General features: G+C 66.1%; 34 protein-coding genes. 17 read left to right on the top strand and 17 right to left on the bottom strand.

The annotated features are described in order from the left end of the window. The 9 genes from Q0996_RS05230 to Q0996_RS05190 form a co-directional block, all read left to right on the top strand. The coding region (locus Q0996_RS05230) for a TRAP transporter large permease subunit (protein ID WP_299616690.1) at positions 1 to 231 on the top strand (231 nt) is incomplete at its 5' end. A gap of 257 nt (positions 232 to 488) precedes the next feature. After that, entirely contained in the window at positions 489 to 3158 is a 2670-nt protein-coding gene (aceE, locus tag Q0996_RS05225; protein ID WP_299616689.1) for a pyruvate dehydrogenase (acetyl-transferring), homodimeric type, read from the top strand. Between the two features lie 24 nt (positions 3159 to 3182). Then, complete coding sequence (aceF, locus tag Q0996_RS05220) at positions 3183 to 4481, top strand: dihydrolipoyllysine-residue acetyltransferase (RefSeq protein WP_299616687.1); 1299 nt, start codon at positions 3183 to 3185, stop codon at positions 4479 to 4481. Positions 4482 to 4496: 15 nt separating this feature from the next. After that, the gene (gene lpdA / locus Q0996_RS05215) at positions 4497 to 6548 is read left to right on the top strand and encodes a dihydrolipoyl dehydrogenase (protein WP_299616686.1); all 2052 of its coding nucleotides are present in this window, start codon (positions 4497 to 4499) and stop codon (positions 6546 to 6548) included. 148 nt (positions 6549 to 6696) lie between these two features. Further along, on the top strand, positions 6697 to 6906 hold the full coding sequence (locus Q0996_RS05210; protein ID WP_299616685.1) for a dodecin family protein: 210 nt from the start codon (positions 6697 to 6699) through the stop codon (positions 6904 to 6906). Between the two features lie 210 nt (positions 6907 to 7116). After that, on the top strand, positions 7117 to 8496 hold the full coding sequence (locus Q0996_RS05205; RefSeq protein WP_299616683.1) for a sigma-54 dependent transcriptional regulator: 1380 nt from the start codon (positions 7117 to 7119) through the stop codon (positions 8494 to 8496). Further along, positions 8493 to 9329 carry an alpha/beta fold hydrolase gene (locus Q0996_RS05200; RefSeq protein ID WP_299616682.1) on the top strand — a complete coding sequence of 279 codons (837 nt, stop codon included), beginning with the start codon at positions 8493 to 8495 and terminating at the stop codon, positions 9327 to 9329. The genes Q0996_RS05205 and Q0996_RS05200 overlap by 4 nt, the downstream gene beginning before the upstream one ends. Further along, positions 9307 to 11106: an alpha/beta hydrolase gene (locus tag Q0996_RS05195; RefSeq protein WP_299616681.1), complete on the top strand. Its 1800-nt coding sequence runs from the start codon at positions 9307 to 9309 to the stop codon at positions 11104 to 11106. The genes Q0996_RS05200 and Q0996_RS05195 overlap by 23 nt, the downstream gene beginning before the upstream one ends. A 105-nt stretch (positions 11107 to 11211) precedes the next feature. Beyond that, positions 11212 to 12192 (top strand): D-2-hydroxyacid dehydrogenase, encoded by a 981-nt coding sequence (locus Q0996_RS05190; RefSeq protein ID WP_299616679.1) that lies wholly within the window; start codon positions 11212 to 11214, stop codon positions 12190 to 12192. Between the two features lie 34 nt (positions 12193 to 12226). On the opposite strand, the gene Q0996_RS05185 is transcribed toward Q0996_RS05190, so the two are convergent. The 6 genes from Q0996_RS05185 to Q0996_RS05160 form a co-directional block, all read right to left on the bottom strand. Continuing rightward, the gene (locus Q0996_RS05185) at positions 12227 to 13405 is read right to left on the bottom strand and encodes an iron-containing alcohol dehydrogenase family protein (protein WP_299616678.1); all 1179 of its coding nucleotides are present in this window, start codon (positions 13403 to 13405) and stop codon (positions 12227 to 12229) included. Between the two features lie 22 nt (positions 13406 to 13427). Then, positions 13428 to 14498: an ABC transporter ATP-binding protein gene (locus Q0996_RS05180; RefSeq protein ID WP_299616677.1), complete on the bottom strand. Its 1071-nt coding sequence runs from the start codon at positions 14496 to 14498 to the stop codon at positions 13428 to 13430. A gap of 55 nt (positions 14499 to 14553) precedes the next feature. After that, positions 14554 to 15603 (bottom strand): PotD/PotF family extracellular solute-binding protein, encoded by a 1050-nt coding sequence (locus Q0996_RS05175; protein WP_299616676.1) that lies wholly within the window; start codon positions 15601 to 15603, stop codon positions 14554 to 14556. Positions 15604 to 15724: 121 nt separating this feature from the next. Beyond that, positions 15725 to 16588: an ABC transporter permease gene (locus tag Q0996_RS05170; protein WP_299616675.1), complete on the bottom strand. Its 864-nt coding sequence runs from the start codon at positions 16586 to 16588 to the stop codon at positions 15725 to 15727. Positions 16589 to 16610: 22 nt separating this feature from the next. After that, positions 16611 to 17465 carry an ABC transporter permease gene (locus Q0996_RS05165; RefSeq protein WP_299616674.1) on the bottom strand — a complete coding sequence of 285 codons (855 nt, stop codon included), beginning with the start codon at positions 17463 to 17465 and terminating at the stop codon, positions 16611 to 16613. A 514-nt stretch (positions 17466 to 17979) separates the two neighbouring features. Further along, the gene (locus Q0996_RS05160) at positions 17980 to 19071 is read right to left on the bottom strand and encodes a C-terminal binding protein (protein ID WP_299616672.1); all 1092 of its coding nucleotides are present in this window, start codon (positions 19069 to 19071) and stop codon (positions 17980 to 17982) included. 235 nt (positions 19072 to 19306) lie between these two features. Here Q0996_RS05160 and Q0996_RS05155 point away from each other — a divergent pair, with 235 nt between their 5' ends. The 3 genes from Q0996_RS05155 to Q0996_RS05145 all read left to right on the top strand — a co-directional run bounded on the left by Q0996_RS05155 (position 19307) and on the right by Q0996_RS05145 (position 22461). Beyond that, on the top strand, positions 19307 to 20563 hold the full coding sequence (locus Q0996_RS05155) for an NAD(P)/FAD-dependent oxidoreductase (RefSeq protein ID WP_299616671.1): 1257 nt from the start codon (positions 19307 to 19309) through the stop codon (positions 20561 to 20563). Positions 20564 to 20726: 163 nt separating this feature from the next. Continuing rightward, positions 20727 to 22076 (top strand): aromatic ring-hydroxylating dioxygenase subunit alpha, encoded by a 1350-nt coding sequence (locus tag Q0996_RS05150; protein ID WP_299616669.1) that lies wholly within the window; start codon positions 20727 to 20729, stop codon positions 22074 to 22076. Positions 22077 to 22098: 22 nt separating this feature from the next. After that, positions 22099 to 22461, top strand: a complete 363-nt coding sequence (locus Q0996_RS05145; protein WP_299616668.1) for a non-heme iron oxygenase ferredoxin subunit — start codon at positions 22099 to 22101, stop codon at positions 22459 to 22461. 26 nt (positions 22462 to 22487) lie between these two features. Here Q0996_RS05145 and Q0996_RS05140 read toward each other — a convergent pair whose 3' ends face one another. After that, a complete protein-coding gene (locus tag Q0996_RS05140; RefSeq protein ID WP_299616667.1) occupies positions 22488 to 23381 on the bottom strand; it encodes a LysR substrate-binding domain-containing protein in 894 nt (297 codons plus the stop codon). Between the two features lie 154 nt (positions 23382 to 23535). On the opposite strand from Q0996_RS05140, the gene Q0996_RS05135 reads away from it, so the two are divergent. Continuing rightward, positions 23536 to 24285, top strand: coding sequence for an alpha/beta fold hydrolase (locus Q0996_RS05135; RefSeq protein ID WP_299616666.1), 750 nt, complete (start codon positions 23536 to 23538; stop codon positions 24283 to 24285). Between the two features lie 36 nt (positions 24286 to 24321). On the opposite strand, the gene Q0996_RS05130 is transcribed toward Q0996_RS05135, so the two are convergent. The 3 genes from Q0996_RS05130 to Q0996_RS05120 form a co-directional block, all read right to left on the bottom strand. Then, positions 24322 to 25701: an HlyD family type I secretion periplasmic adaptor subunit gene (locus Q0996_RS05130; RefSeq protein ID WP_299616665.1), complete on the bottom strand. Its 1380-nt coding sequence runs from the start codon at positions 25699 to 25701 to the stop codon at positions 24322 to 24324. Between the two features lie 3 nt (positions 25702 to 25704). Beyond that, the gene (locus Q0996_RS05125) at positions 25705 to 27372 is read right to left on the bottom strand and encodes a type I secretion system permease/ATPase (protein ID WP_299616664.1); all 1668 of its coding nucleotides are present in this window, start codon (positions 27370 to 27372) and stop codon (positions 25705 to 25707) included. 194 nt (positions 27373 to 27566) lie between these two features. After that, a complete protein-coding gene (locus tag Q0996_RS05120; RefSeq protein ID WP_299616663.1) occupies positions 27567 to 28700 on the bottom strand; it encodes a hypothetical protein in 1134 nt (377 codons plus the stop codon). Positions 28701 to 29691: 991 nt separating this feature from the next. Here Q0996_RS05120 and Q0996_RS05115 point away from each other — a divergent pair. Continuing rightward, positions 29692 to 32046, top strand: a complete 2355-nt coding sequence (locus Q0996_RS05115) for an ATP-grasp domain-containing protein (RefSeq protein WP_299616662.1) — start codon at positions 29692 to 29694, stop codon at positions 32044 to 32046. A gap of 19 nt (positions 32047 to 32065) precedes the next feature. Continuing rightward, positions 32066 to 34468 (top strand): CapA family protein, encoded by a 2403-nt coding sequence (locus Q0996_RS05110; RefSeq protein ID WP_299616661.1) that lies wholly within the window; start codon positions 32066 to 32068, stop codon positions 34466 to 34468. Between the two features lie 6 nt (positions 34469 to 34474). On the opposite strand, the gene Q0996_RS05105 is transcribed toward Q0996_RS05110, so the two are convergent. Further along, positions 34475 to 35902 (bottom strand): sugar-transfer associated ATP-grasp domain-containing protein, encoded by a 1428-nt coding sequence (locus Q0996_RS05105; protein WP_299616660.1) that lies wholly within the window; start codon positions 35900 to 35902, stop codon positions 34475 to 34477. Continuing rightward, a complete protein-coding gene (locus tag Q0996_RS05100) occupies positions 35903 to 37105 on the bottom strand; it encodes a serine hydrolase (RefSeq protein ID WP_299616659.1) in 1203 nt (400 codons plus the stop codon). Positions 37106 to 37445: 340 nt separating this feature from the next. Here Q0996_RS05100 and Q0996_RS05095 point away from each other — a divergent pair, with 340 nt between their 5' ends. Both Q0996_RS05095 and Q0996_RS05090 read left to right on the top strand, forming a co-directional pair. Further along, entirely contained in the window at positions 37446 to 38153 is a 708-nt protein-coding gene (locus Q0996_RS05095; protein ID WP_299616658.1) for a Crp/Fnr family transcriptional regulator, read from the top strand. After that, on the top strand, positions 38150 to 38725 hold the full coding sequence (locus Q0996_RS05090) for a DUF4202 domain-containing protein (RefSeq protein WP_299616656.1): 576 nt from the start codon (positions 38150 to 38152) through the stop codon (positions 38723 to 38725). The genes Q0996_RS05095 and Q0996_RS05090 overlap by 4 nt, the downstream gene beginning before the upstream one ends. 12 nt (positions 38726 to 38737) lie before the next feature. Here Q0996_RS05090 and Q0996_RS05085 read toward each other — a convergent pair whose 3' ends face one another. The 5 genes from Q0996_RS05085 to Q0996_RS05065 form a co-directional block, all read right to left on the bottom strand. Next, the gene (locus Q0996_RS05085) at positions 38738 to 40681 is read right to left on the bottom strand and encodes a nitric oxide reductase activation protein NorD (protein ID WP_299616655.1); all 1944 of its coding nucleotides are present in this window, start codon (positions 40679 to 40681) and stop codon (positions 38738 to 38740) included. 12 nt (positions 40682 to 40693) lie between these two features. Further along, a complete protein-coding gene (locus Q0996_RS05080; RefSeq protein ID WP_299616654.1) occupies positions 40694 to 41479 on the bottom strand; it encodes a CbbQ/NirQ/NorQ/GpvN family protein in 786 nt (261 codons plus the stop codon). A 35-nt stretch (positions 41480 to 41514) separates the two neighbouring features. Then, positions 41515 to 42885, bottom strand: a complete 1371-nt coding sequence (locus Q0996_RS05075) for a cbb3-type cytochrome c oxidase subunit I (protein ID WP_299616653.1) — start codon at positions 42883 to 42885, stop codon at positions 41515 to 41517. A 13-nt stretch (positions 42886 to 42898) separates the two neighbouring features. After that, positions 42899 to 43351 carry a cytochrome c gene (locus Q0996_RS05070; RefSeq protein ID WP_299616652.1) on the bottom strand — a complete coding sequence of 151 codons (453 nt, stop codon included), beginning with the start codon at positions 43349 to 43351 and terminating at the stop codon, positions 42899 to 42901. A gap of 133 nt (positions 43352 to 43484) precedes the next feature. Then, positions 43485 to 43868 carry a cytochrome c family protein gene (locus tag Q0996_RS05065; protein WP_299616651.1) on the bottom strand — a complete coding sequence of 128 codons (384 nt, stop codon included), beginning with the start codon at positions 43866 to 43868 and terminating at the stop codon, positions 43485 to 43487. Positions 43869 to 44021 lie beyond the last annotated feature (153 nt).

The following is a 44021-nucleotide window of genomic DNA, read 5'->3' as shown; positions in this document are numbered from 1 at the left end:
CTCGGCATCATCATGGTGGTGAACATGGAGATCGGCATGATCACGCCGCCGGTGGGGCTCAATCTCTTCGTCACCTCCGGCGTTGCCGGCATGCCGATGATGCGGGTGGTCAGGGCCGCGCTGCCCTGGCTGGGCATCATGTTCATCTTCCTGATCCTGGTCACCTACGTGCCGTGGATCTCCACCTACCTGCCGACGACGCTCATGGGACCGGAGATCATCATCCAGTAATCACGCCGGCCCACGGCCGGACCTGGTGGGGGGAGGCGAATTGCAAGAGGGGTCTTTGCAAGACTCGCTGAAGGCCATGACCGAGAAAGGTCCGCGAAAGGCTCCAGAGGTACTCTCCTCTGGGCCTTCATGGCGTTGGCGCGGTGGGCAGCGCAGACAGGCGTTCCACCGGCGCCCCACTTTTCGTGCCCCATGCTTCATCCGGCAGGATCGCTTCCCGCCGGCCACTCCGTTTGATTTGGACTCGAGGTTGACCGATGACTGACGCACCCGGAACCGCCAACCACGATATCGATCCCATCGAGACCCGGGAATGGCTCGACGCGGTCGAGGACGTCATCGACCGCGACGGCGGCGACCGCGCCCACTTCCTGCTGGACCGTTCGGTGAAGGCGGCGCGCTCGCGCGGGGCCAACCTGCCCTTTGGTGCCACCACGGCCTACGTCAACACCATCCCCAGCGACCAGCAGACCCCGCATCCCGGCGATCTGGAGATGGAGTGGCGCATCCGCACCATCAACCGCTGGAACGCCATGGCGACGGTGGTCCGCCGCAACAAGGTCTCCAGCGAGTACGGCGGACACATCGCCTCCTTCGCTTCCTCGGCGGTGATGTACGACATCGGGCTGAACCACTTCTGGCGCACCCGCACCGATGCCCACGGCGGCGATCTCGTGTTCTTCCAGGGCCACGCGATCCCCGGCATCTATGCCCGCGCCTTCATGGAGGGGCGGCTGACGACCGAGCAGATGGACAACTTCCGCTCGGAGGTGGACGGCAAGGGCCTCAGTTCCTACCCCCATCCCTGGCTGATGCCGGACTTCTGGCAGTTCCCGACAGTCTCCATGGGTCTGGGGCCGCTGATGGCGATCTATCAGGCCCGCTTCATGAAGTACATGCACAACCGCGGCCACATCGACATGGCGGACCGCAAGGTCTGGGCCTTCCTGGGCGACGGCGAGATGGACGAGCCGGAGAGCCTGGGCGCCATCAGCCTGGCGGCGCGGGAGAACCTCGACAACCTGATCTTCGTGGTGAACTGCAACCTGCAGCGCCTCGACGGCCCGGTGCGCGGCAATGCCAAGATCATCCAGGAACTGGAGGGCGAGTTCCGCGGCGCCGGCTGGAACGTGGTCAAGTGCATCTGGGGCTCCGGCTGGGACACGCTGCTGGAGAAGGACACCTCCGGCATGTTGCTGCGGCTGATGGAAGAGACGGTGGACGGCGACTACCAGGCCTTCAAATCCAAGGGCGGCGCCTACACCCGGGAGAACTTCTTCGGCCGCTATCCCGAGACCAAGGCCCTGGTCGCCGACATGAGCGACGAGGAGATCTGGATGCTGCAGCGCGGCGGCCACGACCCGCGCAAGGTCTATGCCGCCATGCATACCGCCGCCAACACCCAGGGGCAACCGACGGTCCTGCTGGTCAAGACCGTCAAGGGCTACGGCATGGGCGAGGCGGGTGAGGGGATGAACATCACCCACCAGCAGAAGAAGCTGGCCGATGACCAGCTCCGCGCCTTCCGCGACCGCTTCAAGATTCCGGTTCCGGACGAGGAGCTGGCGAAGGCGCCGCTGGTGGAGTTGACAGCGGAGCAGAAGGCCTATCTGAAGGCGCGCCGCGACGCCTTGGGCGGGGCCTTTCCGGAGCGCAGGTGGCGCGACTCTCCGAAGCTGGAGATCCCCAAACTCGATGCCTTCCAGGCACAGATCAAGGGCACCGGCGAGCGCGAGATTTCCACCACCATGGCCTTCGTGCGCATCATGACCACACTCTGCCGCGACAAGAAGGTGGGCAAGCAGGTGGTCCCCATCGTGCCGGACGAAAGCCGCACCTTCGGCATGGAGGGCATGTTCCGCCAGCTCGGCATCTACAGCCCCAAGGGCCAGCTTTACCGGCCCGAGGACGCCGACCAGTTGATGTTCTACAAGGAATCGAAGTCGGGGCAGGTGCTGCAGGAAGGCATCAACGAGGCCGGCGCCATGGCCGACTGGGTCGCCGCGGCGACATCCTACGCCGTGCACGGCGTGCCGATGATCCCCTTCTACATCTTCTATTCGATGTTCGGCTTCCAGCGCATCGGCGATCTCGCCTGGGCGGCGGGGGACAGCCGGGCGCGGGGTTTCCTGGTGGGCGGCACCGCCGGGCGGACCACCCTGAACGGCGAGGGCCTGCAGCATGAGGACGGTCACAGTCACGTGCTGGCCGGCACCATTCCCAACTGCGTCAGCTACGACCCAGCCTTCAGCTACGAGGTGGCGCTGATCGTCCATCACGGCCTGCAGCGCATGTTCGTCGATCAGGAGGACGTGTTCTTCTATGTGACGGTGATGAACGAGAACTACAGTCACCCCGACATGCCCGAAGGCGTGGAGGAGGGGGTGATGCGCGGTCTCTACTGCTTCTCCAAGACCGCCCGGCCCGGCAAGAAGCATGTGAACCTCATGGGCTCCGGCACCATCTTCCGCCAGGTGATGATGGCGGCCGAGGCGCTGAAAGCCGACTTCGGGGTCACCGCCGATCTCTGGTCGGCCCCCAGCTTCAACGAGCTGGGCCGCGACGGCGCCGACTGCGAGCGTTGGAACCGCCTCAACCCCTTGGAGGCTCCAAAGGTTCCCTTCGTGACCAAAACCCTGGCAAAGGCTAAAGGCCCGGTGATCGCGGCGACGGACTATGTGCGGAGCTATGCCGAGCAGATCCGGCCCTATGTAGAGCAACCCTACACGGTGCTGGGCACTGACGGCTTCGGGCGCTCCGACAGCCGGGTCAACCTGCGCCGCTTCTTCGAGGTCGACGCCAACCACATCGCCGCTGCCGCCATGACCGCGCTGTACCGCGATGAAAAGGTCACCAAGAGCGAGCTCAAGGCGGCGCTCGACAAGTACCAGATCGACGGCGCCAAGCCGAACCCGCGCACCGTCTAAGCGCCAAAGGGAGTGGGTGTAGACATGTCCATCATCGAAGTGAAGGTTCCCGATATCGGCGATTTCTCAGACGTGCCGGTGATCTCGATCATGGTCTCCCCCGGAGACACGGTGGCCGAGGAAGACTCGCTGATCGAACTGGAGAGCGACAAGGCGACCATGGAGGTGCCTTCACCGGCGGCGGGCAAGGTGCTCGAACTGCTGGTCAAGGAGGGCGATGCGGTCTCCGAGGGCTCGGCGATCCTGAAGCTGGAACCCGGCGAGGCCTCGGCCCCCGTCGAGCCGCCCTCGCCCAAGGGCGTGCAGGAGGCTGAACCCGCCGCGCCGCCGCCGGCAGCCGCCGCCGCGCCGGCTGCAGCAGCGCCCGCCGCGGCAGCGGCCGGAAACCTGGCGCCGGTGGACGAGGCCGGCTTCGCCAAGGCCCATGCCTCCCCCTCGGTGCGCGCCTTCGCCCGGGAACTCGGTGTCGACCTCTCGAAGATCGCCGGCAGCGGCCGCAAGGGCCGTATCCTGCGTGAGGACGTGACGGCCTACTTCAAGGGCGCGGCGGAGGTGGCGGCCCCCAAGGCGGCGCCCCAGGCCGGTGCCGGCATTCCGCCGGTCCCGGTCATCGACTTCACCAAATTCGGCGCCATCGAAGACGTGGAGATGCCGCGGATCAAGAAGATCTCCGGCCCCGCCCTGCACCGCTCCTGGCTGAACGTGCCTCACGTCACCCACAACGAAGAGGCCGACATCACCGAGATCGACAAGTACCGCAAGGAGCTGGACACGGCGGCCAAGGAGGAGGGCTATCGCGTCACCCTGCTGAGCTTCCTGATCAAGGCCAGCGTTTCGGCGCTGAAGAGCCACTGGGAGGTGAATGCCTCGATCCATCCCGACGGCGACAAGCTGATCCGCAAGCACTACTACAACATCGGCTTTGCCGCCGACACGCCCAACGGCCTGGTGGTGCCGGTGATCAAGGGCGCCGACGGCAAGGGCGTGGTCGAGATCTCCAAGGAACTCGGCACACTCAGCGCCAAGGCGCGCAAGGGCGAGCTGAAGAGCGAGGACATGCAGGGGGCGAGCTTCACCATCTCCTCCCTGGGCGGCATCGGCGGCACCTCCTTCACGCCCATCGTCAACGCGCCGGAAGTGGCGATCCTCGGCGTCACCCGCTCCAAGATGGCGCCGGTATGGAACGGGGAAGACTTCGTGCCGCGCAACATGCTGCCGCTTTCCCTCAGCTACGACCACCGCGCCATCGACGGCGCGCTTGCCGCGCGCTTCTGTGCGACCTTGAAACACCTGCTCGGCGACGTCCGCCGGCTGGTCCTCTAGGCGGAGGCCGGGGCGATGGCAATCGTAGAGGTCAAGGTTCCGGATATCGGCGATTTCGCCGACGTGCCGGTGATCACGGTGATGGTCGGACCCGGCGATACGGTCGCCGCGGAGGACCCGCTGATCGAGCTGGAAAGCGACAAGGCCACCATGGAGGTGCCTTCGCCGGCAGCCGGCAAGGTGGTGGAGATGAAAGTCTCCGAAGGGGACAAGGTCTCCGAAGGCACGCTGATCCTGACGCTGGAGGCCGAGGGAGAGGCCGCCGCTGCGGCCCCGGCGGTCTCCGGCGCCGGGGCTCCGGCGACCTCGGAGCCGGCGGGCTACGGCTCGGCGGCGGGCGTGCACGAGACCATCGAGGTCAAGGTTCCGGACATCGGCGATTTCTCCGACGTGCCGGTGATCACGGTGATGGTGGCACCGGGCGACACGGTCGCCGCGGAAGATCCCCTGATCGAGCTGGAGAGCGACAAGGCGACCATGGAGGTGCCGGCCCCCGCGGCGGGCACGGTGGCCGATGTCGCCGTCAAGGTCGGCGACCAGGTCTCCGAGGGCTCGCTCATCCTCACCCTGTCCACCGGCCAGGCGGCCCAGCCGGCCGCCGCGCCGGCTGCACCCCCGGCCCCGGCCTCGCGGCCCACCGCCCCGGTGCAGGGCGACATCCACGCCGAGATGCTGGTGCTGGGCTCCGGGCCTGGCGGCTACACCGCTGCCTTCCGTGCCGCCGATCTGGGGCTGCAGACGGTGCTGGTGGAACGTAACCCTGTGTTAGGCGGGGTCTGCCTCAACGTCGGCTGCATTCCCTCCAAGGCCCTGTTGCACGCCGCCAAGGTGATCACCGAGGCCGAGGAGATGGCCCATTTTGGCATCAGCTTCGGCAAGCCCAAGGTGGACATCGATGCCCTGCGCGGCTGGAAGGAAAGCGTGGTCAAGAAGCTGACCGGCGGACTCTCGGGCCTCGCCAAGGGGCGCAAGGTGAAGGTGGTGGAGGGGACCGGACAGTTCGCGTCGCCCAACCTGCTACGGGTCGCCACTGCCGAGGGCGAGAAGACCGTGAGCTTCGACCAGTGCATCGTCGCGGCGGGCTCCGAGCCGGTGGAACTGCCGTTCATTCCCCACGACGACCCGCGGGTCATCGATTCCACCGGTGCCCTGGAACTAGCCGATATCCCCAAGCGCCTGCTGGTGCTGGGTGGCGGGATCATCGGGCTGGAGATGGGCTGCGTCTACGATGCCTTCGGCGCCAAGGTGACGGTGGTCGAGCTGATGGATCAGATCATTCCCGGCGCCGACAAGGACATCGTCAAGCCGCTGCACAAGCGCATCGAAAAGCGCTACGAGGCGATCCACCTCAAGACTAAGGTGACGGCGGTCGAGGCCGAGAAGGCCGGGCTCAAGGTGACCTTCGAGGGGCCGGGTGGCACCACCAGCGACACCTTCGACAAGGTGCTGGTGGCGGTCGGGCGGCGGCCCAACGGCAAGATGATCGGCCTGGAGAACAGCGGCGTGGCGGTGGACGAGCGCGGCTTCATCGCCGTCGACAAGCAGATGCGCACCAACCAGCCGCACATCTTCGCCATCGGCGACGTCGTCGGCCAGCCGATGCTGGCCCACAAGGCGGTGCACGAGGGCAAGGTGGCCGCCGAGGTGGCCGCCGGCCACAAGCGCGCCTTCGATGCCCGGGTCATTCCTTCCGTCGCGTACACCGACCCGGAGGTCGCCTGGGTCGGGGTCACCGAGAACGAGGCCAAGGCCCAGGGCCTGAAGGTCGGCAAGGGGGTCTTCCCCTGGGCCGCCTCGGGCCGATCCCTTTCGCTGGGCCGCGACGAGGGCATGACCAAGGTGCTGTTCGACGAGACCACCGACCAGGTGATCGGCGCCGGCATCGTCGGCCCCAACGCCGGCGATCTCATCGCCGAGGTGGCGGTGGCCATCGAGATGGGTTGCGATGCCACCGACATCGGCCACACCATCCATCCCCATCCGACGCTTTCGGAAACCGTCAACTTCGCCGCGGAGATGTTCGAAGGCACCATCACCGATCTGATGCCGCCAAAGAAAAGGAAGTGATCGGAAGGAAGCAGTCAAAGAAACACCATCCCGGCAGTCGGACGGGCAGCGGCCTGCCGACAGCCGGGGAACGGTGAGAACCGCTGCGTCAATGTCGACAGACAGCGGCAGAGCGGCGCCGCGGGCGCCAATGAGGAGGAAATGAACCATGAGCGACAGCGTCTATAAGGTCATCGAGCTGGTCGGTACGAGCACCGAGTCCTGGGAGAAGGCGGCAACCAGTGCCGTGGATCGCGCCAGCAAGTCGCTGCGCGATCTGCGGGTCGCAGAGGTGACCTCGCAGGACCTGGTTGTCGAGGACGGCAAGGTGAAGGCTTTTCGCACCAAGCTGAGCCTGTCGTTCAAGTTCGAGGATTAGTCCCGGTTGTGCGGGCTTGTTTGGGCAACAGGCAGCGAGCCGGCCCGGTCTTCGTTGCCGTCCATCCAGGCCCCGCAAAAGGCTATCCGTTAGAGCTGCGGGCGCCGTTCGTTGGCGCCCGGCGGCCGGGCTTTTGCGGCCCGGAACCCGAGAGCGTTGCCTGCGGGCCCGGCGGCCCTTACCTTTTCGGCGGAAGGCCCTTCCTTGCCCATGGCTGTCGTTGAACAGGAGGCACCAGGCTTGGCGGTGGAACAGAGCGAGAGCGCTGAAGTCGTTCTGATCGACGACGACCCGGACGTCCTGGCCGGCGTCGGGCAGTTGCTCGAGCTTTCGGACTTCGCGGTGACGCCGCTGAGCTCCGCCGAGACGGTGTTGGACACCCTTTCCTCCGAGCATCTGGCCGCCGTGGTCTCCGACATCCGCATGCCCGGCATCGACGGCCTTGCACTGCTCGACCGGGTCCGCTCGGTGGATGCGGATCTGCCGGTGATTCTGATTACCGGCCATGGCGACGTGCCCATGGCGGTGGAGGCGATGCGCAACGGGGCTTACGACTTCATCGAGAAACCCTTTTCCTCCGACCGGCTGATCGGCTCGGTGAAGAAGGCCGCGGAGAAGCGCGCGCTGACCCGGGAGAACCGCCGGCTGCGCCGGGAACTGGCCAGTGCCTCGGGCATCGACTCGGTGATTCGCGGGCAGTCGCCGGGTATCGCGGCCCTGCGCCAGCAGGTGCAGCGCTGCGCCTCGACCAAGGCCGACGTGCTGATCTACGGTGAGACCGGGACCGGCAAGGATCTGGTCGCGCGCTGCCTGCACCAGTTCAGCGCGCGCAGCAAGGGCCACTTCGTCGCCATCAACTGCGCGGCGCTGCCGGAATCCCTGCTGCAGAGCGAGTTCTTCGGCTATGCCCCGGGCGCCTTCACCGGTGCCGCCAAGCGGCGCATCGGCAAGTTCGAGTATGCCGACGGCGGCACCGTCTTCCTCGACGAGATCGAGGGCATGCCCCTGCACCTGCAGGCGGAGTTGCTGCGTGTTCTGGAGAACCGGGTGATCGTCCGTCTCGGCGAAAACGAAGAGATCCCCATCGACATCCGTGTCGTCTCCGCTGCCAAGACGGACCTCAGCCAGGCCGTCGAGGAAGGCCGCTTCCGGGCCGACCTCTACTACCGCCTGAACGTGCTCTCCATGTCGATCCCACCCTTGCGGGAGCGGATGGAAGACATCTCGCTGCTGTTCCAGCACTTCGTCCACCAGGCCCTGGCCGACGGCGAGGAGGCGCCGGTACTCACCCCGCAGCTTCTCCAGGCGCTGGTCACCCACGACTGGCCGGGCAATGTCCGCGAGCTGCAGGCGGCGGCGACCCGCCATGCCTTGGGCTTTCCCATCGAAGTGGACCCGGAGGAAGAGGCCGGCATGCCGGTCGCCACCAGCGGCACGCTGGAGGAGAGCATCGCCCGGCTGGAACGCCATGTCATCCGCTCCGCCCTTGCCTCCACCGACGGCAACGTTGAACAGGCCTCGACGCTGATCGGCGTGCCCAAGCGCACGCTCTATCACAAGATCAAGGCGCTGGGGATCGAAAAGCCATGAGCCTCGATCTCGCCTTCCAGGACTATGGCGAAGGGCCGCCGCTGGTCATCCTGCACGGGCTCTTCGGTTCCGGCCGGAACTGGACCGGCATCGCGCGCCGCCTGGCGGAGGCCTGGCATGTCTATGCCCTCGACCTGCGCAACCATGGCGACTCGCCCTGGGCCGAGGCGATGGACTACCCCGCCATGGCGGACGACGTGGGCGCCTTTCTGGACCGACAGGGATTGGACAGGGTCGCGCTGGTCGGCCACTCCATGGGCGGCAAGACCGCCATGGCACTGGCCCTCACGCAGCCGGCGCGGATCGGGTCCTTGACCGTGGTCGACATCGCGCCGGTGGCCTATCCGCAGACCCATCAGGGCTATGTCGAGGCGCTGCAGGCGCTGGACCTCAGCGGTATCATGCGGCGGGCGGATGCCGATGCGGCCCTGCAGTCTTCGGTCCCGGAAGCGGGCATCCGTGCGTTCCTGCTGCAGAACCTGGTGGCCCGTGACGGCGGCTTCACCTGGCGCTTCAATCTCGCGGCCCTCGGGGCCGGCATGGCCGAGATCAGCGGCTTTCCCGAGGCGCCGGGGCAGGGGGCTTATGACGGCCGGACGCTTTTTCTTGGCGGCGGCCTGTCCGACTACATCACGGCGGCGCACCAGGACACTATCCGGCGCTTGTTCCCGCGGGCAAGCGTCGAGACGGTCGCCGGTGCCGGCCATTGGGTGCATGCCGAGGCGCCGGAACCTTTCCTGGAGGCGCTCCAGGGGTTTCTCGCCGGGACGGTCGATCCGCGCGGGCGTGCCGGATCTGAAAGAGGAGTCGATGACGATGTCCAAAGAACCTGAGTTCGACACCTCCGACTGGGCCCAGGTGGGGGCCAACTGGGCGGCGCTGGCGGAGAAAAGCCAACGCATCGTGCAGGCCTTTGCCGAACGCCAGGCGGAGGACGGTGGGTTTTCCATCGTCGATACCCAAAGCGTGAATCGGGCGTTTCTGGAAATGATGACCAAGATGGCGGCCGATCCCTTCCGCCTGGCCGATGCGCAAGTCCAGTTCTGGCAGGACAGTGCCCGCCTCTGGCAGTCCATGGCGCTGCGCATGCAGGGCCAGTCGGCGGAGTCGGTGGCCGAGCCCAACGCCGGCGACCGGCGCTTCAAGGACCCGGCCTGGAACGACGAGCTGGTCTTCGACTACATCAAGCAGTCCTACCTCTTGAGTTCGCGCTGGATGGAGAGCGTCGTGGGCGACGTCCGCGGGCTCGACCCCCAGGACAAGGAAAAGGTGGAGTTCTACACCCGCCAGTTCCTCAGTGCGCTCTCGCCCAGCAACTTCGCCATGACCAATCCGGCGGTTCTCAAGAAGACGACAGAGAGCGGTGGCGAGAACCTGGTCAAGGGCCTGGAGCACCTGCTGGAGGATCTGGAGAAGGGCAAGGGACGGCTCAAGATCTCCATGACCGACGAGTCGGCCTTCGAGGTCGGCAAGAACGTGGCGGCCAGTCCCGGCAAGGTGGTCTTCCAGAATGAGTTGATGCAGTTGATCCAGTACGACCCGACCACCGAGAAGGTTCACAAGCGCCCGATGCTCTTCGTGCCGCCCTGGATCAACAAGTTCTACGTCATGGACCTGCAGCCGAAGAACAGCCTGATCAAGTGGACCGTCGATCAGGGGCACACGCTGTTCGTCATCTCCTGGGTCAACCCGCGCAAGGAGCTCGCCCACAAGGACTTCCAGGACTACATGCGCGAGGGGCCGCTGGCCGCGCTGGACGCCATCGAGCAGGCGACCGGCGAGCGGGAGGTCAATGCCCTGGGCTTCTGCATCGGCGGCATCCTGATGGTGGCGACACTGGCCTACATGGCCGCCGTGGGCGACAAGCGGATCAATTCCGCGACCCTGCTGGCGACCATGGTCGACCTGCAGGACGTGGGCGAGGTCTCGGTCTTCATCGACGAGACCCAGTTGGAGTCGCTGGAACAGCACGTCGGCGAAAAGGGATATCTGGAAGGCCACCACATGGCCGAGATGTTCAACATGATGCGCGAGAATGACCTAATCTGGTCCTTCGTGGTGAACAACTACCTCATGGGCCGCGATCCCATGCCCTTCGACCTGCTCTACTGGAATGCGGACTCCACCCGCCTGCCCGCCACCATGCTGGTCACTTATCTGCGCAAGGTCTATCGCGACAACGGCCTCATGCATCCGGCCCATCTGGTGCTCGACGACGTGCCCATCGACATCGGCAAGATCGAGACACCCTGCTACATGCTGGCGACCAAGGACGACCACATCGCCCCCTGGATCTCCAGCTATCCGGCCACCCAGAGCTTCGGGGGATCGGTCCGCTTCGTGCTCGGCGCCTCCGGCCACATCGCCGGGGTCATCAATCCGCCGGCGGCCAACAAGTACTGCTACTGGACCAACGCCAAGAGCCCGGCGGATGCCGAGGCCTGGTTCGAGGACGCGGAGCGCCACGACGGCTCCTGGTGGGCGGACTGGGGCAAGTGGCTGGCCCGCAAGGGCGGCGCCAAGGTGCCCGCGCGAAAGCCGGGCGATGGCAAGCTCAAACCCATCGAGGACGCCCCCGGCGCCTACGTCAAGGTGCGGATCTCCGAATAGCGCCGGCCGGCGCTATTCCACGCGGATGTAGGCGGCCGGTCATCGCTTCTTTCGTGTATGCTCCGGTGGTTGCGGGGTTGAAGCAAGAGGCAGGGGCGCGGGGGCATGGCCGGAGGGTCCGAAGCGGATCAGCAGATCAAGATCGTCTGCCACGTGACTGCGGGATTCCCCGCCCTGCTGGCCGCCTGCGCCGGGATGCCGGGGCTCTCCCTGGTCGAAACGAAGACGCTCGCCGGGCTGGAGCGGGAGATTGCCGACGCCGACGGCCTCATTGTCTTCAACGGCGACTACACGGCGGAGGTGGCATCGCTGGCGGGGCGGCAGAAGCTGAGGTGGATCCAGTTCGCCACCGCTGGCGTCGACAATGCTGAGAAGTTCGGCGTGCCCGAGGGATGCCTGCTCTGCAACGCTGGCGACGTCTGGGCGCCGACGGTGGCCGAGCATGCTCTGGCCCTTCTCCTCGGCCTGGTCCGGCAAATCCATCTGCTGGAACGAACGCGCCTGGGGGAGGACTGGTCGCGCGAAGCCCTGGTGCCGGCCATGGGATCGCTTCAGGGACGGACCCTGGCCCTTGTCGGGGTCGGCAACATCGGCCGCGAGGTCGCGGCGCGCGCCAGGGCCTTCGGCCCGCGCATCGTCGGCGTCATACGCCAGCCCCGCAGCGTCGAGGGGATCGACGAAGCGGTTCCCTTCGAACGCCTGTTCGAGGTGCTGGCGGCGGCCGACGCCGTGGTGCTCAGTCTGGCGCTGACCCCGGAGACGCATCATCTCATCGGCCGCAAGGCCCTCGCCGCCATGAAGGCCTCGGCCTTGCTTATCAACGTGGCGCGGGGCGGGATCGTCGACGAGGCGGCCTTGATCGAGGCGCTCGGCGAAGGCCGGATCGCCGGGGCCGGCCTCGACGTTTTCGCCCGCGAACCCTTGCCTGCCGACAGCCCCCTGCGGGCACTTCCGAACGTGATTCTCTCGCCTCACGTGGCAGGTTTCGGCAATGACGGGGCGGAAGATCGGCTGGTTGATCTCTGCCGGGACAACATCGGCCGCTTCATGACCGGCGAGGCGCTGCGCAATCGCATCGCGCCGTAACGTCGCACCGGGCGCGAGCCCCTAAAGGCAAAGGTCAGAAGCGGGTGCCGTCGAGGGGCGGCAGGGCGCCGTCCAGCCGGTCGCGCATGGCCCCGAGAATGATCTCGACAGCCTGGCGGGTCGGCGGCCTGGCGTTGGTGGCGATGTTGCCGCTTTTCATCGCCGCTTCGGCGACGGCATCCCGGTCGAATCCGTTCGGCAGGCAGTCCACCAGGCCGCGGTCCAACCCGATCCGTTCGCGCATCTTGCAGACGCCCTCGGTGACGGTCGAAGAACGCATCGCATGCCTCAGCCAGTTGCGTTTGGCCGCCGGGATGGCCGGCTCGTTGAAAGCGGTGACGGCGGGCAGGGCGAGCGCGTTGCCCAGCCCGTGAATCACGTGGTATTGGGCGCCGAGCGGCGCGGCGATGGCGTGGGCCAGCCCCAGTTCCGTGCTGTTGAAGGCGATGGCCGCGAAGGTCGAGGCCAGCAGGCATTCGCCGCGCGCCTTCAGGTCCTGCGGATCGTCGACGGCATAGGGCAGCCAGCGCCACAGCTTTTCGATCGCTGCCCGGCAGAGCAGGTCGGTGATCTCCGAGGCTCTGAGCGATGTGTAGGCCTCGAAGGCGTGGGTGAAGGCATCGAAGCCGGTATGGGCCGTCGGCCCTTTCGGCAGGCTCAGCAGCAGTTCCGGGTCGAGAATGGCAACCTCCGCCATGCCGTCGCGGCTGCGCACCCTGAGCTTGATGTCGGTGCCCGCCTCGCTGATGACCGCCATCTCGGAGACTTCCGATCCGGTTCCGGCGGTGGTCGGCACGCAGATCAGGGCCGGCCGCGGCCGCATCAGGGGCGGTTGGGCCTGGGCCACGGCCGCGACACCGCCGGGGTTTTCCAGCATCAGGCGGGCGACCTTCGTGGCATCCATGGTGGACCCGCCGCCCAGGGCCACGATCAGGTCGGCGTCCTGATCGCGGAGAAAGGCGTGACAGGCCTCGACGCTGCGCGTGTCCGGTTCGCCCGGCGGCATCGCATGGATGGCGCTGTCGGCGGCGACCAGCGCAATACAGCTCTTCAGAGGGCTCGTGCCCTCTGCGTTCTGGAAGTGCTCGTCGACGACCCAGGCAACCTTGCGGGCGTTCGTCTGTGACGCGATGTCGGCGACCTCCGTCAGGCGGCCGGCGCCAAACCGCACCCGGCAGGGGGCCAGGCCGAAGTCGAAGTTCTGGAGTTCCATCGGCGCTCCGGACCTTTGCGTCTCAGTTGTCGAGAAGAATGCCGTCGCTCGGCGACCAGGCGACCCGTACTGCCGCGCCGTCCTGAAGCGCGACGTTTTGCGGGCGGTCCTCCAGGACCAGAGGCTTTTCCATGCCGATGTCGATAAAGACCTTGCGCAGGTTGCCGCTGAAGATCGTGCCGACCACCCGGCCGTCCAGACGGTTGTCGCTGTCGGCGGTCTCTGCGCTGTCGACGATACGTAGGTGTTCGGGGCGCACCGCCACCGCGAGGGTGCCCCGGGCGTCGCCGTTGGCGACCGGCGCGCGGATGGCGGCATCTTGGGCGACCTTGAGCGTGGCAAAACCATCGCGCGTCAGCACGACGTCGCCTTCGATCAGGTTGATCTGCCCGACGAAGTCGGCCACGAACTTGCTTTTCGGAGAGTTGTAGATCTCCTCGGCGCTGCCGACCTGCTCGATGAGGCCGCCGTTCATCACGACGATGCGGTCGGACATGTTCATCGCCTCGGTCTGGTCGTGGGTCACGAAGACCGTGGTGATCTTCAGTTCCTTCTGGATGCGGCGCAGCTCGATCTGCATGGATTCGCGCAGCTTGAGATCGAGCGCCCCCAGCGGTTCGTCCATCAGCAGAACGCGGGGCGGAAAGGCAACGGCGCGGGCCACGGCGATGCGCTGGGCCTGGCCGCCACTGAGTTCCGAGGGATAACGCTCTTCCACGCCGGGCAATTGAACCAGTTCCAGAAGCTGCTGGACGCGGGCTTCGATCTCCGCCTTGCCGGCCCCGCGTTCCTTCAGGCCGAAGCCGATGTTGTCGCGGATCGTCAGGTGGGGGAAGAGCGCATAGTCCTGGAACACCATGCCGATCTCGCGGTGCTGCGGCGGCAGCCCCGTAACGTCTTCCTCGCCGAGCAGGATGGTGCCGCTGGTCGGCTCCACGAAGCCCGCGATCAGACGCAGCGTCGTCGTCTTGCCGCAGCCGGAGGGGCCGAGGAGGGTGAGAAACTCACCCTCCTCGATCTCCAGATTCAGCTCCTCGAGCGCGACGACCGCGCCATAGACCTTTCTGACCCTGTCGAGCCGAACACCAGCCATAACTGTACTCCCTGCCGGCCGGACCGGTCAGATTTCAGGTTTCACCAATCGTACGTTACTTCGCGACCATACGGTTCCACTGGTCGGTCCAGGCCGAGAGGTTGATGCCGGTATAGTCGAAGCGCAGCTCGTTGGCGATCTTCTCCTGATCCAGCACCAGGATGTCGCGGATCACCTCGTCTTCGTGCATCCGTGCGATCGCATTCTTGTTGATGGGAACGATGCCGCTCTTGACCGCGAAGAGCAACTGGAACTCCTCGGTCAGATACTCGTTGATGAACCAGTGGGCGGCCTCGACGTTCTTGCCCTCGGCGCTTTTCAGGATGCCGAGCCAGCCGACCTTGGCGACGCCGACGTTGCCGTTGCCGATGACGGGATGCACGGAGTCGACATTGACCCCGGCCTTTCTGGTGCGCAGGCACCAGCCGCCGTTGGAAACGGCCGCCAGAATATCGCCGGATTCGAACTGGGAGAGGGTTTCCCCGCCGCGCGACCAGAACTTCAGCACCTTCATCTTGTTGATGAGTTCCAGCCCGGGCTGAACGTTGTCGCGGTCGCCGCCGGCGGCGATGTTGATCGCGGTGAAGTTGGCCAGCCCGCCGCCCGAGTTGATGTCGGGGAAGGAGACCTTGCCCGCCAGCTTGGGATGAATCAGGTCGGCGTAGGTCTTTGGCACCGGAATGCCCTGCTCGGCGAACTTGTCGACGTGGTAGCAGATGACCTCCTGGGTGTGCCAAGAACCGACCATGTTCTCGTTGTACTGATAGTCGTCGACATACTTCTTGTTGGGGATCTTGCTCAGGTCGACCTTCTGGAAATAGCCGGACTCCATGGCGTCGCCGATCTGGGCGTCGAGCACCTCCATCACGTCGAAGGGCGCCTTGCCGCGGCCGGTGATGACCTTGGCGAAGTTGGCCTGGGGGCTTCCGGTGACGAACTCGATCTTGCCGCCCATGGCCTCGAACTTCGGCACGATCAGTTCGACCATGTTGGCCTTCCAGGACCCGCCCCAGGTGCCGACGCGCAGCGTGACGCCGTCGAACTCCCCGGCGACCGCGGTGAACGACGCTGCGCCTGAAGCCGCGACCACCGAGCCGGCAACCAAGCCCGCTCGCAGAACTTTCCATGATCCTCTCATTTCACACCTCCTTGTTCCCGCTCTTGATTGATCCGTTCCTGTTTCGGGTGCCGTCTCGGATCTCCGGCGCCCGGTTGATTGTGCGCCGTTACCGCCCTCCGCCGCCGCCGGTGCGCAGAAGCGTGTCGAGGCCGACCAGCTTCTGAACCGCCAGCAGCAAGATCAGGCAGAGAAAGATCACCATGGACGCAGAGGCCATGATGCTGGGGTCGAAGTCGTTCTCCAGCGCCGTGAACAACTCGACCGGATAGGTAACGAAGCCCGGTGCCGTCAGGAAGATCGCGATCGGCACGTCGCCGAAGGACACCATGAAGGCATAGAGACCGCCGGCATAGACGCCGGGCATGATCACCGGCAGGGTGACCCGGCGGAAGGCGCGCCAGCGGCTGGCTCCGTGAATCAGGGCGGCCTCCTCGAGCCGCATGTCGAAACGCTGCAGAACCGCGGTCACGGTGCCGACCACATAGGGCGTCGCGACGAAAACATGGCCCAGCACCAGGCCGAACAGTGTGCCCTGCCAGTAGACGCCGGTCAGATCGCCGATCAGGTAGAAGAGCTGCAGGAAGGCGATCCCGGTGACGATGGAGGGAATCTGCAGCGGCGCGCGGAACACCGTCGAGATCAGCGCCTTGCCGGGAAGATTGCTGCGCACCAGTCCCAACGCCGCCGGAACGCCCAGGATGCAGGCCAGGACGGCGACGATCCCGGCCAGTGCAAAGCTGAGGGCCAGCGCCTCGATCTGCGCCTCTGGGATACGGGCATACCAGTGCAGGGAGATGTTCTCCGGCGGAAACTGAAAGGACGCGTCGGTGGAGGCCTTGGGGCCGTTGAGCGAGGTCCCGATCACCACCACCATGGGCGAGAGCAGGAAGATGTAGGAGAGGGCGCAGTAGGCGCGGAAGGCGACACGGCCCAGCGTCCTCCTGATCTTGTAGCGGCTTGCGCGGTCCATGACGTCTTGCCCCTTTTCCGCCTCAGACCACGACCAGATGCGCCGCCTTCATGCGGCGCAGCATGAAGATCGACAGCAGGTTGATCGCGATCACCGAGACCAGCAGGATCGCCGCCAGGGTCGCGCCCATGGAGAATTTCAGCTCCATCATCACCACGCGCTGCACTAGGACGGGCAGGGTGAAGACCCGGCCGCCGCCCAGCAGCGCGGCGGATGTGAAGGCGCCCATGCACATGTTGAAGATCATCAGGGCGCCCACGGTCACGCCGGGCAGGGCGAGGGGAAAGATGACCCGCCGGTAGACCCGCCAGCGGTTGGCGCCGTGAATGGCGGCCGCGTCCTCCAGGGAGCGCGGGATCGTCTGAATGACGCTGTAGAGCAGCAGCACCCCGAAGCCGAGGGTGAAATGCATCAGCCCGATCACCACGCCGGAGACGTTGCCGAAGATGGTGAAGGGCTCCGAGAGGATGCCTATCTCCATCAGGCTCCTGTTAAGGATGCCGTTGGCCGAGAAGATGACGATCAGGCCGTAGACCTTGATGACGATGGTGACGAAGGTCGCGACCACGATGCCGGCGATCAGCACCATGGCCCACTGCGAGCGCATCCGCGCGATCAGATAGGCGACGGGAAAGCCCAGCACCAGGGTGAACAGGGCGGCAAGCGCGGAGGTCTTGATGGTCGTCCAGAGAGCGTGGAGATAGAAGCTGTCGGTGAGGAAGCGGGTGTAGTTGTCGAGGACGAAGTCCTCACCCTTGCGCCCCAGCCCGAGATCCTCGAAGAAGCTCAACTCGAGGAACACGGATTGCGAGGCCGCCACCAGGAAGAAGCTGAAGATGAAGGGCGGAAGGAGGACCAGTCCCCAGCGCGCTGTCATGGCGGGGATACGAGCGCCCGGCCGTCACACGGGTCGCCTCCCCGGCCCGGCGCGGCATTGGCGCGCAGGCGCTCACGAGGCGAACGCTTGCGGCTCAGCCCGCTTTCGAGAGCGCGACCGGCGAAGCGAACCACCGTCGGTCGGCGAACGATCCTCTGCGTGAACACTCTTTGGTCCCCAGATCCGATCGGGCCCGGCGGTCGTTCTGAAACCTTCGCCTTTCCGGGTCCGTTCCTTATGAGCCGATCATCGGAAGCACCGCTAGAGGCCGCGTCACTGCGGCGGCCACCCGGTTCGCCAATTCGGCGGATGGTCTCGAAGACGGAGGGCTACTGGCTCCGGATCGACTGCCCTTCGCTTTGTCGCGGGCGTCGCCTCGCTCTTCCACACTCCGTCTCGGACGGCCAAGCGCTCCCGACGGCTTCTTATTCTGCCGCTTACACTGATCAAATTATCCTTTTCTTATCTTCATATGCCGTCAAGTTATTTATTCTGTAATTCACATGCGCTGGTATTATGTTTGGCAACCTTGGCGTCGGCCTTCGTTTTCCTGATCGCCGTCTTCGGGCGGCTCCCCGATCCTGTTGCGGTGCATGTTTTTCTCCAGGTAGAGCCACGCGGTCTCCGCCGCCTTGAAGCGCAACTCATCCCAGGCCTCGTCGGAATAGAAGGCGACGTGGGGATTGATGATGACGCGCCCCTGCAGCCAGTCCTCCCCCGCCCGCCAGGCCCGGATCAGCGGCTCGTCCTGGGGCGGCTCCTCGGTGAGGGCATCGAGGCCGGCGCCAAACAGCCGCTCGCTGCGCAGGGCGCGCTCGATGCAGTCCAGGTCTGCGATCAACGCGCCACGGGCCGTATTGACCAGGATCGCGTGGGGTTTCATGGCTGCGATGAAACGCTCGTCTACCATGCCCCGGGTCTCCTCGGTCAGCGGACAGTGCAGGCTGACGACGTCGGCCCGGCGCACCAGATCCTGCAGATCGTGCACGCGCTCGAAGCCCAGCACCTTCTCGCTGCCCGCCGGGATGTAGGGGTCGTAGCCGATCACGCGGAAGCCAAGGCCGCTCAGCATGCGGCAGGCGCAGCCGCCGATGCGGCCGACGCCGATCAAGCCCACCGTCGTTTCGCCGACACGCTTGGTCGGCCTGATCTGATTGCCCTGCCAGGTCTCCCGATAGGACCGCGCCCGCCAGTCGTGCAGCAGGATACGCCGCTGCAGGGCCAGGATCATGGAGACGGCGGTCTCGGCGACCTCCGTCACCCCATAGTCGGGGTTGTTGCTGAAAGCGATGCCGGCGCGGTTCAGGGCGGCGATGTCGATCCGGTCGTAGCCGACGCCGTAGCGGACCACGATCCGGCAGGCCTCGAGATGGCCGATGGTCTCCTCGCCCAGTGTCGGGCTCCAGATGAGCAGCGCGTCCAGGTCGCGCAGTTTCTCCGCCGCGAAGTCGGTTTCGCGGCTGCTGTCCAGATAGACGAACTCGGCCTCGCCGCGAAACCCGCGGTCCTCGAAGACGAAGGGCGGGGTGCTGCGATTGGTGATGCCGACACGCCAGCGCTTCGCCGCGGGCGCGCGCGCCGCAGGGTCGTCTTGCTCGTGCGGCATGGCGCTCACTCCTTGGTTTTGCCACCACGGGGCGTGTGGGCATCACCATTTGCCGGGCCGGGACATGCGGTCAAGTTATTTGCATTGCGATCAACATGCATAGAAATTATGTATCCGCGACGCCGTTGCGGCACAGTGATTTAGGGGGAGCGTCAATGACAGACCGGGGAAACCTTGGCGGTCCGCCGCCGAATCACCAAGGCATGTCGCGGTTCTGCTTCCGGAGTGACGGGTGATGGAGCGTCCAGATTCGCCAAGTTCGCCAGGCTCCATCGTCGTCGTCGGGGCGGGCCAGGCCGGGGCCTGGGTCGCGTCGACCCTGCGCGACGAGGGCTATGACGGCCGGCTTGTACTGCTCGGCGACGAGCCGGAGTCACCCTATGAGCGGCCGCCGCTATCGAAGGACTTCCTCGCCGGCACCCGCGACGCCGCCTCCTGTGCCGTCAAGCCGGAGGGGTTCTACGCCGAGCGGTCCATCGACCTGCGCCTCGGCTGCCGCGTCCGCGCGATCGACCGTGCCCGGAAGGCGGTGGTTGCCGCCGACGGCGAAACCTTCGCTTACGACGCTCTGGTGCTCGCCACCGGGGCCCGCCCGCGTCTTCTGCCGGTGCCCGGGGCTGACCTGCCCGGCGTCTGCTATCTGCGGACGATGGCGGACTCGGCGGCGCTCCGCGAGCGGCTGCGCCCAGGCCTGCGGATCTGCCTCATCGGCGGCGGATACATCGGCCTGGAGATCGCCGCGACGGCAACCGCGCTGGGCTGCCAGGCCACGGTGGTGGAGGCCTTGCCGGAGGTGCTCGCCCGCACCATGCCCGCCGAATTGAGCCGCGTGGTCGTCGGCCGGCACCGCGCCAGGGGGGTGACCGTCGAGACCGCCTTCAAGACGTCTGAGATCGTCGAGAGCGGCGGCGCCCTTTCCGTCATTTCGCAGGACGGCCGGGCGGTCGCCGCCGATTTGGTGGTCATCGGGATCGGCATCCTGCCCAATGTCGAGCTTGCCGAAGCGGCGGGGCTCGACTGCGACAACGGTATCCTGGTCGACGCCTTCGGGCGCAGCTCCGATCCCGCGATCTACGCCGCCGGCGACGTGACCTGTCACCACAACCCGCTCCTCGGCCGCAGCATCCGCCTGGAATCCTGGCAGAACGCCCAGAACCAGGGGATCGCCATTGCCCGCGCCATCCTTGGCAATGGTGCGCCCTACGCGGAAGTGCCCTGGTTCTGGTCGGATCAGTTCGACATGAACATTCAGGCCGTGGGTGCCGCCGAAACCTGGGACGCGGTGGTCATGCGCGGCGACCCGGAGGGGAACAGCTTCGCGGTCTTCTGTCTGTCCGAGGGGGTGCTGGTGTCCGCCTATGCGGTCAACGCGCCGCGCGATGTCCGCTTTGCCCGCCAGATGATCGCCAAGGGCGCGCAGCCCTGCCCCGAGCAGCTGGCAGACCCCGCCGTTGCCTTGAAGATGCTGGCCCGGGCAGAGAGCAGTGCATAACATTGCAGCAAACGAACGGCAGTACAAATCAGTTTTCTTGATGTAATTGCTGCCCTAGGGTGACGCTGATCCCGTTACGCACCCGCAAAGGCGCCGGACCTACGCGTCGGCGAAGAAGGTGTGATCGGGCGATAGCACGATAAAAAAACTTGAGGAGATGGAGATGCCGAACGATGGGCGCTGGGCGACGCAGCCTTACAGTGGATACGGGATCAACGAGGCTCTCCAGGAAGACACGGAGCTGACCCACGTCGGCCCGGGCACGCCCTGCGGCGAATACATGCGCCGCTTCTGGCAGCCGGTCGCCATGACTTCCCAGCTCGGCGATCTGCCCGTGGCGATCCGCATCCTCGGCGAGGATCTGGTGATCTTCCGCGACCGCAGCGGCGCCATCGGGTTGCTCCACAAGCACTGCGCCCACCGCGGCGCCTCCCTGGAATTCGGGCGCATCGAGGAGCACGGCATCCGCTGCTGCTATCACGGCTGGCACTTCGCGAACGACGGCACCGTCCTCGAGACGCCGGGCGAGCCGGAGGACAGCCCCATCCGCCACCGGGTCTGTCAGGGCGCCTATCCGGTGCGCGAGGTTAAGGGCCTGGTCTTCGCCTACATGGGCCCGCCGGAGGAGCAACCCGGCTTTCCCTACTACGACTCCATCGATCTGCCCGACCACGAACTGCTGCCCTATTCCATCCATTCGCCCTGCAACTGGCTGCAGGAGAGCGAGAACTCCATCGACCCCTTCCACAGCGTGTTTCTCCATGGCCGCAACGCCGGGCCGCAGTTCGCCGGCCTGGAGCACTTCGTGGAACTGCCGGTGGTGGCCTATCACAGCCGGCCAAACGGCTTCGTCTATTCCCACGCGCGGCGGATCGACGATCTGGTGATGATCCGCTTCCACGACCATGTGACCCCGAACATGGCCCAGAACGGGGCGATGTTTCAGAACCTGGCGAAGCCCAAGGCCTTCGGGCGGATGTCGCTCACCAAGTGGGTGGTGCCGGTGGACGACACCAACAGCCGCAAATTCGGCTGGCGGCATTTCAACGACAAGGACGAGGGGCTGCGCCAGGGCACGCCCGATGACGTCGGCTGGGAAAAGGTCGACTTCTACGGCCAGACGGCCCACCGCTCCTACGAGGAAATGCAGCGCAATCCCGGCGACTGGGAGGCCTGGTCGAGCCAGCGCCCGATTGCCGTGCACCAGCGCGAATACCTGGGAACCACGGACGAGGGCGTCGCCAAGCTGCGGAGCAAGCTGAAGCGCGACATCCGCGCCGTGGCCAAGGGCAAGGCCGTGCTGCGGCCGGAGGGGACGGCGGAGAAGCCGATCCACACCTATGCCGGCGACACCACGCTGCGCATCCCGAAGGACAACCGCGACGACAAGGCGCTGATGGACCGGGTGCAGCGGGAGGTCTATGAGATCTATCTCTCCGGCGATCCCTACTTCGGCGAAGACCGCAAAGAGTTCATCCAGCGGGAGATCGAGGGCCGCTTTCCAATGGCCTGAGGGAAGCCTGAGACAAGACCCCATGGACAGCCATCCGCCTGATAAGCCCGTGGAGGCCGGCTGGCACTTTGCGGCCAAGGCCGACGAGGTGGAGGACGACGTGCCGAGCCTGGTAAAGGTCGGTGATCGGCAGATCGCGCTCTGCCGGCTCGGCGAGGACTTCTACGCCATCGACAACATCTGCACCCACGAATACGCCTGCTTCACCGACGGCTTCATCGAAGGCGAGGAGGTGGAGTGCCCCCTGCACCAGGCCCGCTTCCACATCCCCACCGGCAAGGCCATGGGGGCCCCGGCCACCGAAGACCTGCGGACCTATGACGTCAGGCGCGAGGGCGAGGCGGTCTACGTCAGGGTCGACGACGAAGAGGGTGGTCCCGGCTAGCGCCGCCCTGCGTGGATTGCACGGACCTATTCCAGGTTGGCGCCGACGTAGTCGTCGAGGATCTCGATGAAGCGTCTGCCGGCCAGGGGCAGCGGCTTCTGTGCCGAATAGAGCAGCATCAGCTCGATGGAGATGGCGGGCTCGAAGGGCCGCACGGCGATGCCGGCGCGGCGGTCGATGGAGGGGAAGGTCGGGCCGATGACCGAAACCCCCAGGCCCGCGGCCACCAGCCCGCAGATGGTCTCCGTGGTGCGCGCCTCGATCTGCATGTTCCGGTAGATCTCGGCATTGAGGAAGGCCTCGTCGACCATCTGGCGGAACACCGAACTGGCCTTGAAGGTGATGAAGGGCTCGCCCTCCAGGTCGGATGCCTTGATCTCTCTCTTCTTCGCCAGCTTGTGGCCCTCGGGCAGGATGCAGACTGCTTCGCCATGGATCACCGGCCGTGTCTCGATGGCCGGGTTGTCGATCGGCAGGGTCGAGAGGCCGATGTCGCATTCCTGGGAAACGATCCACTCGAAGACCCGCTGCGAGGGCTGCACTTCGATGGAGATGGCAATCTCCGGATACGCCTTGGCGAAGCGCGCCACCAGGTCAACCATGAGATTGGGCGCCAGGCTGGGGATGGTGATCAGGCGGATCTGGCCCCGGCGATAGTCCTTGATGGCGTCGGCCGCCTTGACCAGCCGGTCCAGGCCGACGAAGGAGCGCTCGACTTCGTCATAGAAGGCCCGCCCCTCCACCGTCGGGATGAGCTGTCGGTTGTTCCGGGTGAACAGCTTGAAGCCGACTTCGTACTCCAGATAGGAGATCATCCGGCTGACGGCCGGTTGGGAGACGTCGAGCATCTTCGCCGCCTGGGTCACCGTGCCGGTCACCATGACAGCCCTGAATCCTTCGATCTGACGTAGCGTGATCATGAGAGCGTCCTGCTGTTGCTGTCCCCAAGGTACATAACATCAAATGATGTGAACCAGAAGGATCGTTGCTCGCTCTGATGTGAAACTTGCATGTAGGTTGGCTGCACGGTCGGCTTCTGCCCGACTTTTTTGGACCTGAAACGAGAGAGGCCCGATGCTTCACCATCTGCGCCGCGGGTCGGGGCCGCCGCTGGTCTTTCAGCACGGCTTTCTGGGCAGCGGCGCCTGTTTCCAGCCGCAGCTCGCGTTCTTCGCGCGGCAGCATGACGTCATTGCGCCGGACCTGCCCGGCTTCGCGGGCAGCGCGGAGCAGCCCTATCCCGGCTCCGTCGAGGGCCTTGCCGAGGCCTTGATCGGCCTTCTGGACTCCCTGGGGGTCGACCGCTTCTGCCTGGTCGGCCATTCGCTGGGCGGCCTGGTGGCGCTGCAGACCGCCCTCGATCACGGGGCGAGGGTCGAGCGCCTGGTGCTCTATGGCACTTCCTGCCGCGGCGCCATGCCGAACCGCCATGAGAGCTTCGCGGAGACGGCCGCGCGCTTGGAGGACGAGGGTGTGGAACCGACGGCGGCGCGGATCGCCAAGACCTGGTTCGCCGAGGGCGAGAAGGCGGCCGCCTATCGGGACTGCCTGGAGATCGCCTGCGCGACGCCGAAGGAAACCTGCATCGCCTGCCTGGAGTCCCTGCCGCGGTGGGACGTCGCCGGCCGCCTCTCGGAACTGCGCATGCCGACCCTGGTCATCCGCGGAGAGCGCGACCGTTCCTACAGCCGCGCCGAGGCCCTGGCACTCCAGCGCGGCATCGCGGGGGCCCGGCTCTGGGAAGTTCCGGACTGCGCCCACTGCCTCCACCTGGAGGCGCCGGAGGCCTTCAACCGGGCGCTCCAGGCGTTTCTGTCCGAATAGGCGGAGCGATGAACGGACGGCGGGAGCGCCGCCGGTTCAGCTTTCCCGCATGCCGCGGTTCAGGATCCGCGCGATGGGCGCGATGAGGTAGTCGAGCGCCGTGCGCTCGCCGGTGCGGATAAAGACCTCGGCGCCCATACCGGCCTGCAGGACCGCGCCGCGCTCTTCGATGGACGCGGGGTCGAGCTGGACCCGGGCCTGATAGAAGGCCGCGCCGGACTGCCGGTCCACCAGACGGTCGGCGGAGACGAAGATCACCCGCCCTTCGATGGGCAGGCGGCTGCGGCGGCTGAGAGAGGTGAGCTGCACGTGGGCCGGCATGCCCGCGCGGACCTCGTCAATGTCGGAGGGGTCCACCGAAGCTTCCACCACCAGCTCGTCGCTGCTCGGCACCACATCCAGCAGGCGCTGGCCCGGGCCGACCACCCCGTCGAGGGTATGGACTTGCAGATCCACGACGATCCCGTCGATGGGCGAGACGACTCGCGTGCGCCTCAACACGTCTTCCGCTGAAATGATCTTCTGTTCGAGCGCGTAGATCTCCGATTGCTCGGCGCGCAGCCGGTCGACGACCGAGGTCTTGGTGGTGGCGCGCAGCTCGCTCATCTCCAGCCGCGCGGCGATGATGCTCTGCCGGGCCTGGGCGATCCGCGCCCTTAGCGCCGACAACTCGCCTTCGATCTCCGCAAGCCGGCGCTGCAGCGCCAACATCCGCGGCTTGGGCACCAGGCCCTTGTCGAACAGGGTGCCGACTTCGGACAGCTCCTCGCGAAGCAGGTCCCGTTGGGTGTCGGAGGCCGCGATCTGGCCTTCGAGACCGCCGATCTCTTCCCGCGACTGCGCCACCCGCTGCTCGAGCAGCGAGAGGCGGTCCTGCAGCAGCTTGCGCCGGCTCTCGAAGACGCTTTGCTGACCGGCGACCGCCGAGCGGGCGGCCGGGTCGGGATCGTCCAGCAGATCTGCGGGAAAGGCGATCGCCTCTGCGGCGTCGCGTTCGGCAATCAGCCGTGCCAGGGTGGCGCGGGCTTCGAAGAGTTGGGATCGGAGCTGGTTGAGAGTGGCCGCGGGCTGCACGTCGCTCAATTCGATCAGCGCCTGTCCCCGGGTCACACGGTCGCCGTCGGCCACCAGGATCTTTTCGACGATGCCCCCTTCGAGATGCTGGATCGACTTGCGATAGCTGTCGACGCTGACGACCCCGGCGGCGACCACCGCACTCTCGATCGGGGCGGCCCGCGACCAGAGGGCAAAGATGCCGAAGGTGGCGGCCAGGATCGCGAAACCCGCGGCGATCAGGTGGAGCGGAAAGGGCCGGTCGTAGGCGTCGGCGCCACCGGAAGATCCCGGCGCGGCACCTTCGGGCGGCACTGCGGGATCATCGGAGAGCAAGGGCGTTTTCTGGTCGTCCGTCGGCATGGCTTAGGCGACCTTCTTTCTGCGCGTCCGTTTGGAGCGGCCGAGCTGGGCGATCTCTTCAGCGTCCTCGACGAGCTTGACCCTTGCGTCGGCGAACAGGAGAACCTTGTCCGCGATACGCCCCGAGGCCCGCGTCAGGGCGGTAAAGATGACGATGGTGCCGCGCTCGCTCAGCGTCTTGATGGCGCGGCCCAGGGCGCGGCGGGCTTCGCGGTCGAGGTTGGCTTCCGGCTCGTCGAGGACGACGAGGTCGGGGGCGCCGTAAAACGCCCGCGCCAGCGCCACGGCCTTGCGCTCGCTGCCGGAGAGGATCTGTGTGCTGTCGTCGATTTCCGTGTCGTAACCCTTGGCGAGTTTCAGAATTTTGTCGTGAATGTTCGCCAGGCGCGCGGCCTCGACCACCTGCTCGAAATCGCCGTCGCCCATGCGCGCGATGTTCTCGCGCACGCTGCCGCGGAACAGCACGACTTCTTGCGGCAGATAGCCCACGGATTGGGCCAGTTCGTGCGCCTGCAGCCGGGTGATGTCGACCTCTCCCAGGCGGATCGCCCCGAAGCGCGGCCGCATCACGCCGGTGACCAGGCGCGAGAAGGTGGTTTTTCCCGAGGCCGAGGGCCCGATCACGGATACGATCTGGCCGGGCATGATGGTGAGGGTGATGCGCCCGAAGACGCTGCGCCGGTGATAGGGATAACGATGCCCGACATCGTCGAACTGCAGCATCTTCGGCGCGTCGTCGGCCTGCATGGAGGGCTTGTCGACGGTGAGCTGTTCCATCGCGTCCTTGATCCGGCGATAGGCGAGCCTTGCGCCGACCAGGTTGCGCCAGCGCAGCATCGCCCGTTCCACCATCGAATAGGCCGAGCGGCTGAGAATGCTGGCGGCGATGATGGCGCCCACGGTGAGCTCCCCGCCGATCACCAGCCAGACCCCGACGCTGAGCCCGATGATCCGAAGGGCGCGGCGGCAGAAGCGCATCGCCGCCATGGTGGAGATGGCGTTGGAGCGCGAGCGATAGCTCTCGTCGTGGCGGGTGGTCGCATCGCGCTCCCAACGTTCGGCCAGGTTGCCGGCCATGCTGAGGGACCCGATGGTCTCGGCATTGCGCTCCGCCGCGGCGATCCACTCGCTCTCGCCTTCCCGCGCCCGGCTGACCGCATCGCGGGGATCCCGAGTCAGGGTTTCGTGCAGGAACCCAAAGGCAAGCAGGAAGGCCAGAGCCACAGCCAGCACGATCCCCAGATAGGGATGGACAAGCGCAACCACGAGCACGAAGACCGGCGCCCAGATGACGTCCAGCCAGGCGGTGACGGCGGAACTTCCGACAAAGGAGCGAAGCGTCGCCAGGTCCTTGAGGGACTTGCTCGGCGTTGCCGCCCGGCCCCGGGTCTCCCCCAGCATGCCGGCGTGAAACAGGGACCGCCCGAGGCGGCGCTCGATCCAGGCCCCCCAGCGCACGAACATGCGCTGCCGGACTATATCGAGAAGCAGCCCGGCCCCGGCGACGCAGAGTGTGATCGAGGCAAGCATGATCAGAGTGACCATGCTTCGGCTGGAAATAACGCGGTCGAGGATCTGCAAAACGAACAGGGGTACCGCAAGCCTTGCAATATTGACGAAGATGCTGAACAGAAAAATCGAAATAAGGCCGGACCAAGATTCCCGCCACATCGCACGTATCGCGCCGAGGCGCGCAGGCGTGGCTCCGACCTTGGAATACTTCATTTCATCTCTCGTCGGCCCGTCTTCCGGAGGGCGCCGTTATACTACACGACATCAGGGCGGTCTTCAGCCTTTCAATGGTGACGGGGGCAGGTGGGCGCAAGGATGGAGCGGCGTTTGCGGATGGGCGTGAAGGCCGCGGGCTAGGCGCCCTCCACCTCGTCGATCTCGGGGTCGTCGTCGTCCACCTGCGGAAAGGCAGACCATCGTGTCCGGTGGACGCTGTAGGACTGGTCGTATCCCAGGTTCATCACCCTTTCGCGTCCGAACCGCATGATGTGCGCAAGCGGCTTGGTCAGCATCGGCTCGCCGAACTGGATCGGCGGTGCGACCGGCAGAACCGGATCGAAGAGCACGCCCTGCTGCAGATCGGCGGGGTGGTACACGGGCACGTCGATGGCCCGCGCGGCCTCCCGCATCGCCAGGGGCGAGCGGCAGATCTGCCCGCTGACCGCCAGCACCCGGTGCCCCAGGGCGCGCAGTTTCTCCACCCCGCGCTGTGCTCCCATCGCATCGTATGCCGCGAAGACGACACCGTCGATCATGCGGCGAATGCGCGAGGACTGGAGCAGGTCCGCGGTCTCGGCCTGTTCGAGCCCGTCCGCGAACTCGGTCACGGCGTGCGAGCAGTTCGCCCGCGAAGCCTGGCCGATCAGGGTCATGGCCGCTTCTTCCAGGTCTTCGGTGTCGACCTTGTAGGTGCTGGCGAAGCCGGCATCGGTAAAGTCGTAGACCACATCGGCGCCCAGGTCGCGATAGTGCCAGAGGTCGCCGCCGGCGCCGGTGCCTGTTACCTTGATTCCGGCAACCCTCATGCCCTTTGTCTTCATGCCGCGGATGATCGAGGCCGCCGAATAGGTCTTCCCGGCGTTCATCCCGGTGCCCGCGACCACCACGGTTCTGATGGAGCGCGCCGCACCGCTCAGGCGAATGGCATAGTCGGTCAGGTTGATGCGCCGCCCGCGCGCGTCGCCGATCAGCCCGACCGGCACGATCCAGGTCGGCGGCACCATACGCTCGTGATGACAAACCTCCTTGGCGGCGATCCCACCGGCGGCCACCAGGTCGCAACCGCCGAGGTCCTCGCCGACCAGCGCCTCGAACTGGTCCGAAGCGTAGCGGTTTCCGTAGGCGACGATGATCTCATCCCCCGGCAGCAGGCGCGCGCGCCGGCCCGATCGCAACTCAAGACGTCGATGCTTGCCGAGCTCGTGTACGGTTGCCAGAACGATGTCGCCGGGGGCGGGCCGAATGTTCCCGCTCAGAACCGTCTGCATGTCTTTGGTCGGGACTCGGCGCGTCGAGAAGGCCTTCTTTGCCCTCAGTACCCGGCGTCTGTCGAGAATGCCAATCGCCACCCTGTTTCCCCCAAGACGCCAGTCGGTTGTCTGTTTGATTCAAGCAACCGAACGGGTTCCCAATGGGCACAAACTTCCTAACTCAAGCGATGGGATAATCGCTTGGAGCACCACCGATTCGTGTGTCCGTGCCCGCATTTTCGGGCAGCTAAGTTTGGAGGATAGCAAGACTTTATGACGCAAACGCTATCATGGAGCGCGAACTATCGTCAACCGAAGGTCGACGTTCAATGCCCCTTCGGCGGCACCAGTTCCGGATCGAGTCAACGAGCGATGGTGGCGTGCAGTCGAGACCAGCAGAGGATCGAAGAACGGCATAGCGCATAGGTTTTCTTGATACTGTGCGACGATTTCGAACACTGACATGCGTTGGAGTGGTCCGGACAGATCGCTCCAATCATCCGGCGAAGGCTTCCTGTCTCAATGTGATCGTTTTGTGACCATACATGGCTTCACTTTGTGTTATCGAACGGTGGGTTTGTGTCATAAGCGAAGAGGAAACTTCGATATTAAATTCGGAGTAGATGTTCGAACATGACGGAATTATGAAGCTCTCTAATTGCACCATCTTTAATTCAACCACATGGTTCCCATTGGATACTGCAGTGATCGAAAGTTTGACCAAACTTGCCCGATCAATTGAAACGTTGAACGCAGTTCGATAGGCTGACTGCACGATGCTGGTCGGCCCGCTTGCAGTTTCTCCGGCGATGGGCCGCATCCGTTATTGGCGTCAGATACCTCAAGGCCAGTTGTAAGGTTCAGTGCCTGACAGGACTCGCGCGCGCCCCGGGATGGGACGCCTGCGTATCCGGACCTGACGGGAGGCGCCTTCGCAGGGGCGAGGGCCAAGGTCGAGAGCGGGAAGGGGCCTCTGTGGTCTGGCCTGCGGAGATGGGGGACCCTGATCGTGGCTGCAGAACACACGGGTGCCGGCGAACAGGAGCAACGCCAGGAAAAGGACGGCGTGGTGTTCGTGCCCCGTTACACCGCATCGGCCCGCAAGATCCCGAAGACACCGGCAGCCGCCGGTCAGGACCACGGCGCCAAGCTGCTCGCCGCATCGTTCCTTTGGGGCAGCAATGCCCATCACAGCGACACGGTGATCGTGCAGGATGTGGATCTTGGAGCGCTGGCCGCGCAAGGCAGCGCCAGCATCGGTGCCGAATTCGTCTCGCACTACATCGCGCGCTTCAACGCTATCGACACTGCCCATCCGGAGCTCGGCAGCGCGCAACCGGAATGCGCCCTGGAACCGGGTTTCGTTGAGCGCCTGCGCTCCAAGGAGGGCGTGACCTTTTCCGAGCTTCTGTTCCGGGCGATCCAGACGATCGAAGCCGCCAGTCTGCGGGCGATGCGCCGCCTTCATGGTGTCAGCTATGGCGAAATCGTCGGCGGCCCGGAACCTGAGCAGGCCACCTTCGTGTGGAGCTGCTGCGAGCCGGAGGTTTCGCGCCGTGCCGCGCAGGTCGGCCTTCTCGGCGTCACGGAGCTGCTTCCCGACGAGCTGACCTGGCCCTCTGCCGCTGCGCAGGAGGGCTTCGATCCCGCCCTCGCCAGAGCCTTGAAGGCGGCCCGGCGCCATCGGCCCCTGCCGCCGGCCGCCATTCTGCTGGATGCGGCCAGGAGACGGGGCATCCCCTGGGAGAAGATCGGCGGCAACGTCATCCGCCTGGGCCAGGGCCGGTTCCAGCACCGCATCTGGTCGACCGTAACTTCGCGGACGTCGCGCGTTGCCGACCGGCTTTCCCAGGACAAGGTGGCCACGCACCGCGTGCTCGACGACATCGGCTTGCCGGTGCCACGCCAGATCTTCGTCGCCAATGCCCGCGAGGCGAGAGCCGCGGCGGAGGAAATCGGCTACCCGGTCGTGGTGAAGCCCCTGGGTGGCAACACCGGCAAAGGGGTGAGCGCCAACCTGAAGGGCCGCAAGGAGATCGCCCCTGCATTCAGGCGGGCACGGGAGGTCGGCCGAGAGGTCGTCGTGGAGAGCTTCATCGAGGGCCGGGATCACAGGCTGCTCGTTGTCGGCGGGCAGGTGATCGCGGCGGCCATCCGCGTGCCGCCCAGTGTCACCGGAGACGGCAAGCGTACCATTGGGGAACTGATCGACGATCTCAATGCCGATCCCCTGCGCGACAACTTCCGGCGTGCGCGGATAAAGCTCGATCACGAGCTTGACCGTCTGCTGGACCTGGCCGGCCGTAAACTGGCAAGCGTGCTGCCGGACGGCGAGTCGTTCCAGCTCCGCTCGACCGCGAATGTTTCGACCGGGGGGTTCACCAAGGACGTGACCGATGCGCTGCACCCCGACAACAGGGAGATGGCGATCCGGGCGGCGGAGGCGGTGGGCCTCGATGTGGCCGGGGTGGACTTTCTGACCACCGACATCACCCGTTCCTACCGGGAGGTCGGCGGCGGCATCGTTGAGGTCAACTCCCGCCCCGGACTGCGGCCGCATATCTGGCCGCTGGAGGGGACACCGCGGGATGTCGGCAGCGCGGTCATCGAAACGATGTTCCCGCCGGACAGTCAGGGGCGTGTTCCCGTTGCCGTCGTCACCGGCGCGGCGGCCCAGGCTGCGGGCGTGGCGGCGCGGACGGCGGCGCTTCTGCGCTTTGCCGGAAAGACCCCAGCAATGGTGTCCGGCGACGAAGCGGTCGGGTCGCACGCGGGCAAGGACGACGGGGGCGCGCGTGAGCGCATCCGCCGGCGCCTCAGCGACCCGCGTCTCGAAGCCATGCTGCGGGTCGCAGCCCTTGGCGACATTGCCCAATGCGGCCTCTTGATCGATCGCTGCGAAACCGTCGCGATCCTCGGGGCCCTGGGTGGCGCGGTTGAGAGACGGGGACTGGAGGTTCTGCGGCGGGCGACCAGGGGCCGGGTGGTGGTTGCCGCGGGCGCGGGCCTGCCGGCCGATAGCCTGCCGCCGCCCGGCAGTGCGCAACTCCTGCTCGTCGCTGCCGGCAAAAGCGATGACCTGCTGAAGGCGCACCTGGCCGCCAGCGGTGCTGCGGTCGTCGCCGAAAGCGGTGCGGAGGGAATTGCGATATCCTTCGTCAACCTGCCGTCGGTAGCTGGCGGTGGACTACTAACCGTCGCGAGCCTGCCCCCGGAGGCACCGCTGGATCTGGTCGAAGCGGAACTGTTCGCCGCGGCACTGGCCTTCAGTCTTGGCCTCTCGCCGGAGGAACTGCGGCGCGCCCTGTCGGAAGAACCGCCGCCGTCAGCGACGAATGCGCCCTTGAGCGATGGTAAAGGCTGAAACGGCGGTGCCATCTCCCATGACCAAGGGCCGCGTTTACGTCTGGGAGCATAACGAGACCGAATTCACCGGCGGCCGCGTCAGATTGCGGGTCGTGCCGCTTGCCCATTTGGATGCGGCGCCGCGTGGCGACGCAGGGCTGAGCGGGCGCTTCGTCGAGGTGGTCAACGGCGGGTGGATCGTGGCACCCGGTGGGCGCAAGGGCGTCGCCCATTGCACGGCCATCGGGAACGCTGCTCCCGACGGCAAGGGCAATTTCGTCTGGGAACCGGCGGCCGGCGGCGGGCGCCGCAGGAAAAACGGGGCCGTCGCCGTGGTCGACCCCGCGGCCAGCATCTCGGCCAGCCACTTCGGTGAGGTGAACGCCTACTATCACATCACGCTGATGGCGGAACGGATCGATGCCCTGCTGCAGCGTCTCGGGGCCAAGCCCCTGCCCCGGGTTCGGGCCGTTGTGAATGCCTACAGGGTTGCCAACGGCGGCGCCGAGGGACGTGAGATCGCCCGCGATGCCGACGGCACGCCCTGGGAACCGCTGCGCAACAGCCGCTATCTCTGTCACGGAGCGCCCGTTGCGCAGGAGGACGGCCGGCTGTCGGCGCGTTGTTCGGGCGAGATCCTGCTTGGGCCGGGATCGAGGATGACCAAGGAGGGCTGGCTGCCCCGCCTGGCCGGCACCCGCTATCGCTGCAACGCGGCCCACATCGCCGGACATCTCTACCGTCAATACGGCTTTCACCTGTCACGCTATACCGCCGACTTCATGGCCAACGCTTTGGAGCCCATCTCGCGGGAAACAAACAGCAAGACGGCAACCGCCTCCGCGCTCAGCGACTACTGGGCGGCCTCGATGCTGGATACGCCCCATGTCTGGTGCTGGCATCACCGCCACGACGATCACATGGTCCATCCCCGCAGCCTCGCGGCAAAGATGACCATGGCCGATCTCCATGCCGTGACAAAGCCGACGCGTCGGGACTCGGCGACCGTGCTCGCCGCCGCCCTTTGGGATCTCCGCGGCCTGCTCGCCGCTCAGGGCGATGCGGACAGCGATCTGCTGGTGCTCGCCGCCCTTCGCGCAGTCGGCCGGCTGTGGGACGATCCCTATCGGCCCGATGCGGCGAAGACGCGCAAGCTTAGAGACGGCTTTCCGGTCTTTGCCGCCTGCCTGCTGCACGCCGACGGCCAGGTCTTCGGCGGAAAGTACGCGAACTGCATCAAGACGGCCCTGCTATCGCGGGGCATCGACTTCGCCGAAGAGGCCCTGCAGCGCCTCTCCGCGCCGGGCCCGTCTTTGCGTCGCGGGCCGCCGGTCAGCCGGCCGGAGCTTGAGCGGCACACCGCAAAGATCCGTGCGCGCTTTCCCGAAGCGATCATTCCCGCCGATCAGGACCTCGTTGCGCCCGGCGACCTGGAGCGGCAGCTGGCTGCGCGCAGCGATGCCTGCTACGACCTGGTGGCGGTCGGCGATGTGATGACGGGCATGCGCATGCGCCACCGGATCCGCCGCTTCGGCCCCGGCTACGTCTGCGCCTGGGTGCAGCCGATCCTCGACCGCGCCGCTGTGGTTGTCGGTAATCTCGAGGGGCCTTTTGCCGGCAAGGCGGAGCAGGAGGACACAACACGCAACTTCTCCTACAAGGTTGATCCACGCAGTGCCGTGACCCTGCGCCGCGCCGGCTTTCAGGCCATGACTATCGCCAACAACCACATTATGGATTGCGGGCGCGAGGGCGTGCGCGAGACCCTGGCGACCCTGGCCGAACAGGATATCGCGGTGATCGGCGGCGGCCCCAACGAGGCGACGGCCCACCAGCCCGCCATCTTCGAAACCCGCGGCGGGCGCCTCGGGCTTCTCGGATACTACTGGAACCGCCGGACCTCGGCCCGCGGGAAGCTGCCCGGCAGTGCGCGCGATCTGCCCGATCTGGTGGAGCGCGACATCGGCCTGCTGAAGCGCCATGTCGACCGGGTCGCCGTGACCGTTCATTGGGGCGTGCCCTACGAGCGCCAGCCGCTGGAGGAGGACCGCCGGAAGGCGCGGTACTTCATCGAATGCGGGGCGGATCTGGTCGTCGGCCATCACCCGCACATCATCCAGCCCTTCGAGTTCCACCGCGAGCGCCCGATCTTCTACAGCGTCGGCAACTTCGCCTTCGGTTCGGGAAACAGCCGCGCTGAATCCCTTATGGTCTGCGTGCGCTTCGCCGAAGAAGAGATGACGGTAGAGGTCTATCCGATCTACGTTCAGAACCGTGATCCGCGCCTCGACTACCAGCCCAAGGTGCTGCAGGGCCGGGCGGCGGAAGAGACGCTTTCACGGCTTGCCGCCATTTCGGGCCACGACGGCGAGAGGCTCGATCTCCGGGGCTGCTATGCGCGGCTGCAGACCTCGCTGACTTCGCCGGCGCGGGGACAGTGAGCCACTTCAAGTCAGCACGGCGAAATCATCCTCGGCGGTGAGCGCCAGATCCTCCACTGAAACCGTCGACACCTCGGCCCGCCGCGGCCCGGTGGCCACCAGCAACAGCATCGCCTCGACCCTGCGTGCCGGCCCGGAGAGGCGAACCGCCACGGAACCGTCGTCGAGGTTCCTGACGTGTCCGGCCAGCGCCCTTTCCTTAGCGTGCCGGGCGACCCACCTGCGGTAGCCGACCTTCTGCACCTTGCCTTCGACCTTCAGCGAGACCGTCAGGCGTTTGTCGCGCACACGCGCGGTGCGCGCGAAGCCGGCGCGGGCAAAGCCGATATCCAGTTCCCCCCATTCATCCAGATAGGCCGCCCAGACGCGCGCAGCGACCCCGGGATCCACCTGGGTGTGGAGCTTGGCCATCCAGCGCGTGTTGCCCTCCAGGAGCATCGGCCCCCCGGGCGATATCACCGCGTCCCAGCCGACGGTCATCGGATGGCCGATGGACTCGTGGCAGCGGGTGCACATCTGAAAGACGCTCTCCAGCCCCGGCAGGGGGTAGTCCTCGAAGGGAATTCCGGAGGTCGGGTGGCGGGTGAAGGTGGCTTCGGCCTTGTTGACGGCGGTGCCGAACAGACAGCCGCGATTGATGTCGACGCCACAGAACAAGCCGCCCGAGGAGGCGTTGTCGACGACCATGGTCTCGGCGCCGAGGCGCAGCGTCGCGCCCATGACATGGGCGGACCCTCTGCGGTCCAGGTAGGTGAGGCAGCGGATGGTGTTGAGCGATGAGGCATTGAGGGCGGAAAGGGCATCGACCTGGCCCGCCACCTCCTGCAGCAGGTAGTCTTGCGTCGAGCTGCGAAAGATCTCCGCCAGGGTCACCGGATCGCTGTCGGAAAGCGTGCCGTCGGCGAAGGTGACCTGGTTCCCGCGGATCAGAAAGGCGCCCCTGCCGCCGCCGCCGATCCTGTATTTGGCAAAGTAGGTGCCCGCGGCAATCTCACCGATCGCATCGCTGAGCGGCATCTGCGCGTTGTCGCTGATACGCAGGGCGCGGGTGCCATCCACTTTCCAGACGGCCTTCGGGCTGCCGTAGCCGATCTTGGTGATCACGGCATCGAAGATCAGCTTGTCGTCGTAGACGATCTTGCCGATCTGCGGCCCGTCGAAGTGATAGAGGTTCAGTTCGCGAAAGAACGTCCCGAACTTTCTGCGGATCTTTTGATCGTTCGACGCGATCGGACCCCAAAACGACGGAAAGCACGACCGAATGTGCTGGCGCGCCTGGGCGAAGATCTTCTCCGAGTGTTGGGCAAGGGGCGACTTGACCGGCTGGTCCGCGCCCGACCGGCAGGGGGCGGGCGATGCCGCAGCCTGGGTTTCCAGGTCCCGCAGTTCGCTGAGCAGCCGCAGATGGCCCGAAGGTCCCAGCGCCTCTCGCATTCACCGGGTCTCCATCAGGGCGGCGGATGCCGCAGCCGGGAGGGAGGAGCCTGGCAGTATCCCATGGGCGCCGGCCGCCGCTGTAACGCGGATAGCCGGCGCAGGACGGAATCCGCTGTCCGAGCGAGCCTGGGTCCTCGCTGCCAGGATCTTGGTCAGCAGCCCGCGGATCTTCTTGGTCGAAACGCGGCGGTCCTTCTCGTCGGCATCGACCAGATGGACGATCACCAGGTTGCGCTCAGGCATGACGAAGAGGCGTTGCCCCCGGGCCCCGACCGCGGCGAAGCCGTCCTCGCCGACCCACCACATGAAACCGTAGCCGGCATGGAAGCCCTTGCGGCCGGTATCGACATGCGCCTGGGTGCTCTGGTCGATCCACGCGGCCGGGACGATCTGGCGGCCCTGCCAAACACCCTTGCGGAGATAGAGCAGGCCGATGCGGGCCAGATCGAGGGGGCTCATGCGAAAGCGATAGGCCGGGTGAACCGAATACTTGTCCTCAAAATAAGAAGTGTCCTCGGCCATGTGGTGCTGCATCTGCAGCGGCGCGGCGATCTCTTCCCTGAAGGCCTCGAAGATGCCTTTGCCGCTTGCACGCTCGTAGATCGTGCCCAGCGCGTTGAAGTCCCAGTTGTTGTAGAACCAGAAGCTCCCCGGGGGGTGACTCTCCCGCGCCGGGCGCTTGCGGCGCATGCCTTTGGACTCGAAATTGGCCGGATGATAGACGCCTGAGCGCGCTGTCAGCAGGTCGAACACCGTCGCCTGACGCTCGGCGGGCGTCAGCGGCGGTTCATCGTCGATGCCGAGCTCTTCGAGGGTAGCCGAGAGTTTGATCCGCCCATCGGCGACCAACTGGCCGAACAGCATGCTGAGATAGCTCTTGCGCATCGAGCGGTTCTGGTAGCGCTTGTCCAGCTCGCCCCAGGCATCGACGATCACGCCGTTCTCGACGATCACCACGGCGCTGGTGCCCAGACTCCGGGAATGGTCTCGTGCGTCTGCGAGCTTCGCCGAGGACCAGCCGATTGTCTCGGGCCGCTCCGCCCGATGCCACTGCTCGCCCGGATAGTAGGTTCGTGTACTTTCGTAGGCGGCGAGGGGAACGACATCGGCGGTCGTCCGCGCTTCGGCCCGGAGCCGGCTGTCGTCCGGGAACCATGAAATCCCAGCAGCCAGCAGGCCAGCCGAAAGGATTACGGCCACCAGGGCGACCGCGGCCCATCGCCGGGTCCGTGACAGCGCTGTTACAGCTTTCCGGTTTCGGTGCTTGAACGCCATCTTCCCGTGTGCCGCTCCGGGATCTCCTGCAGCAGGGCCCGCCGGGTTGAGACCGAGCCCCCCTTTCCAGGTAAGATGCGCGCGATCCGTTCGTTTGTCCACGGCGGCCTGAGACGCCCTGAGAAGACCGCCGACCCGGCTGGCAAATCGAATGTTGGATGGTGTTGACCCATCTCAAAGCCACGCTGCCGATCAAGCGCTAATCTCGGCACTAAACACAGTTGTCACAAGACACAACTGGGGCAAATCACAATCGGGGAAGGTCATGCGAACCGACGACGACAGGCGCGTTGCCAAGGACTCCGTGCTTCTGGCGAGTTTGCCCGAAGACCTTGTCGAAACCATCCTTTCACACACCGAGACGCGGACCTTCAGCCGCGGCACGACGATTTTCCTGCAGGGCGAGCCGGCGGAGCATGTCTACATCGTCCTCGAAGGCTGGATAAAGCTGTTCCGGATATCGCAAAACGGGGCTGAAGCGGTGGTGGGCGTCTTCACCAAGGGCCGCAGCTTCGGCGAGGCGGCGGCCTTTCAGAACGACGTCTATCCGGTGGCGGCGGAGGCGGTCACCGACTGCCGGGTGATGCCGGTGCGATCCGGGTTGATCCTCGGACTGATGAACTCGCGTCCCGAGCTCTGCACGGCCATGCTCGCCTCGACCTTCAAGCATCTCCATGCACTGGTCGCCCAGATCGAACAGCTCAAGGGCCATACCGGCGCGCAACGGGTGGCCGAGTTCCTGCTGGAGCTCTGCCCGGTGGCCGACGGCGCCTGTGCGGTTACCCTGCCCTACGACAAGGTGCTGATTGCCGGGCGGTTGGGCATGAAGCCCGAGAGTCTCTCCCGCTCCTTCGCCCGCCTGCGCGAGCTGGGGGTCAAGGTGAGCCAGAACCATGCGATGATTTCCGACGTGGCGGAGTTGCGCGACTACGTGGACGAGGACCGCTCTGCGATCTGGAGCCGGGCCCAGTGAGTGGCCGGCTCAAAACGCTGCTTGCGGCCATCGACGCGGCCAATGCCGCCGATCCGACCCTGGAAAGCGATGGCGACGCCGAACGGCCGGCAGCCCTGCTCTACGGCCAACGGATGTCGGCGGAACTAGGCCGGGTCTTCCCGGACGCCTCCGACCACCTGAAGATCGCCGCCAGGGGCCAGCACATTGAACGCTGGAAGGTCCCGCGCGCTTCCTATCCCGAGGGTCGCGCAGGCTATCTGACGTGGCGCAGGGATCAGGGGAAGGCCCATGGGGAGCGGGTTGCGGCGCTGATGGCCGAAGCCGGCTACACCGAGGATGACTGCGGGCGGGTGGCGCAATTGCTGCGCAAGGAGGGTATCAAGCGCGACGAAGAGGTGCAGGCCCTCGAGGACGTCATCTGCCTGGTCTTCCTGCGCTGGTACTTCGCCGACTTCGCCGCGGGGCGGGACCCGGAGCATGTTTTCCGCATCGTCGCCAAGACCGCCCGCAAGATGTCGCCGGAAGGCCGCGCCCGGGTCGCCGCCGAGTTCGACCTGCCGGGAGAGCTGGTGCCCGCCCTGGCGGTTTGAGAGCCCGCCTGTTCAAGCCCCGACGAGCTGGCGGTAGATGTCCGGCAGGGCAGCGGTCAGCCGGTCGGGGTGGGGAATAACGGCATAGCCGCCACGCCCGAAAATCCGCGCGAACCAGGATTTGCCCTTGGCGTCGATGGTGACGCCGAAGACCGACTGGCCGGCGCGGCGGGCCTCGCGGATCGCCATGCGGCTGTCCTCGATGCCGTGGCGGCCTTCGTAGTGATCCAGATCGTTAGGCTTGCCGTCGGTGATGACCAGCAGCAGGCGGCGCTGTTGCGCGCGCGCGGCAAGGTCCCGCGACACGTGGCGGATGGCCGCGCCGAGGCGGGTGTAGAAGCCGGGGCGCAGGCCGGCGATCCGCGCCTCGACCGGGGCGCCCATGGGTTCGTCGAAAGCCTTGCAGCGCAGCAGGTAGACGCGGTCGCGGCGCAGCGAGGAAAAGGCGTGGATCGCACAGTCGTCGCCGCAGGCATCCAACCCCCAGGCCAGAGCCGTCAGGGCCTCGCGCTCGATGTCGATGACGGCGCGCCCGGTCACCGCGCTCTCAGTCGAGCGTGAGGCGTCGAGCAGGATGGAGACGGCGAGATCGCGCGCCTGGGAGCGCGCGGCGCGCCAGATGCGGTTGGCGCCGCGTCCGGTCGCGCGTAGCTCGACGCGGGAGCGGACGGTGGCCTCTAGGTCCAAATCGTCGCCGTCGGGCTGCCCCGGCAGCACGATGCGGCGCGGCTGCAGGGCCTCGAACTGCCGTTTGACCGCCCGGATGCGCCGCCGCGCGCGCATGTCGGGCGCGGCCGCCGCAGAATCTCCGGCCGGCGGCGCCTCGCTGGCTAGCACGCGGCAGTGATCGGGCAGGTAGCTGCCGCTGCGGCCGTCCCATTCCGGATAGAGGTGAACGCCGGAGAGCCGTTCGCGGTTGACGTCTTCCGGCGCCAGGTCGAGGTGCAGCTTCAGGCGGGTCGCCGGAGCCTTGGAGACCTGGCCGAGGGCGATTTCGTCCTGATCGTCGGCGGCTTTTTTGGCGCTGTCCGGATCGTCGTCGTCGACCCGGCGGTTGAGATTGAGGAACTCGGCCCAGGAGAGCACCGCCTCGAAGCGGTGGAGGATCAGGCTGTCGCGGCGCTCGGCCTGTTCGGCCTTCTGCCGGCGCGCGCGATGGACGCTGTCGCTGCCGTCCTGGGGCGGACCGGCGGTTTCGGGGGGCTCGAAGGCCGTGGCCTCACTGCGTGACAGCGCGCGCAGGTCCGGCCAGAGCGGCACCGGCTGGAACGGGCGGTATCCGCGGGGCGCTTTCAAGTCCTCCAGGTCAGGATCCGCCTGATCGAGGCGATCGATCAGGCTGGCCGCCAGAGGGTCGGGGGCTGTCTCGTCGCCAAGGACTGCGAGAACCGTCCGTTCCACCGCCGCTTCCCAGCGCGGCAGGTCCGGTGCCCGGCGCACCGCCCGGCAGGCCTGGGCGAGGCCGGCGTAGAGTCCCTTCAGGCCCGGACAGGCCTCCAGCGTATGGCGGGTCATCCGGCGGGCGGCCGCCAGGGCCCGCAGGTCGGCCCGCAGGGGATCGTCCTCGACGATCAGGTCCGGCGCATGGGCCGCCGCAGCGGTCAGCCAGAAATAGAGCGATCCGTTGACGGAGCGATCCGGGAACGCGGCGATGCGTGCGGGCAGGCGTAAGGCCTCCCGGTCGAAGGACGCCTTCAGGACCTGTTCTTCGCTGGTTCCCAGCCAACGCCGCCAGGACAGGCGGTGGCGGCTGGTCTCCGACACGGCGGGCTTGATCTCGACCGCGTGGCTGCCCCCGAGGGCGCGATAGAAGACTGCGAGGCGCGCGGCGATCCCGTCCAGATCGACGGCGCAGTCCTCATAGGCCTCGGGGGCGTCAAGGCGGCTGGCAAGGGCGTGCCACAGCTTGCCGACGGTTTCTTCCGGCTCCCAGGGCTCGAGGCCGTCGCGGGACATGGGGGACGGACCCTATCCGAAGACGGCGGTGACCAGATCGAACAGCCCGGCTTTCACGTCTTCATCGTCGGTGAGGGGTTCGATCATGGCGGCCCGGATCGCCCGCTCCACTGGCATGCCCTGGTGGATCATGGTCGCGCAGTAGACCAGCAGCCGGGTCGAGACGCCTTCCTCCAGATCCTGGCCCTTGAGCCCGCGCAGCTTGCCGGCCAGGCGCACCAGGGGCGCCACCTTTTGCGCCGGCAGACCGCTTTCCACAGCAACGATTTCCGTTTCCTGCTCGGGGCTCGGAAAGTCGAACTCGATGGCCAGGAAGCGTTGCCGGGTCGAGGGCTTCAGGGTCTTCAGGATGTTCTGATAGCCGGGGTTGTAGGAGGCGACGAGCATGAAGCCGTGCGCGGCCTGCAGCTCCTCCCCGGTGCGGTCGATGGGCAGGATGCGCCGGTCGTCGGTCAAGGGGTGGAGCACCACGGTTACGTCCTTGCGGGCCTCCACCACCTCGTCGAGATAGCAGATTGCGCCCTCGCGCACCGCGCGGGTCAGCGGACCGTCGACCCAGACGGTCTCGCCGCCCTTCAGCAGGTAGCGGCCGATCAGGTCGGCGGCCGAGAGATCGTCGTGACAGGCGACGGTATAAAGAGGCCGGCCCAGCCGCGCTGCCATGTGGGCGACGAAGCGGGTCTTGCCGCAGCCGGTGGGGCCTTTGAGCAGCAGGGGCAGCCCGTTGGCCTGAGCCGCGGCGAAGACCTCGCACTCGTCGCCTTGGGGAAAGTAGAAGGGGGCCGCAGCCCCCTCCATTGCCCCTTCCATTGGCTCCGGGGCGCGCATGGCCGTCACTCTGCGGCGACCTGCTGGCTACGCCCGGGCTCGATGATCTCCTTGCGCGGCACCAGCACCGCGTAGATGAAGAGCACCGCCCCGATCACCACGGCTACGCCGGCGCCGAAGCGCATGACGTAGAAGATGTGGACCTGATCCTGCACGTCCATGAAGTTCTCGCCGAGGACTCTTTGCAGGTGGGTTTGAATGATCCCGGCAAAGGTGAGCACGAAGGTCATGAAGGTCATGCCGCCGGCCATCAGCCAGAAGGAGGCCATGTTCAGGACCTGGTTGTAGGGATCGCGGTTCTTCAGGATCGGGAAGGCATAGGTGAAGATCGCCAGGTTCAGCGAGACATAGGCACCGAAGAAGGCGAGGTGGCCATGGGCCGCGGTGATCTGGGTGCCATGGGTGAAGTAGTTGATGCCGTGCAGGGTGTGCATGAAACCCCAGACGCCGGCACCGAAGAAGGCGAGGGTCGCGCAGCCCAGCGACCACAGCAGTGCCGCCTTGTTGGGATGGTCGCGCCGCCCCTTCCAGACCATCACGAAGGCGAAGGCCATCATGCCGAAGAAGGGGATCACCTCCAGCGAGGAGAAGATCGAGCCGATCCACTGCCAATAGGCTGGTGTGCCGATCCAGTAGTAGTGGTGCCCGGTGCCCAGGATGCCGGTGATCAGCGAGGTGGCGACGATGATGTAGAGCCACTTCTCGACGATCTCCCGGTCGACGCCGGTCAGCTTTAGCATCAGGAAGGCGAGGATCGAGGCCATGATCAGCTCCCAGACGCCCTCCACCCAGAGATGGACCACGTACCACCAGTACTGCTTGTCGAGACTGAGGTTCGACGGGTTGTAGAAAGCGAAGAGGAACAGCAGCGCCAGGCCCCAGAGCCCGATCAGCAGCACGTTGGTGATCGCCGTCTTGCGGCCCTGCAGCACCGTCATGGTGATGTTGTAGAGGAAGATCAGCGCCGCCACGACGATGCCGATCTTGACCCAGAGGGGCTGTTCCAGGAACTCCCGCCCCTCCTTGCCCAGCAGGATGTTGCCCTCGAAGAGATTGAAGACGTAGGTGACCACCACGCCGAGGGTGCCGAGCACGAGAATGGCGAGCTGGAGGTAGGCCAGCATCGGCGAGTGGATCTCGCGCTCCGACTCTTCGGGGATCAGGAAGTAGGCCGCGCCCATGAAGCCGAGGATCAGCCAGACCACGAGGCTGTTGGTGTGCAGCATGCGCACGATGTTGAAGGGCAGCAGCTCGCTGAGGGTGTTCGGCGCCACATAGATCCAGCCGGCGAGCAGCCCGCCCAGCACCTGGATGGCGAAGAGTGCCATGGCGACGATGAAATAGATCTGCGCGATCTTCTGGGTTTCGTACTTCATCTCCAGGCCCTCCTCAGCCCGCGTCGTTCGGCGGCCAGTCCTGGGTGCGGATCTTGTTGGTCCACAGCAGGAACTCGGTGAGGTCGCGGATTTCTTGGTCGGTCAGGTTGAACTGCGGCATCTGCCGGCGTCCTTCGATGCCGGTGGGCTGGGACTCCATCCAGACCTTCATCACCTCGAAGGCGGCCTCCGGGTCGTCGGCCACGCCCCAGCGGGCCATGACGTTGCCGACCTCCGGCGCGAAGTAGGCCCCTTCGCCCAGAATGGTGTGGCAGTTGATGCAGGCCTTGTGTTCCCAGACGCGCTTGCCGCGCGCGACGCTCTCCGTCAGCCCCGCCTTGTCGGTCGACACGTTCACGATGTAGCTGTGGCTGTGTATCGACAGGCCGACGAAGATGACGATGAAAAACAACGACCCGCCATAAAAGACGTTGCGGGCCATGGATTTCGTCATGACTTCGCGCATAGCGCTCTCCTACCGGGAGTGGTGTTCGGTAGGAGGGAGAATGGCCGCAGTGCTGCGCCGGGGCCTTAACGAAAGTCAAGCAACGGCGCAGCCTTTGCCGGTCCGGCTGGGGCCGGTCAGCCGGCCCGCGGGATCATTGGAATCCCTTGAGGTAGGCGATCACGTCGGCGCGGTCCTGCTCCTTGCGCAGGCCGGCGAAGCTCATTTTGGTGCCGGGAAGATACTTCTTGGGCTTCTCGAGATAGGCGGCCAGCTCGGTCTCATCCCAGACAAAGCCCTCGGCCTTCTTGGCCAGAAAGGCCTTGGAGTACTTGAAACCCTCGACCGAGGCGATCTCGGCACCGAGGAATCCGTTCAGGTGCGGACCGACCTTGTTTTTCGCGCCCTCGCCCACGGCGTGGCAGGCCTTGCATTTCCGGAAGACCTTCTCGCCCTTGGCGGCATCCCCCTCGGCCAAGGCCGGGGCCGCGAGGCAGGCCAGCAGGGCGGCGAGCAGCGTGGATCGAAAGGCTCTCATAGTGTGTTCCCCCTCTAAGGTTCCGTGATTATAGCAGCGCTTCGAGTGTCGCGTCCGGGTAACCAGCCAGGACCGCCGCGATGGCCGCCTGGTCCATCAGGCAAAAGGCCGTCGACAGGCCGTCGGCAAGGGCCGCGCGGCCGGCCGCGACCG

This window comes from Pelagibius sp., from assembly GCF_028289705.1.
GTDB lineage: Bacteria > Pseudomonadota > Alphaproteobacteria > Kiloniellales > Kiloniellaceae > Pelagibius.
This window is presented reverse-complemented; position numbering and strand designations above follow the sequence as displayed.

Coding starts and splice junctions, on each gene's coding strand:
- Q0996_RS05105 (WP_299616660.1), bottom strand. CDS start 35,902: ATGCGAGAGGCGCTGGGACCTTCGGGCCATCTGCGGCTGCTCAGCGAA.
- Q0996_RS05135 (WP_299616666.1), top strand. CDS start 23,536: ATGCTTCACCATCTGCGCCGCGGGTCGGGGCCGCCGCTGGTCTTTCAG.
- Q0996_RS05065 (WP_299616651.1), bottom strand. CDS start 43,868: ATGAGAGCCTTTCGATCCACGCTGCTCGCCGCCCTGCTGGCCTGCCTC.
- Q0996_RS05150 (WP_299616669.1), top strand. CDS start 20,727: ATGCCGAACGATGGGCGCTGGGCGACGCAGCCTTACAGTGGATACGGG.
- Q0996_RS05110 (WP_299616661.1), top strand. CDS start 32,066: ATGACCAAGGGCCGCGTTTACGTCTGGGAGCATAACGAGACCGAATTC.
- Q0996_RS05080 (WP_299616654.1), bottom strand. CDS start 41,479: ATGGAGGGGGCTGCGGCCCCCTTCTACTTTCCCCAAGGCGACGAGTGC.
- Q0996_RS05145 (WP_299616668.1), top strand. CDS start 22,099: ATGGACAGCCATCCGCCTGATAAGCCCGTGGAGGCCGGCTGGCACTTT.
- Q0996_RS05130 (WP_299616665.1), bottom strand. CDS start 25,701: ATGCCGACGGACGACCAGAAAACGCCCTTGCTCTCCGATGATCCCGCA.
- lpdA (WP_299616686.1), top strand. CDS start 4,497: ATGGCAATCGTAGAGGTCAAGGTTCCGGATATCGGCGATTTCGCCGAC.
- Q0996_RS05210 (WP_299616685.1), top strand. CDS start 6,697: ATGAGCGACAGCGTCTATAAGGTCATCGAGCTGGTCGGTACGAGCACC.
- Q0996_RS05070 (WP_299616652.1), bottom strand. CDS start 43,351: ATGCGCGAAGTCATGACGAAATCCATGGCCCGCAACGTCTTTTATGGC.
- Q0996_RS05140 (WP_299616667.1), bottom strand. CDS start 23,381: ATGATCACGCTACGTCAGATCGAAGGATTCAGGGCTGTCATGGTGACC.
- Q0996_RS05195 (WP_299616681.1), top strand. CDS start 9,307: ATGACGATGTCCAAAGAACCTGAGTTCGACACCTCCGACTGGGCCCAG.
- Q0996_RS05200 (WP_299616682.1), top strand. CDS start 8,493: ATGAGCCTCGATCTCGCCTTCCAGGACTATGGCGAAGGGCCGCCGCTG.
- Q0996_RS05190 (WP_299616679.1), top strand. CDS start 11,212: ATGGCCGGAGGGTCCGAAGCGGATCAGCAGATCAAGATCGTCTGCCAC.
- Q0996_RS05155 (WP_299616671.1), top strand. CDS start 19,307: ATGGAGCGTCCAGATTCGCCAAGTTCGCCAGGCTCCATCGTCGTCGTC.
- Q0996_RS05165 (WP_299616674.1), bottom strand. CDS start 17,465: ATGACAGCGCGCTGGGGACTGGTCCTCCTTCCGCCCTTCATCTTCAGC.
- Q0996_RS05085 (WP_299616655.1), bottom strand. CDS start 40,681: ATGTCCCGCGACGGCCTCGAGCCCTGGGAGCCGGAAGAAACCGTCGGC.
- aceF (WP_299616687.1), top strand. CDS start 3,183: ATGTCCATCATCGAAGTGAAGGTTCCCGATATCGGCGATTTCTCAGAC.
- Q0996_RS05120 (WP_299616663.1), bottom strand. CDS start 28,700: ATGCAGACGGTTCTGAGCGGGAACATTCGGCCCGCCCCCGGCGACATC.
- Q0996_RS05170 (WP_299616675.1), bottom strand. CDS start 16,588: ATGGACCGCGCAAGCCGCTACAAGATCAGGAGGACGCTGGGCCGTGTC.
- Q0996_RS05205 (WP_299616683.1), top strand. CDS start 7,117: ATGGCTGTCGTTGAACAGGAGGCACCAGGCTTGGCGGTGGAACAGAGC.
- Q0996_RS05125 (WP_299616664.1), bottom strand. CDS start 27,372: ATGTGGCGGGAATCTTGGTCCGGCCTTATTTCGATTTTTCTGTTCAGC.
- Q0996_RS05075 (WP_299616653.1), bottom strand. CDS start 42,885: ATGAAGTACGAAACCCAGAAGATCGCGCAGATCTATTTCATCGTCGCC.
- Q0996_RS05185 (WP_299616678.1), bottom strand. CDS start 13,405: ATGGAACTCCAGAACTTCGACTTCGGCCTGGCCCCCTGCCGGGTGCGG.
- aceE (WP_299616689.1), top strand. CDS start 489: ATGACTGACGCACCCGGAACCGCCAACCACGATATCGATCCCATCGAG.
- Q0996_RS05095 (WP_299616658.1), top strand. CDS start 37,446: ATGCGAACCGACGACGACAGGCGCGTTGCCAAGGACTCCGTGCTTCTG.
- Q0996_RS05180 (WP_299616677.1), bottom strand. CDS start 14,498: ATGGCTGGTGTTCGGCTCGACAGGGTCAGAAAGGTCTATGGCGCGGTC.
- Q0996_RS05160 (WP_299616672.1), bottom strand. CDS start 19,071: ATGCCGCACGAGCAAGACGACCCTGCGGCGCGCGCGCCCGCGGCGAAG.